The following is a 54,267-nucleotide window of genomic DNA, read 5'->3' on the forward strand; positions in this document are numbered from 1 at the left end:
ACACCATCTTGCTGGGGTTGCGCGCGTGCGGGGCCAGCACTTCATTGGTGAGCTGCTCGTAGTAGTCCGAGCGGATCTCGCTGTACCAGTGCATCCGCCCCGGCCCTGCGCCGGTGAGTCGAAGACGTCCGTCGATCAGCGTCTTGGCCTTGTGGGTTCCGACGATGTAGACGCGCAAGCCATATTTCGACGCTTTGGTGTTGTCCTGGGAGGAGTCAACCGACGGGGACGGCCGGGTAAAGATTTCCTTATCACGGCTGTCAATCGACGCACCTTTGATCGCCATGATGTTGTAGCGCTGCCGATCCCGGACGTACCCGTAGACCGCGTCGCTGGTGTTGCCGTCCGAGCTGTCGATACTCACGGCGGAAATGACCAGCTGCGCTCCGCCCTCTGTCGCCACAGGCTTGGCGATTAGCCGATCCAGTTCCTGCCAAACGGCGTCATGCGGATCGATGGGATTACCGTACAGCTCACCCCAGTACAGCCGCCACGATTCTTCACCCCGGCCCCAGCCGATGATGACCAGCGCCAGCCGGTCCCCCTGAACGTCGACGCCCACCGTAATCAGCAGCACCCCGTTGGGTGCCGTCAGCTCAGCATAAGGCTCAGCCCGCTTTTCCAGCTCATCGGTTTTGGGTGCGTCGCTTTTGTATTCGTAACTCTCCCCCTTGGAGCTGTTGACGAAGGCAATCATCGGCCCAATGTTGCCGTGGGACGCGGCGTGCTCGGCCTGAAGCTTCTTCTCCATCAGTGCCTGGAAGCGCGATCCCCAGAAGGTTGCGTACAGCTCGTTGAGAATGTAACCGGCAATCCCTCTAAACTCGGCCGTAGCGACCCAACGGCCGTGTTTGAGGTTCGCGTTTTTCTGATTGTCATCCCACGTACAGCCGCAGTGCGGGCAAGCGTAATACGCATGCTCGGGACGTTTCTTGCCATACACCTCGTGGTGATAATCCGGGTCGTCGGCGCAGAACAGATTGTCGAAGCTCAACGCATGCGACTGTCCACATTCGTGGCAAGGCACGAGCCCTTCGCGCTTGTCCGAGATCTCCAGCTCCGCATCAATGGCCGACAGGCCCTTGATGGTCGGGGTGCCGCCGATGATGATTTTCGAGCGGCGAAACGTCTTCAATCGTTCCTTGGCCAGCTTGATGCTGTCCCCCTGCCCCCGCAGGTTGAGGTTGCAGTCATCAGGCTCCTCGACAGCGACTCTCGGCACCGGCGTGGACTTCACGCTCGCCGGACTGTTGGAGCCCACCATTTTCAGAAAGCCGCCCGGAAATCGCTTGAAGTCCTGGCGCTGCTGCAGCTTGCGACTGCGTAGATCGACCTTCTTGCGAAGCCGGGGCGTTGCCTCAATCATGGGCTCAAGCTTTTCGCCCACATACTGCTTGGCCGCTTCAGCCTTGGGAAACAACACCAGGATCGGAGACGGGTCGATGTCGATCCACTTGCCCAGAGCGTTACCCAACACGCCCGACGTCCAGGCCACCTGCGCAGACTTGCGCCCTACAATTTCTGTAACGTTTGGATCGTCCAGTGCCTCAAGCGGGCCGCCTGGCCAGACCAGATGCGGGGTCACATCGAACCGGTATTTACCCGGCCGTGCAGCCTCTTCGGCGGACAGCCAGCGATACTTGTCCGCCCACTCGATGATGCTCATGCGCGGCGGTGGAGCCCACTTCAAACAGGCCTTGTGCAGGGACTCACTCGCCGTCTTCCTCAAGGCCCTCCGGGTATGGCGATTCGTCAGAATCTCCAACTGAGTCAGCATCATTGTCATAGTCCGATAGCCTTCTCAGGATGGCCTCGATGGGCTCACGAATCAGTAGATCGTCCACCTCAATGCCATACCGGGCTGACAGCTCAGCGGCGAGCACATCTGGAAATGTATTAAGCAGTTCGACCTTGGCCGACATGATCATGGCCTCGAAGCGCTGGATCATGTCGGAGGCGATCACCACCTCCCCAAGCTCTTTGGCCAGCGCCAGCTCTTCACGGTTGGCCCGGACCCGGTCAAGCCTGTCACGGGACGATTCTTTCTTGCCGTTGAGCGAAGCCTGCTGCATCAACCACTGGACCACCGCTTCGGTGTCGTACTGGTTTTCGTTGCCACGACCCAGGCCAAACTCAACCACCGGCATGCCGTCGTGTTGCCACCGGGTCAGGGTGCGTTCGTCCCGGCCAACGATCTCACTCAAGTCGGCCTTGCTGACTTTCCTGCCCATACAGAACCCTTTAGAAAGACGGACATCCCTGCAAAAAACTCAGCTGCACAGGAACCGCGAGTCCACGTACCCGTGTAGGGAGCCCCCCTCAGGGAGGACCCAAAAACAGGGGGTTGGCGTGCCCCCCGATGGGGCATGAAGCCCAGGGACCTCGACTACTTGCTCTGGCTGCGCAGGATCTGGGTGTCGACCTGATCGGCACAGGTGTCGAGCAGCTTGATGGCCTGATCCTTCAGCTCCCAAACGTCGCCGTTCGAACGAAGGTCAGCCTCATCGGCGTTGATGCGTTCGCAAGGAATCAACTCAGGGGGTTCGAGTCGAACCGCTGACGTTTTTGTGACCACCACCGGCTTTGCCGCGCAGGCCGTCAGGCAAAGGCTGAGAAGCCCAATCACGAACGGGCTTGCTGTTGCGCTTGAGGTCTTCAAATTCTTTCCTCGCCTGTTTGGCTTTGTTTTCGCTGGCTTTGATTCGTTGATTCAAGTCCTTCAGATAGGCAGCGTTACGTTGGGCCTCGGCGCGCAACGTAGTGATGGTGGCCTCGCTTTCGACGTTGGCGTCGAGTGCTTTCTTCTTGGCCGTAGCTTCCACTTCCACCTCGCCGCGCAATGCGACGACCCGGTACTGCTGAATGCCGACGAGCAGTACACCCACCAGCGCGATGATGATTGCAGCGGCGATAGCCTTCATAGGGAATCCACCTTCCGGCCTATGAAACGGGCCACCAATTCGCGAATGGCCGTAACGCCAAGAAAGCCAATCGTTCCACCTGCAGCTACCGATAAGCTGGGCGGCCAGGTCATCCACTCAATCAGGCTGGACGCAACCAGACTCAACGAACCGCAGATGAGCGCTTCGAATAAGATCCGGCGCTTACTGGTTTCTTTGGCGTCGTAGAGGATGCGCAGTAGAGAAACGACGATGGCCATGATCATGCCCTGCCACAGTGGATTTGAAATGGCCGCCACGATCCTGGCCCACGTATCTGGTTTGTCGGGCATGGTGCGCATCCGGTTGCCACCCTTCCGGGGGAGCTGAAATGAAAAACCCCGCCGAAGCGGGGTGAGTGGCAGCCTGGGGATGGCTGGGTTAAAGCATGCACAGCAGGTGCTCTGTAGGCGATTCAGGCGCAAATCGCAGATCGTGCCCACCTTGTACCGGCGTTCGGAAAAACCGAAAAGGGCTGTTTAACGGTTGAGTCAAATGTGGCCGCAATACAACAAGAATACGACCACAATGCGACAACTGACCCGGACGAACGGTCAATGCGCCCGAGGGATTGAAGAGCGCGGCGAAGCGCCGCTTGCGACCTTAAGTTGACGGTTGGTTTGACGGCCGACCGGGTAGCCCCGCGTCGAGCCGCTGCGCAGTGTGAGAATCAGAAGGACCTGCTGATGTAGGCGATCCATCCAGTTGCGATAAGTCCGATCAGCGCCTTCGGCAATACCGACCGCTTTCATCTGATCGCGGACGGTCGCCATGGCGCAATAACGCTCTCGTGCCAACCGTGCCAAAGATGCGCGGCCTGAACGCTCAAGCTCTGCCACGGCGGCTCCGATTTCGCTGGCGATATGGTCAATGCCACACCCAGCACCACCAAGCATCCGAGAACCCGGTGTGCCACGCGGTGGCGCGCCGCCCCATTCGATAATGGCCCCCATCTGGCTGCCCAAGCCGCCGCCTTGGCCGCGCTCCCGCATCTGCTCGCCCCAATGCACCATCAACGCTTCGATTTCCTTGATCACTGCCCTTTCCTCTCGAAATCTAAACCCAACACACAAAACACCCTACCCAACACAGACCCAACACACTTAAAACCCTTTAAAAACAATGAATTAATAAAGAATGTGTTAGGTGTGTTGGGTTGGTCGGGTTTATTTGCCCTCGCATGAGAAAAAAACATCGGTGCTCTTCCTGATGAAAGTAATGTCGTGCATGCGCGCGCGCGACGCCAAACCCAACACACCCAACACACACGTCTGCACCCCGCGAAAAATGGGCGTTTGATCTGTGTCGGGTTGCCAAAACCAACCCAAAACATACCCAACACACCCGACACACTTTGAGAGGTACTCATGCTGCGACCGCCTTCACGTGGTCCCAGCTGTCGACGTTCCACCCCGCAAGGCGCGCCTTGGCCCGCCAGGCATCGACGGCAACGCCCAAGTCCGGCGCTCTCATTGATGGGGGCAGGGAAGCCTCAGGATCATCGGGCACAAAGAAAGCGCCGAAGCGCCGATCATTGCGCTCAGTCCAGGGTATTGACCGGGTCTTTTCCACCTCCGAACTGATGAACAGCGAGAACTTCGTCTGGCTCATCACGTGCTCTTTGTTGCGCTGACACCACTCAAGGAACAAGGCGTACAGGTCTGTTGAAAGGCATACCCCCCACAGCCCTCGGCCCAATTCCCCATACCGCCAAAGGTACAGAAACGTTTGCCACCCGGCCCGACTGAGCGCAACCAGCCGCTCGCGTGAGGCAGTGCTGGGCGGGCGGGTCCGTTCATTGAAGTCACCCAGATCTACACGCAGTAGCCAGCCGTAGAGCGCGGCGACACCGCCATTCTCCAGCTCGCGTCCGATGGCTTTCTGTCGGGCAACCGGCAAGGTTTCCATCGGCCACATGACCAACATGCGTCGGTCACTGTCGCTGATCGGCCACGGCAGGATCTCGTTGCTGAGGAACACTGCGTTCATGTGGTTGGCCTCCTCCCAGCCGTTGATAAACTTCGACTCCATGCGCACGGTCTTGCCGGTGACCAAGTGCTTGATCTTGCCGACCTGGTTGTAACGCTGATCGCGGCTGACCACCTCTTCGAACACGGCCCACATCTTCCTGCTTTGCCAAGCGTTGAAGTTGCTCTCCAGCTGGGTCTGGCCAACCGTCGCGGCGTACTGCCCGTAAAGCGCGCCGAAGGTGTCGGCGAACAACAGGCTTTTGCCCGAGCCTTCCATGGTGGAGTGCATCAGCACAGCCGTGTCCATCTTGGCCCCGAGGTGTTGCAACGGATATGCAAGCCATCGAGTCAGCCACAGCGCAGCAGCCTCATCATGGTTGCAGAGGAATGAAATCAGCCAGCGCAGGTTGGCGCACGCCGCGTCGTCGTTGACCGGCTCCAATGGCAGGCCGTCAAAGGTGTTGATGTAAATGCTGGGGTCCTTCGTCATGGTCGGGTCGAAGACAATGTGTTCGACGTCAACCACCCGCCGCTCGCTGCTGTTCAACCAGAGCGCATAGGTGTCGCCCAAGGCCATCTTGACGGCACCCTCAGCAATCCGGCGTTTCTTCTCACGATCCCAAACGTCTTTGGTGCCGTCGATATAGACGTAACGTTCCGTGGGGCGCATGCCCAGCGCACCGCCCTTCTTGCCCGCCATTTTCCGGGCCTGCTCGATGTCCTTCACCTGATCGTCGGCGATCAGCTTCTTGTCGGTTGCGTCGAGCCACAGCTTGGCAATGGGTTTGCCCACACGCGCTTCAAAGGCCGACTTCTTCATCGCCCGAGATTTATCGAAGTCCCACACATGCGTCGTGCCTTCTACCAACGCAAAACGCCGCAGCACCTGCTCGATGGTCAGCTCCTCCCCCGCCCCCCCGTCAGGCGCAGGAGCCGCCTCGCTTTGGGCATCAGGTGCTGCTGAATCTGGCTTGTCGCTACCCTCAGTTGGGGCCGGGGGAAGATCGCTTGCGCTGGGCCGGGTCGATTGCATGCCGAGCATCCGCGCCGCGTCCTTCACCGCCTTGGACTGGTCCCCGCCATGCTCCAGTAAACAGAACACTTCGAACGCGTCGTTTTGGTGACCGTTGGCCAACGGATCAGCCGCATGATGCGAATACACCTTGCCTTCCGCCACGGTGATGCCAGGGAGTCCGGTACTACTCTGCGGATAAAGCCATTTGCCCCCACGCTTGGTATAGCCGTGGCTGCGCAAAATCTCTTCGACATCGTGGCAGTTGTTGAATTCGTCAATGACAGACGGCCGCTTGCCACCTGCTGGGGCTGGCTTCGGTTTCGGCTTTTGTTTGCCAACAGGCTTGGCGTCCTTCGGCAGCCATGGGCACGCAGCCTCCGCGCCCCGCTTGAAGACGTCCCAGTTGTTCCAGACATTCAGCAGATCGCTGATCAGAACTGGGAGCCCCGAAGCATCAGGCGGCGTGCGCCAGGTGTATGGCTGGCCGGTGCCTGGATGAATGGAGGGAGGCAGTACGTCCTGCACCAATCCTGCACGCAATTCAAACACTGTGAACCGCTTGTACTGCTCGGCATCTGCTCGATACAAGGCCTCTCTGGCCGTATCGCCCGCCTCCCGAGCAGCGTTTGCCTTCAGCATGATTGACTTGTGCTTTGACCCATCCGGGTCGTTTTCATTGGGCCAAGACAGGGAGTGCCGCGTCAGTTCCAGCCCTTCCGGGACCTGAAACAGGACCCGAAACCGCAGTGGGTTACCGACGACGGTCGGGAAAGCCAGGGCAAGCGCATCCAGATCAACGCCCAACAGTTCGTACAGTACGAACCGTGTCCACTGGACATCGTCGACGTCCAGCGAACACACCCGACTCGGCCCCAGCACAACGCCGAGGTTATGGTTTGGATTTTTCGTCCAGAACGCCTCGGCCTTGGCAGGATCAACGATGTACTTGCCGGGCTGGTTCCAGCCCCTACCCTTTGGGCCTTTTTCGCCCGGTTGAATCGGTACCAACGCAAAATTGAATGTCTCGCAGTAGCGACGTGCCCAAGCAGAAAGCGGTGTTGGACGATAACTCATCTACGCTGCTCCCGCAGCGACTGACAGTGAATGCAAGTTTCGCAGCCAACAATGGCAGCACGGCGTGGCTCTGGGATCGGATCGTCGCAGTCTTCACAAAACTGTGCGCTGACCATGCTTGTCGGAATGCGGCGATGCCGAAACAGAGCAACATCCAGCAGGTACTGCGCCTGTTCAGTAGCGCGGTCGATATCGTCAGCCATGGGGACGATCCTCCATCGCCAGACGAGCGCCGGCCATGATGCCCAGCACCGCACGAATGATGTCGTTGCCCTGCTTTTCCAGCAGAGCAACTTCGTGCAACTCCCATACCCCATCGGCAGCGCCGTTGTGCATGCCTGACACGAACTCGCCTGTTTCGGTCAACAGCTTGCCGACCGATTTGAGCGCATCCTGGGTGGCTGCGACGGGCTCAGGCTGATACCAAACAGCACCGGCGGGACGCATCAAGGCATCAAGCAAAAGTGGGCTGCCTGTCAGCCGGACAATGTCTTCCAGTTCGTCCGGATTGAGCCAGCGTCGCTCTTCATCAAGTTTCAGCTTTTTCTGGAGGGTGTCGTTGTCCAACACCATGTCGTGGGCAAGGGCAGTAACCCCGCCCTTGTAATCGCGCCCGGCGCGGTAAAGCGCCTGACGCAACGAAAGTACCTGACCAGCGTCAGGCAAAAGATCCGTGCGACTCATAACCGTAAAATCCCCGTTTACGGTGTAGCCATAGCCAAGGGCACGCCCTATCCTACGACCACGACCGATGTGCTGTGCTAAACGTGCTGTGCGGCACGGTTCATCGTTCTAGCCAACCAGGTGATTCTTGTGGTGAGAGGACCTGGTCAGCGGAGTTGGCAGTGTTTTGCACTGCCGTTGCTGGGTCGGGGGAATCTTGTGGTGAGAGGTCCCCGGCCTTGCAGCCTTTAAGCAGCTGACTTCAAGTCATCCGGCTCGCAAAAGACATCAGGGCGAAGCCGGAAGCGCGAACAACCAGTCAGCTTTTCAACACGCAACACAAATTCAGCTGGCAGCTCGCCTTTTTTTAACCAGTACGATACGAGTTGCTGCGAAACCTGTTTTGATTCGCTGGATATCAACCTCGCAAAAGCGGATTGCCCCCCCGACCTCGCAACAACCTCGTCAAAGGCTTCGCGCATGGATTCTGGCACTGTCATACCAACCTCACTCAGTGTTTACGGCCGCAATCTACGTCTTTTTTTGTTAGCCATCAACGTATTTATGCGTTTGATGCGCAACAAATTTATTTGTAGTCTCATCCCATGAAGAAAAATACTCCTCACGATGAAGCTGGCACTCGAAGCAAACCCGCTCCGACACCAGTAGCTGTGCTTTTCAGAGCAAGACGCCTTCAACTGAATTGGACGCAGGCAGAACTGGCAGACAGAGTCTCAAAGTCGCTGCCCGAAGGGGAGGTTCTGACCCAACAGACCTATGCAGCGTTCGAAAGCGGAAAAACGAGAGCAGCCAAACACAAGTCCTATATAGCTCAAGCAATGGGAATACTTGCTGAGCTTCTACAATTGGAACTGGGCCTAGATCCATCACTACCTCCAACACTCAATGTGGAAGAGCCGACCAAGCCAGCTTCGCACGTTGAATCCAATGCTGAGATGCTGGGACCGCTTGAAGAATGGGACGACAAGACTCCCCTAGGCGATGACGAAGTAGAGGTTCCGTTGCTTAAAGAAGTGGAACTGTCAGCTGGATCCGGGCGCGTGACAATTCAAGAACACGCCACAGCTAAGCTGCGCTTCGGCAAGCGGACGCTAAGGCGGCAGGGTGTGCAGGTAGAGAATGCTGTTTGCGTCTCGGTGTACGGCAACAGCATGGAACCGGTGTTACCTCACGGAAGCACCGTGGGCGTCGACCGAGGCAAAACGCTCATCAAGGATGGGGACATATACGCTATAGAGCACAATGGGCAGCTGCGTGTGAAGCTTGTGTACCGGCTTCCCAGTGGAGGATTGAGGCTGCGAAGCTTCAACAGGGATGAACACCCTGATGAGGAATATTCCTTGCCAGAATTAGAAGCCCAAAATCTATGCATTATCGGGCGAGTGTTCTGGTACTCGGTCCTTCGCTGAAAAAATCATAGTATGAAAAAGCCGCATCGAGCGGCTTTTTTTGTGAGCAAACACCGATTAACAAAATAACACGTTGCGTAATTTACGTGCTTTCTTGTAAATTCAGTTCGTACACCCTCTCACCACAGAGTACGAGCCATGCAAACGACACAGCACAACACCCGCTGCCCGGTGTATCTCCACCCGGCAGCGGCCTCCAACCGCGAATCTATCGCCACCATTCAGCGTCAAACCGGCCTGCTGTTGATCATCCAGCCAAAAAGCAGCGCCGCCAAAGCAGCACCTATACCGGCAGTCGATGACTTCGGTCCATGGGGAGGTGATGCGGCATGAAGCAGATCCTTATTGGCCTCACCGGCCCTGCCCGCTCCGGCAAAAGCACCGCCGCCAACCACCTGGCCCACGAGCACGGGTTTGAGTGCTACGCATTCGCTGACCCGTTGCGCGACGGCATCATGGCCATATTCAACCTCAGCCCCGAGGATCTCGAAGGCGATAAAAAAGAACAGCCTATTGACTGGCTGGGCCGCTCACCTCGCCAGTTGATGCAACTGCTCGGCACAGAGTGGGGCCGTCACATGATCAGCGCCAACCTGTGGATCGACCTTGCTGAGCAGAACCTTGATTGCCTCAGTGCGGTTTTCGATGGCGTACCGGGCTTTGTGGTGAGCGATGTCCGCTTCGAAAACGAGGCTGACTTCATCCGCAAACGGGGCGGGACGGTCATTCACCTCTACCGACCGGACGCAGCCGAAGTTAATCCCCACATCAGCGAAGCCGGTGTGTCAGTCCACCCGGACGACTTGGTACTAACCAACGACAGCGGCATTCAAGAGCTGTATGGCGCACTGGACGAGCTGTATCGCGCCATCCGCTCACGCGGTTTGCTGGCCGTGGTCTGAGGCACTCGTCATGAACAGAACCCTCGACGCTACAGCAACAATTCTTGGCATGAAGCCACGGACATTTCGAGCAAAGTTGCGAGAAATAGGCGTGCTGACCCAGGCAGGCGAGCTTGCACCCAAGCACCGCGACCAAGGCTACCTGTACGTAGATTCGCGCAGCCGCTGGAACAAGAACATTCACGCCTACAGCCACTACGCAGTGGTGATGGTCAAGGAGGCGGGTGTTACCTGGCTTTCGGACCAGCTTGGCATCACCACCACGAAGAAGGACGCCGCAGCATGACTCTGAACGCAATTACTCACGCCGTAGGTGCGCTGAAACTGGTTCCGATGCACCTGAACCACCCAACCATTGTAAGTCGCTCGACGTTGATCGGCGCAACGTCAGAGGCACTCAGCATGCTGGACGGTTTGCCGCCTGTTACTGCCGAATTGGCGGAAGTATTTCGAGCTGTGGACGCTGTTCTGCTTGAGGGTCAAGTCGCTTATGTGACCCCCACGCGATGCCCCGAGCGCCCATATGGCGCAGTGGTGGCGGACGCAAAGGGACGGCTTTGCGCGACTGCAACCGGCAAATCGAAAGAGGGTCTCGCGGAGCTTATTCGCCTTCAGTTGGTGCCCCAAAAGGAGGGGCACGGGGAGGACGCTGCGTGAGTGAGACGCTGAGTCAGTTGCGGGAAGAGTTCGCCACGCCCTGCCCCACGCTGGGCACTGTGCGGGAACGGTACTTCTCGCACATATCGAGTGATCGATACCTGCTCCGCAAGATCAATGCGGGCCGTATCGACCTCAAGGTTACTCGGCTGGGCGGATCGAATAAGGGCCAGCCAGTGGTGTACCTGCACGACCTGGCGGTCTATCTCGATGCACAGGCCAAGTTGAAAGCGGCCTGATTAAAAGGTGGTCACTGCCGTCCAGTGACAACAACCAGAGGCACAGGACATGAAACCCACGGACACAGCCGAGTTCATCGGCGAACTCAACGCAGGCGTCTTTGCCGACCAGATCGGTCACGCGCTCTCCGAGGTGGCTGCAGGCGTGGTCGACAACAAGAAAGTCGGCACCGTGACACTGACGTTTTCGCTCAAGCAAATTGCCGACAGCCACCAAGTAACCGTCAACCACAAGCTGGCCTACAAAGTACCCACCAAGCGCGGCAGTCGTACCGAGGACACCACACTCGATACGCCGATGTATGTAGGCGAAGGCGGTCGTCTGACGCTGTTTCCAGAAACGCCTGCGGCAGACCAGATGTTTGATCGCAAAGCCGCCCCTATCCCAAGCAGGTCGTAACACACCGTTTTTCCATACCTCTCACCACAGCAGGAAATGATTCATGGAAGCCAAAGCAATCCAGTTGATCCAGGACACCGCAGTACTAGCAAACGCCAAGGCGCTGGACACCTTCACGCCCTCAATCGCCCTCCCCGCGACGGTTACGGTGGTCAGTCTGGAGAAGTTCCAGCAGACACGCAGTCGATTCCGAGGGGCGCTTGAGACGTCCTCACTCAAAGATTTCAGTGAATACGTGCAAGCCCAGGCCGACGGAAGCACATCAGGCTTCGTGGACAGTGATGACATGACATGCACCGTCTTCTTCAACCTCGGCGATCAGGACAATCCAGGCCATGGGGACTTCCGGGCCAAGCTCACCCTGAAGAAGACTGCTGCATTTGTCGCTCTGGAGCGCGCAGCCGGGTCCAAACATGCTCAAAAAGAGCTGAGCGACTTCATTGAAGACTGGGCACCGAACCTTCAAGCGCTGACTCAGGACGGAACGCAGATTGAACTGCGCCGAGCTGCCGGGGCTATTCGCTCCATCACCATTGAACAGGCCCGCAAAAGCGAACACGTCGTCGGCGACATGAGCGCCTCTCGTTCGGCGATGGAGCAGATCGAAGCCAAATCGGCAGATGGCCTCCCTGCCGAGCTGCTGTTCAGCGTCATTCCGTATGAAGGCTTGCAGGCTCGGACCATTCAGTTACGCGTCGCTGTGCTCACCGGCGGTGATCAGCCTGTGCTCCGACTGCGCTGGATCGGTGAGGCGCAGCTGCGCGAGGACCTTGCCCAAGAGTTTAAGCAGGTCGTAGCGCAGGAAGTCGGCGAGTCAACTGACCTGACCATCGGCAATTTCACCCTGGCTTAACCCTCACCACGCCTCGGCCCGCCGTCGTTCTCTCACCACCGATCCGGCGACGGGCCTACCCAAGGACACAGCACATGCAAGCACAGCACATCATCATTCTGACCGGCCTGGTCGTCGGCTTTCTGCTCCTCACCGTATTATTTCAGAGAGCAATCAAACGAGTACTGCGCAGGTCGGTCCAGAGGGGACAACAGGCACGGGTAACGGTAACAAATATAAGCTCAATGAATTTCGACTTGAGTGATATTTCACGTCGTCCCCACACCAGAAATCAACTCGAAGCGTTGATTAAACAATTTCGGCAAGACGTACTTTTTCAAAAGATAAGAGGCGCATCGGTATGAGCGTCGCCAAAGTGATTGAGTTTGAAGAACTGCAACGGATCACCGGCTATACGAGGCGAGCAGACGTTGAGAAGGCTTTACGAGGCGAAGGAATCAGAATATTCCTTGGAAGAAAGGGGCCTTGGACCACTGTTGACTTAGTGAACCAAGCAGGTGGGCTCAAGCCCATTGATCAAGAAAAGTATGATGCGGATATCGTATGAAGCGAGGAAGGAAGCGCCAGCACAACCCGAACATCCCAAAGTACATTGATCAGACCGCGATTCCCCGCGATGTCTATTTCGATCACCGGGGCTCGGGCCACTGGTACACGTTGTACTTCAATGAGGCAGGCCGACGCCAACGCGCTAATTTGTGCGCAGCAAACGTCACACTCTCAGAACTTCATCGCCTCGTAGAAGAGCGTAGCGGCGTGGATCGCGATAGTCTCCAATACCTATGCGATGAGTTTCACAGGAGCCAGCAGTTCAAGGAACTTGCAAAGAAGACTCAAGACGACTACTGCTACTCGCGGGACGTCCTGGTGGCCTACCCCACAAAACTGGATAAACCCCTGGGCGAACTCGCTGTGAAGAAGTTTACCCCGGCAATGGTCCAGCGGATCATCGACAAGATCGCCGAAGCTGGTACACCGTCGAAAGCCGCACATGCGCTGCGCTACCTGCGCCGTCTGATGCAGTGGGGGCGAAATCGTGGGTTTGTGACCGACAACCCGGCCAAAGGCATTGAGGCGCCCAAGGAACGCAAACAACGCCGTCTGCCAGATTCAACAGTGATGGTCGACCTGATCAAGTTTGCTCACCAGCAGGGACAGCTCAAGCGCGGCGAGAAAGGCGCGTGCTCGCCATACCTTTGGTATGTGATGGAAATCGGGTATCTGTGTCGCTTGCGCGGTATTGAGACGATCACATTGACCGACGAGAACGAGCTGGATGCAGGCGTCCTGACCAACCGCCGGAAAGGCAGCCGGGACAATATCGTCCGCTGGACGCCGCGATTGCGCGCCGCGTGGGATGCGGCTAAGGCAGAAAGAGCGAGAACCTGGCAGAGGACAAGAAAGCCTGTTCCTTTCCGACCGGATCAACGTTTCCTAATCGTATCCGCTAGCGGCGGGCAGCTGTCTAAGTCAGGCCTCGACACTGCATTCCAGCGACTGATAACTCAAGCGATTGAAAAGAAGATTCTGACCGAGAAACAGCGTTTTGGGATGCACGACTTTAAGCGAAAAGGCATAACAGACACTGCCGGCAACCGTGCAGATAAACAACAAGCTTCTGGGCATAAAGATGAGTCAATGATGGACGTGTACGACTTGAGCGTGCCGTTAGTAAGTCCATCTGGTGAGCCGTCAACCTAAGGGTAGGCTCAAGGCGACTCACCGCTATCCTCTATACCCTTAGACGCAACTTTCGTTTCAACGTCTAAATATGAATCTAAGTATTCGTGAGAGATAAGGGCGGCATCTTTTCGCACAAACTTTACCGCAAAACCTTCTTTATCCTTACGACGGTTACTGAAGGAGAAAAGAGTGGCATATCGAGTGGGAGAAACGCCCTCAAAATTCTCAAAAAGAACTTTATCTGGATGAACACCATCGGCCGATATGGCATCAAAATGAAGCTTCATAGCCAAGCTTTTCTCGTAGGGTTCAATGTATACGACACGAGAAATCCCCGAAGCGATTATATGCCTAGCGCAGTTATGGCACGGGTATGTGGTCGTGTACATCACGGCCCCTGACGTGGTTACTTTTCCGCTACGTGCGATATTTAAAATTGCTTCCATTTCAGCGTGGATTGCACGCGAGTACTCAATAATTGATCCCAAGGCTGTGATGTCCAATATCTCCTGAGCCAAAGCGGCTGATTCTGAAGCGGAGAGTACCGGTTTGTATAGCTCACCTTGAGACTCTTCAGCATCAAGAGAGAGTATTGAGATCAACGCCGGATCGATTGGAGGCGACTTTTTACTTTTGACCTTGGACAGAATCGCCACAATACTAGTAGCCAATTTACGCTTGGTATCATCGTTGTAGCACTTTTTGCCATGCACAACGCATCGTTGGTCAACATCAGATTCTTCGTTGTATAGACCACCGCCAGCGGCAGGCACGTCATTCCAGCCAACAGACAAGACGTTACCTTTCAGATCGGCTATCGATGCGCCTACTTGACGGCTTAAGCAAGCAGATTTGAGCGAGGCAGAATAGGCTGCGTACATCCCAGACTCATCACGAGTTGGGGTAATCCCATTCTCGCCATGCACCAAACCGACGAACCGCTGGCAAGGTTTGGTGATATTGCCGGAGTTCTTAAGGGTATGCTTCACAAAAAAGTCGGACTTATGAACCGTCTTTTCAAGCTGCTGCCCATGATCAACGTTATCCTTACGATCTCGCTCGATCAGATTCTGCGCATCAACGGTATTCAGACCTTCCGACTGAAGATATTCGAGGCGCGCACTTTGCGGGCTCATGACACCGATCAGGAAAAAAGCATTCTTATAAACCAGTCGAAAAAGCTCAACCTCGCCAGGGTGCTTAAGCTGGTCAACTATGTATATAGCGCGAGGTGGTATTGTAGTACCGCTCGCGTTCATCTTTATCTGACGATTTGCAGAAATATTCTTAACAGCCTGTACAGCGAGGGCATCAGGCTGGAACTTGCTGCGTATAGAGTTGCCCAAATCTTGAAGCGCTGTATAACGATCAAGGAAAGACAACCCAGCCATATTTTCTAGATCGTCAACTACGTCAGTTCGCAAACCGTGATTCTGGGCAAACCTTTTTATGATGTCACTGATTTTAATAACAGTAACTTCGTATGCAAAGGCCCCGAACTGGTCGTTGAGTTCTGAAACAACATCCTGCAGATTACATCCTACAGCGCCACAAACGCCTATGATAATTTCATTACTACGGCGCGATTTAATCTTAGCCTTAAGATCCTCATCAATCTCTGGGCTAAACTTTTCGACACTCCCTACCACTGGAAACGACTTAACAGTCCCTGTTGCCATGCTTTTTACCAGTCTAGTTTTTTTGCGCGCTCGCGAATTTGCGATATAGCGAAATCGTATTCTTTTTTCTTCTTACGCTCGGCAAACTCATCTGAATAGATAACAGCGCTGCGCGATTGCTCGCGAAGAACGTTTACTGAGGCTTTCTCCATGCGCTCGTCGGTTCTCATCAGCTTGGCCAATACTCTCTATAGGTTCCAGATGGTCTCAGCGCCCAGTGCAGCGAAGCAAGACCGTGCAATTGGATGGTAGACCATAAATAGTGCCAAATCGGTCATTTTTCTTTTTAGCTTGGTTTTTCTAGGTAGACCGACACCTCATACGAGGCGTCAGCCTACCTAGAAAAACCAAGCTGTCAAGAGGCTCCTAGAGGCGCAGAATGGTAAGCACGGACCTACAAGGAGCGACAACCCGAGGCGGGCGGCACATTATCATAACCGTAAAAATCCTCACTATGATTCGACGAATGACACGTACATTGTGTCGGCAGCTTCAGGCAACACGTGAGGCGTAGCTCATGCCTCACGTACATAAAATGGGCGGATAGCTGTGATTTCCGGCCCTTAAGCAACTGACTTGTAATCAGTAGGTCCCGGGTTCGACTCCTGGTGCCGGCACCATACAAAACAAAGGCTTGCAGCGATGCAGGCCTTTTGTTTGTCCGCAATACGTAACACGCCACGTAACAAGGCCAGCAAACGAGCCTGCCTTACGTGCCCCCCAACGTCGAGATCAATCGCAGCTGCCCACGTTTTGTAGTGGTCTAATGATTCCGGACACTCATTTAGGCGAGAATATCGCCAGATATAGAGGTGTCTGATGACCAAGCAACGCCGTACCTTCTCCGCTGAATTCAAACGTGAGGCCGCAGGCCTCGTGCTCGATCAAGGTTATAGCCATGTCGAAGCTTCTCGCTCGCTTGGAGTGGTCGAGTCTGCGCTGCGTCGCTGGGTTAGCCAGCTCCAGCAGGAGCGCAATGGCGTGACGCCTCAGAGCAAAGCCCTGACGCCCGAGCAGCAGAAAATTCAGGAGCTGGAAGCGCGCATCGCTCGTCTTGAGCGGGAGAAATCCATTTTAAAAAAGGCTACCGCGCTCTTGATGTCGGAAGAACACGAGCGCTTGCGCTGATCGATCAGCTAGGTGCCCATGAGCCGATCGAATTGCTGTGCGAGATGTTCGAGACACCTCGCTCGTGCTACTACGACCATTGCCAGCGGCGTCGGGCTCCAGACACCGAGCGGGTTCGTTTACTCAGTCGAGTCAATGAGCTGTTCGGGCAAAGTCGAAGCGCTGCTGGCAGCCGCAGTATCGTTTCGGTATTGCAGGAAGATGGCGAGCAAATTGGCCGGTTCAAGGTACGTGGCCTGATGCGGGAACTGGGATTAATCAGCAAGCAACCTGGCTCTCATGCTTATAAAAAAGCAACAGTGGAGAGGCCTGACATTCCGAACATTTTGAATCGGCAGTTCGATGTACCCGCGCCCAATCAGGTTTGGTGTGGCGACATCACCTACATCTGGGCGCAAGGAAAATGGCATTACCTGGCGGTGGTTATGGATCTTTATGCGCGTCGGGTGGTGGGCTGGGCGTTTTCAAACAAACCGGACACGGACTTGGTCATCAAGGCGCTGGACATGGCTTATGAGCAACGCGGCAAGCCTCAGGGCCTGCTGTTTCACTCAGATCAGGGCTCCCAATATGGGAGCCGACAGTTTCGCCAGCGGCTTTGGCGATACCGCATGCGCCAGAGCATGAGTCGCCGAGGTAATTGCTACGACAACTCGCCGATGGAGCGTGTATTCCGCAGCTTGAAAACCGAGTGGATACCCGCCGTGGGCTACATGACGGCCCAAGAGGCACAGCGGGATATCAGTCATTATCTGATGCATCGCTACAACTGGGTTCGGCCACACCAGTTCAATAATGGACTGGCACCCGCTCAGTACGAGAAAAAACTTAACGTCGTGTCCGGGATCAGTTGACCACTACATTTTTTTGCGTTACTTAGTAACGCTGCTCATCAGATTTATCGGCAGTGGCAGTAAATCCGGCTGGCGAAATACCGTTTTATTAGCTTGACTGTCACATGGCATCAGTAGCTTTAGCCCCTCACGAATCAAGAGGTTTTCGTTATGAACGCAGGTATTAACGCGCAGTACGCACGTGGTTTGTCTGCTTCCCCGAGTAACGAGGCCCGCCAGTTGCTGGCGGATTGGTTAAAGAGAACCAAGCCTGCCAAAGCCAGGCCTGACGTACGCGCAATGCTGTTGCAGCGCTACCCGGCAGGACTGTTGAACGACGCGGAATTTGAAGCACTTTTCCGCGTGCTGACGGATTAGCCAATACGCAGTACGAGCGCTCTGGCCCGGCCATCTGCGCGTTTGACACCTTCAGGCGTCGGGACTAGGATTCGCGCCCCACTGCCTGTGGCTTGACCCCTTCTACGTGCATCAGTAGTCCACTGCGATTCTCGCCGGCTTTCTATACTGCTTGTTCTGAGGCTGGAAGCCTGGACGCCCACCGGGCGTCGTCACAGCGTGTGCCAATTCGCAGATAAGGAAGACAAAATGCTGACCAAACGTATGGGCGTGCTTGCCTTGGGCATCATCAGCGCCAGTCAGGCCATGGCCGAAGGGCAGGCAGATTCAAAAGGTTTCGTCGAAGACAGCGGGCTGACGGCCCACCTGCGTAACGCTTATATCAACCGCGACTACAGGAACGACCGGGAAGACAAGTCCGAATGGGGCCAGGCTTTCATGGGCAGTTTTGCGTCCGGTTTCACCCAGGGCACAGTCGGGGTGGGCGTCGATGCGTTTGCGCTGTACGGCATCCGCCTGGATGGCGGCAAAGGGCGCAGCGGCAATGGTGGCATAGACTTCTTCAAGCAGGGCGACAGCGGCGCTGCAGCCGATGACCTGTCGCGCGCAGGTGCTGCGGTCAAAGCACGCTTCTCCAATACCGTCATCAAATACGGCGACCAGATGCCGCAATTGCCGGTGCTGAGTTACGACAATTCCCGTCTGCTGCCAGAGAGCTACACTGGCACCCTGATCACTTCCAAAGAGATCGCCGGGCTTGAAGTGGTTGCAGGACGTTTCACTCAGGAAGCGCGCAAGAGCGCCGAAGCTCGTGACAGCGGTGATCTGAAAAGCATCAACGTCTACGGCGCCAGCTACAAATTCACCGATGAATTCAGTGCTGCGTTTTACGCCTCCGACAACGAAGACGTGCTCAAGAAACAGTACGTCAACCTGAACTACGTCTTTGCCCTGCCGCAGGATCAGTCCCTGACCTTCGACTTCAACGGCTACAAGACCAAGCTGGATAAAGACTTCACCACCAGCGACGCGCGTGACAACAAGATCTGGAGCCTGGCCGCGACCTGGGCCGTGGGCATCCACTCCTTCACCCTCGCGCACCAGCGCAGCACCGGTGACATGGGCTACGCCTACGGCGGTTATCGCAACGACGGTGGCTTTGGTGACGGCGGCAATACCATCTACCTCGCCAACTCCTACTGGTCCGACTTCAACGGCAAGGACGAGCGTTCGTGGCAAGCAGCCTATGGCGTCGACCTCTCCGGGCTGGTCCTGCCCGGCCTTAGCTACAAGGCTGCCTACGTGCGCGGTGACAACATTGACGACGGCACCGCGGGCAGCGGCGACGGCACCGAGCGCGAGATATTCAGTCAGTTGACCTACGTGGTACAGAGCGGCCCGGCCAAAGACCTCTCGATCCGCCTGCGCAACTCATTCCTGCGTGTCTCCGACGACGCACAGGCGTACAACAGCGAGGGCAATGAAACACGTATTTTCGTGGATTACCCGATCAACGTTTTCTGATGTGAGGGCGGCGCTTGGCAAAGGGCGCCGCTTGCAGCCTTATTGTGCCCATTCTCCAGCGTGGGCATGCATTTCGTGACGCTCTGCGTCGCATTTCGCCCCCTTCCCCTATACCTTTCAGTCGCGTTACAAGGCATCACAGGGCTGCGCCTGACTCAGTCCGCAACCAACTGCACGAACACCGCAAAACCACCGAGGAAGATCCAGAAAAAGCTGAACAGCCAAGGACTGCGCTTGGAGAACAGCAAGGACTTTTTCGGCCCGGTTTCGCTGGACTCCCAATCGCTGAACAGCGGCGAGTCGTCATAGGTCAGCCCGATGACCGGTTCGCTGAGCAGCAGTTGCGCCTGCTTGTGATGCCAGTGCTGGATGATGTCGCAAGCCGCCCTAATGCCTGGCCAGGCGAACAGTGTGCTGAGCAGACCCAGCAAGGCCAGCATGGCCGGCACCACCAGCGTGAACATCGCACCCCAGGCGGGGTTCATGTTTGCCATCGAGGATGCGTAAGCGATTACCAGAAAAGACTGGGCCGACAAATAGGCGTTGGTACGGTTGGACAGATTGGTGGTTTCGTAATGAATTTCGCGCCGATAAAAGTCTAGCCGTTCCTTGGGCGAGCCAAATAATTTGACCTGCTGCTCATCCACCACACTTTGGGGTGTCTGATCCGTAATGATTCTGGGCACTGGGGTTTCCGATGTGTGAAAGATGATGGGTAGACCTGCTTCGGCCTCAAGCAGTTCGACTTAAAACCCCTGCATAATGGACCGTTCATCCTGTGAACACTGCTCAACGGAAAGGGCCATCGTCATGACAATCACCCCCACGCTGCACACAGATCGCCTTCTGCTGACGCCGCTGCAACTGGCGGATGCGTCAGCCGTTCAGCAGCTTTTCCCGTTATGGGACATCGTGCGATACCTGAACAACCGCGTCCCTTGGCCTTACCCGCAAGACGGCGCGCTGCGTTACATCCAGGACGTTGCACTGCCAGCCATTGCGCGCGGCACCGAGTGGCACTGGATGATCCGCCTGCAGAGCGCGCCCGACCAGATCATCGGCAGCATTACCCTCATGACCCACGCCGGCAACAACCGCGGTTTCTGGTTACACCCGGACTGGCAAGGCAACGGCTACATGAAAGAGGCTTGCTGTGCAGTCAATCGGCATTGGTTCGACACATTGGGCATGCCCCTGATGCAGGTGCCCAAAGCTGCGCCCAACGAAGCCTCACGGCGTATTTCGATCAATGAGGGCATGCGCAAGGTGAGCACGCACGAGGGTGAGTTCGTCGGCGGGCGATTTGACGTGGAGGTCTGGGAGATGACGCGGGATGAGTGGCTGGCGCGGGCGCTGTAGGCAGGCACGTTTGAACACATGGCCCCGCAGTTTCCCGAAGGTCGGAGGTGTATGGACCTGTTGTTTAAAACCCTGGGCCTACGTGATATTTACCCTGTGAATGGAGCGAAACGAATGTCGCTGATCCGCAAGACCGAGCCCGACATCATCCTGACAACGGTTCATCCCGGAGACTTTGACGCCCTGGTCGCAATGCGTATCGAAGCCATGCGCGACAGCCTGGAGCGCATTGGCCGGTTCGATCCGGTGCGCGCCCGAGAGCATTTTCGGGAAGGCTTTTCAGCGCCAGATACCCGCTATATCGAGGTCGCCGAGAGCAGGGTCGGCTTCGTCGTCCTCAAGGCGCTCGCCGGCGGCCTGTTGCTGGATCACCTGTACATCAAGCCCGGTGCGCAAGGGCAGGGCATAGGCTCAGCGGTGCTTCGCCAAGTGTTCGCTGAAGCAGACGCAATGGCGTCAGCATTACGGGTAGGCGCGCTGAAAGAAAGCGACTCAAACCGGTTCTACATCCGCCACGGTTTTCAGCTCGTCGGGAGCGGCGAGTTCGACAATTACTACGTCCGCCCGCAACGTCTGCCAAGCCGCTGAGCAGTTGTGATCAATCCGCTGTTCCAGCCTTTTCAGCTGCACGCGCAGCAAGCATTGCTGCTTCCGTTTCTTGAGTGTGCAGCACGCCTTTGTAGGCCAGTTGATTGAAGAACATGCCATCCGACTGTTCTTTCGACGGCGTGGACGTCTTGGGAATAAACAGCGCGCCCAGGTCCAGCGAATCTGCGAAGTTTTCCTTGGTCAGGTTATAGCGGCCCAGATAACTCCCGCTCCAGGGCGAGTCGGCATCGACCATATCAATGGCCGTCTGCCGATAAGTGGCCGCTGCCGCTTTCAGCCCACTTGAAGCGTTCAGCAGTGTGTTCAACTGCTTGGTGTCCGCCTCACTCAACTCACCCGAACTGTTGGTCGCTTTCAGGTTGCCGTTCGCCTCAATCGTAAAGCCAAACTTCTTGCTGGCCAGATCAGGATAGACAGACGCCAGCGTCGATTTGAACGCTTCATACGAAGTCTTCAGCGCCTCAGTCGAATTCCTGTGTTCCGCCGCCTTCTGCGGGAAATCAGGGGCCTGAGAACGGCCAACCCAAGTATCGATCGCCACCATCGGCTCAGTAGCCGCCGGAGCTTCAGTGCTGGGGTGATAAACAACAGCAGGCGTGGTGACAGGCGTATTGGCTGCGGCGTTCTTCAGCGCTTCTTTCTGCGCGTCAGTGAGCGGCTGCGGAGTAAGCGTCACGCCAGAGTTGGGCAGGGTGACGGCTGGATAGGTGTTGTTGCCGGGGGTTAGTGAGATAACCATTTCATCGATCCATGATTGCGGGGTGTAGACAGGGTATCGACGGAGGTGAGGTGAGCTTTAGTGGCTATCAACTGGACGACGCAATCAAGCGCCGCGTAGAGCGAAAATTCCCTGAACTCACTGGCGTCTATTACTTGCAGCGCCTCGCCCAGCTCGCTGCACGCACTCATGGACCAACGCCTGTGACTGCCAATGCAGTTGCGACCAAAGCAGCGTTACTGGCAGCGAAGCTCAAGCCAGTAACGCTCTGAAAGGGGCTATTGCTCTAGCTTGATGACCAGAGTGCGACCCCGTCTTTTACCAGCAAATAGAGCCATCGCTGGTGCAATCACGGGGTCTTTTGCCGTTGTTTCGTGCTTGTAAAGGAAGCGCCTTGGAGCTGACGGCTCCGTACTTTTCTGCTCCCTGGACGGCTGTAGAAAGCGCAGCGTGTTTTGCCTCTGTCGCAAACGCAGTGCCTTGAAGGGTGATGACTGTAATAGCTGTCAAAGCTAGCACTTTCAACGCTGATTTTTTTGTGACGCTGTTCATAGTATTTCCTCTGCAGAGCGGAAGGTTAAGCATTCAGTACGACTATGTTGCGTATGGTGAATGGCGACTCATATGGCGCATGAATAACCTATAGAGATTGTGACAGTGAAGCCAGTAGGTGAACAAGTTTTCACTTAGGCAGCTTATTAATAGGCTGCCATCTTTAGTTTTTGGCAAGTAGTCAGCTGCAAATGACCGGAACAACAGCAGGCGCTTGAAGGATCGATTCCGGGTCAATCTTGGAAAATCAACTCTTTAAGCCCTACCGCTAACAAGTATCCTGCATGCGGACCAGTCAACCAGCTTTCCAGCCAATTCGCGGGGTACAGCCTGGCCTCATCTCAATCAGGACTTGCTTAGCGTTTCCAGGCTTTGCAGGCGAAGTCGAAGGACAAGTGTCATAGCGGCCGTGGAGCTGTATCAGGCGCGTATTTCACCAAAATCCAAGGTTTTAGAGTCCCCTACGAAAGTCGGATAGGGTGGTGGAACCGAATGTACCCCAAGCGCCACTTACCGCCGTCGACATACTTCATCTTAAGAGGTTCTATATAAATGGGAAATATGTGTGTAACTCGATCCGGTATGGCTAATCAGGTACATTCTCCAGACCGAGCCAGTAGCAGCTCAGGTGGCAACAATGGCATAACACCCGATCAATTAATTAGCGCAAGACATGCACTGAGTGAAGTGGCAGGCCTGCCCAGAGATGTACACAGCTTCATTAGTAGCCACAGTGCACCTGCGGATCTAAGAGATCGCCATAATACCCTCTTTCGAAATACAAGAACGGTACTCGACGCAGTAGATATTCATGATAGGAGCGTGAGGGGAGACATATCAGCCATATCAGACACCACCTCAGATCAACTGATGAGTAGCATTCAAAGCCTGAGATCCAAATGGGATGGATTACGTGCGGAATTACAGCGGGCCATGCCAGCGCGTGCCTCCTCAGAACAATATCGCGTAGCGGTACAACCAGGCGGGGCAAGGCAATTGTCGTCACTTACCCATAGCCCTTATAGAAATTAATTATAAATCGAAGCCGTGGCCATCGACCGTGCGCATACGATGCCGTCAAGGCCCCGGCCCCTCAAACGTCGACGGAATCATGCGGAGCTCAGAAGCTCCAACCTAAACTACTAAAGCGCGTAGCTGCTGCTGAAGGCCATGATCCCTGTCTACGCCGTACCGAACCATCCCCTAAGGTCTCGCGCTTTTGTTCATAAACTGTAGTGGTCAACTGATCCCGGACACGACGTTAAGTTTTTTCTCGTACTGAGCGGGTGCCAGTCCATTATTGAACTGGTGTGGCCGAACCCAGTTGTAGCGATGCATCAGATAATGACTGATATCCCGCTGTGCCTCTTGGGCCGTCATGTAGCCCACGGCGGGTATCCACTCGGTTTTCAAGCTGCGGAATACACGCTCCATCGGCGAGTTGTCGTAGCAATTACCTCGGCGACTCATGCTCTGGCGCATGCGGTATCGCCAAAGCCGCTGGCGAAACTGTCGGCTCCCATATTGGGAGCCCTGATCTGAGTGAAACAGCAGGCCCTGAGGCTTGCCGCGTTGCTCATAAGCCATGTCCAGCGCCTTGATGACCAAGTCCGTGTCCGGTTTGTTTGAAAACGCCCAGCCCACCACCCGACGCGCATAAAGATCCATAACCACCGCCAGGTAATGCCATTTTCCTTGCGCCCAGATGTAGGTGATGTCGCCACACCAAACCTGATTGGGCGCGGGTACATCGAACTGCCGATTCAAAATGTTCGGAATGTCAGGCCTCTCCACTGTTGCTTTTTTATAAGCATGAGAGCCAGGTTGCTTGCTGATTAATCCCAGTTCCCGCATCAGGCCACGTACCTTGAACCGGCCAATTTGCTCGCCATCTTCCTGCAATACCGAAACGATACTGCGGCTGCCAGCAGCGCTTCGACTTTGCCCGAACAGCTCATTGACTCGACTGAGTAAACGAACCCGCTCGGTGTCTGGAGCCCGACGCCGCTGGCAATGGTCGTAGTAGCACGAGCGAGGTGTCTCGAACATCTCGCACAGCAATTCGATCGGCTCATGGGCACCTAGCTGATCGATCAGCGCAAGCGCTCGTGTTCTTCCGACATCAAGAGCGCGGTAGCCTTTTTTAAAATGGATTTCTCCCGCTCAAGACGAGCGATGCGCGCTTCCAGCTCCTGAATTTTCTGCTGCTCGGGCGTCAGGGCTTTGCTCTGAGGCGTCACGCCATTGCGCTCCTGCTGGAGCTGGCTAACCCAGCGACGCAGCGCAGACTCGACCACTCCAAGCGAGCGAGAAGCTTCGACATGGCTATAACCTTGATCGAGCACGAGGCCTGCGGCCTCACGTTTGAATTCAGCGGAGAAGGTACGGCGTTGCTTGGTCATCAGACACCTCTATATCTGGCGATATTCTCGCCTAAATGAGTGTCCGGAATCATTAGACCACTACAAAGACCTCTCAAACTTGAGATATTTTCAAACTCAGCGCTGTAGACATCGGAAAATTAATAAGATGAATTATTCGCTTGCAGCAAACAAAACGCCCTGATATTTTTGATTCTGAATACCACTGCTTGAACGTAAAAAACACAAGAAAACAGTGAAATGGCATTTGGTGCGTATATAAAAATAGAAGGCATACCCGGCGAAGTTTTGGGTGATGCTTATAAAGATTGCATCGAAATTACTGGCTATGGTTTCGGAATGCACCAAAGCACCTCGGCCACAGCAAGTTTCTCCGGAGGAGCCTCTTCGGGAAGGACGTCTTTAAGTGACTTTACTTTCACAAAGCCTTAGACAAAGCAAGCTGCAAAATTATCGGAACAGTATGTGCAGGCAAACATTTGAAAGAAGTTGTCTTATCATTGACACCGCGCAGGTGGAGACAAGGTTAAGTATTTTGAGATAATATTAATGGGAAAATACGTGTGCAGTCAGAATGAGCTATGTATTAAATTATTCGAGTTTGATCATACCCAAGACACCTGGACAAACAGTTTCCGGTAACGGCCAACGGCAATATTTCTTCCGCGTCAAAAACCTTATACATTTTCTGGAAGCACGGTGGGGCAAGCCCGACGTCGTTAAGTACCCTCCCACTGGCGGCGGTGCACTGGCTAATAAGAAAGGCTTCATACTATTTGAAATATCTGGATGGCAGGACGCGGCAGGCCATGCCACGCTATACGACGGAAACATTTGTTATGATCACTGCTATATTAATGAACCAGGCGTTAACTACAGTACAGAAAAAGCAAACGTCTGGAGTCTAAGTTAATGAGAGTTATTTTTGCTGTCGGTTTATTGTTTTCATGCCTCGCGCCCACAAGTTTTGCATCGCCTCCTGAGTCCTCTCCCCAAGGAATGGAGAGGACTTACGCACAAAATTACAGGGATATGGTGCTGGCGACCTGTATAGCCAATGCCTACAAGGGAGAAAAAAGCACCGCGATGGATGCAGGAAGCAGTGTCACTGCTTTACGCGAATGGGCCTATTATGATTTCGAGAAAAGCCCTGACGCCGTCAAAGCGCTCATTGATAAATATTTGGCCAGAGACTATACAAACCCACTGGTTGAATCTGAAATAAAAGGAGTCAAGTTTGATTTACTGAAGTGCCTGGATCTCTATCACAGTAAAGAGCTCAACTCCTTGGTAAAGGAGGTTATGATAAAGCCTGGTCACACTTATATTCAAGATAACAAATGACAGATGCCAGGGCTGGAAACGACGATGGCGCCTTCAGCCGAAAACGGCCAACTGCAAGGCGCTTTACAGCCAGACTTAACACAAGCGCAAGCAGGCTGAGAGCGATCGCTCGGATTGGTGACATCCTCCATATAGGCAGTACTCAATCGCCACTCGCAAGCTGAGAAGTTCTACAACAGGCCTTAAAATTCGTGATTTTAAGACCAAAAAAAACCGCCCGATGAAGGCGGTTTTTTTAAACGTTACCTGTTACAACTTCGGACCCGCTGCCTTGATGGCATCGCTCACGTCGAACTTCTTGAAGTTCTCCACGAACAGGCCAGCCAGCGCTTTGGCAGCTTCGTCGTAGGCAGCCTGGTCAGCCCAGGTGTTGCGCGGGTTAAGCAGGCCGGTGTCTACGCCGGGTACCAGTTTCGGTACGTCGAGGTTGATGGTGTCGAGGTGTTCGGTTTCTGCACCGATCAACGCGCCGCTCTGGATCGCTGCAATCACGCCACGGGTGGTCGGGATGTTAAAGCGCTTGCCGACGCCATAGCCGCCGCCGGTCCAGCCGGTGTTGACCAGATAGACCTTGGAGCCGAAGCCGCGGATACGTTTGATCAGCAGCTCTGCGTATTCGCCAGCCGGACGCGGGAAGAACGGAGCGCCGAAGCAGGTGGAGAAGGTGGACTTGATGCCCGACCCTGAACCCATTTCAGTCGAACCGACCAGCGCGGTGTAACCCGACAGGAAGTGATAAGCCGCCTGCTCTTCGCTGAGGATCGACACTGGCGGCAATACGCCGGTCAGGTCGCAGGTCAGGAAGATCACTGCGTTCGGCTCGCCACCGAGGTTTTTTGGCGCGCGCTTTTCGATCAGCTCACGCGGGTAGGCGGCCCGGCTGTTCTGGGTCAGGCTGCTGTCGGCGTAATCGGCTTTCTTGGTGACCGGGTCGAGTACGACGTTTTCCAGTACCGCGCCGTGCTGGATGGCTTTCCAGATGACGGGCTCGTTCTTCTCGGACAGGTCGATGCATTTGGCATAGCAACCGCCTTCGATGTTGAACACCACGCCTTTGCCCCAGCCGTGTTCGTCATCACCGATCAGATAACGGCTTTCATCAGCAGACAGGGTGGTTTTACCCGTTCCGGACAGGCCGAAGAACAGCGTTATATCGCCTTCTTCGCCCATGTTGGCGGCGCAGTGCATCGGCAGCACGTCAACGGCCGGCAGCAGGAAGTTCTGCACCGAGAACATGGCTTTCTTCATTTCGCCGGCGTAACGCATGCCTGCGATCAGCACCTTGCGGGCAGCAAAGTTGATGATGACGGTGCCGTCGGAATTGGTGCCGTCACGCTCAGGTTCGCAAACGAACCATGGCGCGTTCTGAATTTCCCACTCGTCCTTGCCAGCCGGGTTGTACTGTTCAGGATTGATGAACAGGCAACGGCCGAACAGGTTGTGCCACGCAGTTTCGGTGGTCATCTTGACCGGCAGGTAGTGAGCCGGGTCGGAGCCTACATGAACGTGGGAAACGAAACGCTCGCGCTCGGCCAGGTAAGCGCCTACACGGTTCCACAAAGCGTCGAATTTCTCGGCCGGGAACTTGCGGTTGATCGGGCCCCAGGCGATGGCGTCCTGAGTGCTCGGCTCTTCGACAATGAAACGATCGACCGGCGAACGGCCAGTACGATGGCCCGTTTGCACAACCAGTGCGCCAGTGTCGGAAAGTTCGCCTTCGTTACGGGCAAGGGCTTCCTTGACCAGTTCGTCGGTGCTCAAATCGGTGTACACAGCGTTGTTGGTTTGCGTCATGAGGTTCCCCGTCGGCCGTTGGCCGAGTGCTTCAAACGGTTTTGTAGTAAAAAAACTACCACTACTACAGCGTAAAAGTGGGCCGGATTATGCCAGAAATGCCCAGAAATGGTAGGACCCTCCTGTCAGAACAGCATTACAGGAGCCCACACCGTATTCTGAGGCTATTTGCGCTGTGATTAATGGCGCGTGTCAGACGGAGAATCGACACCGCCGCCAGCAAACAGCTGCGCGACGTCAGTGGCATCGAACAGGTAGCGCTCGTTGCAGAACTGACAGTCGATTTCAATCGAGCCGTTGTGCTCGATGACCAGTTGCTGCGCGTCCTCCAGCCCGAGGCTGACCAGCGCATTGGCGGATCGCTCACGAGAGCAGCTGCAACGGAAGCAGATCGGCTGAATATCGAACAGGCGAACCGGGTCTTCGTGATACAGGCGATGCAGAATCGTCTGATTGTCCAGGCTGAGCATTTCTTCGGCCGTCAGGGTGTTGGCCAGGGTGATGACATGCTCCCAGTTGGCATCGCGCTCCTCCGGGTCGGTGATCTCTGCGGCGGGCAGTTGCTGCAACAGCAGACCACGGGCGCGATGACCGTCGGCCTTGAGCCAGAAACGCGTACCCAACTGCTCGGACATCACAAAATAGTTGGAGAGGCTTTCCGACAGGTCGACACCGTCCAGCGCAACGATGCCCTGGTAGCGCTTACCCTTGCGCGGGTCTATGGTCAGCGCCAAAGAACCCTCGGGCATAAGGTCCTGAAGGCCCGCGCCTGGACTGATCAGCGATTCGTCGTAACGGGCGATACCCCGCAGCTCACGCTCGCTGGAACACTCGACCATCAACAACGGAACGGCGCCGCTGGAGCGCGCCTGAAGGATCAGCAAGCCGTCAAACTTGAGCGTGCCGACCAACAGCGCAGCCGCCGCCATCAGTTCGCCAAGCAATTGCGCGACCGGCTCCGGGTAGGCATGTTTGGCGAGCACTTCGGCGTAGCTGCGCTCCAGGGCAACCAGCTCTCCACGAACGTCGCTTTCGTCGAAAATGAAGCGCTGGGTGAAATCGATGTCGGGGAAATCATGCATAGGAAGGGGGTATCTGAGTTGATGACAATGGATGGCCGTCGGCTGCAAGCGCGCCGTACGGCATTTGAAAGTGCTGTGCACCATAAGGTTTGACCGGCATTTTAGGAGCTATACGGCGCGCTTCCAAGCTGGAAGCGCGCTTGGGCGACTGTCCGGTATGCCATTCGGCGGTTTTTCAGTCGCTGTCCCGGGCACCGCGAAAATCAAAAAGCTGCCTGCGCTGCTTCTTGGTCGGCTTGCCGTCGGTGGTCACGCCCAGGTTGCCGGCCTTGCGCTGAGCCGCTGCATTTTCTCGCCGGGTAATGCTCTCTGGCGTCTCGCGATAGAGCGTCTGGGCTTCCGGCGCGCCTCGTCGAACAACCGAGAGAGCCTCGACAACGACCGTGCGCTCGTCGAAGCCCATCCGGATCTGAAATTCATCGCCGAGACGCGGCTCCTTGCCAGGCTTGCAACGTTCGCCGCGACAGTGCACCTTGCCGCTTTCGATGGCAGCCTTGGCCAGCGCACGCGTTTTGAAGAAGCGCGCCGCCCACAACCATTTGTCCAGACGAACCTTGTCGTCTTCAAGCTTTTGTGCCATTTGAATTCCTCATCGATGCGGCAGTCTGAACGATATCTGACTCATCGGGAAACTTGACAGCACTCGGATGGCTAACGTTTCAACATCCTGCCAACATGAAGTAACCGATCCTTGCTTGTCAAAATCAGCCATTCATCATTGTATTGCCCCGACCTCACATGGAGTGCGACGTGACAGAATTTCCAACTTCGTTAACCTCCCCCAGGAAGGGGTGTGAGGGCTGCACCGGCAGTCCGGAACTGGGCTTCTCGTTCGACTATGCCTATCAGCCCATCGTGGACCTGCGCGACCAGTCCACTTTTGCCCATGAAGCGCTGGTGCGTGGGCCCAATGGCGAGAGCGCGTATTCGGTGCTGAGTCAGGTCAATGACAAGAACCGTTATCGCTTTGACCAAATGTGTCGCACCACGGCCATTGCCGGTGCGGCAAGGCTGGGCATGACCGAGCGTTTATCGATCAACTTTTTGCCCAATGCCGTGTATCGTCCCGAATTATGCATCCGCAGCACACTGGAAGCCGCCAAGCTTCACGACTTCCCGATCGACAGGTTGATTTTCGAAACCATCGAAAGCGAGCACGTGTGCAGCAAGGGCCATTTGAGCAACATCCTGCGTGAGTATCGACAGTTCGGCTTCATGACCGCCATCGATGACTTCGGCGCCGGGTATTCAGGCCTGACGCTGCTCGCTGATTTCCAGCCCGACCTGATAAAACTCGACATGCATCTGATCCGCGATGTTCATCGTGATCGCGCGCGTCAGGCAATTGTTCGCGGGGTTGTCACAATGTGTTCGGACTTGGGGATTAAAGTCATCGCAGAAGGCATAGAACAGATAGAGGAGCGGGATTTTCTCGCCGACTGCGGCATTGTGCTGATGCAGGGTTATCTGTTCGCCAAACCTGCCTTCAGAGCCTTGGCTCAGGTAACACCGGAAGCCTGGAAGACGCCTTGAAAAATACGGAATCGCATTGAAGACATTTGATCACCTGACCGTTATCGGCCTGCGCGAGTGGGTAGCGCTGCCCGATCTGGGGGTGGCTGGCCTGCGGGCAAAAATCGATACCGGCGCAAGCACTTCAAGCCTGCACGCCACTGAAATCGAGCCTTTCGAACGCGACGGGCAGAAATGGGTTCGCTTCAACGCACACCTCGGAACGGTGGTGCAGCTACGGCATCGTCGATGCGAAGCGCCGCTGGTCGCCTTGAAAACCATAAAAAGCTCCAACGGCCACGCACAGGTGCGCTACGTCATTCGCACCACACTGGCACTGGGCGATCTTATCTGGCCGGTGGAATTCACACTGGCGTGCCGCAAGTCGATGCGCTATCGACTGCTGCTGGGTTCAAAGGCTCTGATAGACGGCCAGCTGGTCGTCAATCCGGGCATAACGTATGTACAAGACAAGCCGGTGTTCCCGGCCTCTACTTCCTCAGGTGTTGCATGAAGATCGCTGTGCTTTCGCGTAATCCGCGTCTGTATTCCACCCGTCGTCTGGTTGAAGCCGGTATCGAGCGGGGCCATGAGATGGTGGTGATCGACACCCTGCGCGCCTACATGAATATCGCCAGCCACAAGCCGCAGATCCATTATCGCGGCAAACCGCTGGAAGGCTTCGACGCGGTGATTCCGCGCATCGGTGCCTCGGTGACGTTCTATGGCTGCGCGGTGTTGCGCCAGTTTGAAATGATGGGCGTGTTTCCGCTCAATGAATCGGTCGCCATTGCCCGCTCGCGGGACAAGCTGCGTTCGCTGCAGTTGCTGTCACGTCGCGGTATCGGCTTGCCTGTTACCGGTTTTGCCCACTCCCCGGACGATATTCCGGACCTGATCCAGATGGTCAACGGCGCGCCGCTGGTCATCAAGGTGCTGGAAGGCACTCAAGGGATCGGGGTGGTGCTGTGTGAAACCGCCACCGCAGCAGAATCGGTGATCGAGGCCTTCATGGGCCTCAAGCAGGACATCATGGTTCAGGAGTACATCAAGGAAGCAGGTGGCGCAGATATTCGCTGCTTCGTAGTCGGTGACAAGGTCATTGCCTCGATGAAACGTCAGGCCAAACCGGGGGAGTTCCGCTCCAACCTGCACCGTGGCGGCAGCGCCAGCCTGATCAAGATCACGCCGGAAGAACGCATGACTGCACTACGTGCAGCGAAGGTCATGGGGCTGAGTGTGGCGGGCGTGGATATCCTGCGCTCCAACCACGGGCCACTGGTGATGGAAGTAAACTCGTCTCCCGGCCTGGAAGGCATCGAAGTGACGACCAGCAAAGACGTGGCCGGGATGATCATCGAATATCTGGAAAAAAACAGCGGCCCGCACATGACACGCACCAAGGGCAAAGGCTGATCCATCAGAAACCTGTCGAGCGCCTGAGCCATCCATTGCGGATACGCAGGCTTGGGCGTCTTGATACCGTACATCTGTTAAATCCCTCGGCTAATCGATTCAGCACTGCGATATTCGTCTTTCCACCACTATCTCTTCCACCACGCCAAAGGCGACGTTTTAGCCACCTTTGCGCCGAACAGCCACTTCCTCGCCGGACATAAATCAATACTTATTTACGTTTTTGTATGCCGATTCGGCATGAGGTAGTCGTTTACGGCATTAGACGTGAGCGCGCGCCATGGGAATAGTTGCGACTTTTTTCGCCTGCTACAGAGCTCGGATGCTCGCCTGCGGTGACCTTCTCGGGACATTTCCAAAGGGATTCCCCTGCCCTGAAAATGCTGCAAAAAGCACGCTCGGCGCATCGGTTTTGGACTTGCCCAAGCCACTTCCAACAAGGGTAATAATATGAAGAAGGCAAAGCTGAGTCTGGCCTGGCAGATTCTGATCGGACTGGCACTGGGCATCGCTGTGGGCGCGCTGCTCAACCATTTCAGCGCCGAAAAGGCCTGGTGGATCAGTAATATCCTGCAGCCAGCGGGCGACATCTTCATCCGTCTGATCAAGATGATCGTTATCCCTATCGTGGTTGCGTCGCTGATTGTGGGTATCGCAGGCGTGGGCGATGCCAAAAAGCTAGGGCGCATCGGCCTCAAGACCATTCTGTATTTCGAAGTAGTGACCACCATAGCCATTCTGGTGGGGCTGGTTTTGGCCAACGTGTTCCATCCGGGCACCGGCATCGACATGAGCACACTGGGCACGGTCGACATTTCGAAATACCAGCAAACTACAGCTGAAGTTCAGCACGATCATGCCTTCGTCGCGACCATTCTCAACCTGATCCCTTCCAATATCTTTGCCGCAATGGCGCGCGGCGAGATGCTGCCGATCATCTTTTTCTCGGTACTGTTCGGTCTGGGCCTTTCCAGCCTGCAAGCCGAAGTTCGCGAGCCTCTGGTGAAGCTGTTTCAGGGTGTCTCGGAAACCATGTTCAAGGTCACGCACATGATCATGAGCTACGCCCCGATAGGCGTATTCGCGCTTATCGCGGTGACCGTGGCCAACTTTGGCTTTGCATCGCTGTTGCCGCTCGCCAAGCTGGTGATTCTGGTTTACGTGGCGATTATCTTCTTCGCCTTCGTGGTACTGGGCCTGATCGCCAAGGCTTTCGGCTTTTCGGTCATCAAGCTGATGCGCATCTTCAAGGACGAGCTGATTCTGTCCTACTCCACCGCCAGCTCGGAAACCGTCCTGCCGCGCGTGATCCAGAAGATGGAAGCCTACGGCGCACCGAAAGCGATCTGCAGTTTCGTGGTGCCCACTGGCTATTCATTCAACCTCGACGGTTCGACGCTTTATCAGAGTATTGCGGCGATATTCATTGCCCAGCTTTACGGCATCGACCTGTCGATAGGTGCACAGCTGATGCTGGTACTGACGCTGATGGTCACCTCCAAGGGCATCGCGGGCGTACCGGGCGTCTCCTTCGTCGTGTTGCTGGCGACACTGGGCAGCGCCGGTATCCCACTGGAAGGCCTGGCCTTCATCGCGGGCGTCGACCGGATCATGGACATGGCGCGCACGGCGCTGAACGTGATCGGCAACGCACTGGCGGTACTGGTGATCTCGCGCTGGGAAGGCATGTATGACGATGCCAAGGGCGAGCGCTACTGGAACTCCCTGCCGCACTGGCGCAGCAAGCAACCTGCGCCGCTGGCTCAGCCGACCGCCGACTGACCTTCACGCCTGACTGACAGACCCCGGACTTCCGGGGTTTGTTGTTTTCAGGTCGCCGGTTAGACTGCCCGCCTTACTTGAGGATTTACCATGACCGACGCAATCGACAACGACGAAGAAGAATTTGCCGCTTCGACCCTGATCGAAGCCATCGAGAACCAGATAGAAGCCGGTAACCCGCCAGCGGCCAAAGCGGTATTCAACATGCTGACCCTGGTGAATTACGAGCGTGAAGACATTCTCGAAATGATGGCGCACGTTCTGGCCATCGAAATCGATGCCTTGCTTGAACAGGACCGTCCGTTCGACACGCAATGGTACGAAGCTGCCTTGCGCGCCCTGCCTGAGCTGCCGCCCGAGAAATAATCATCCGGCCGTTCATGTCGTCGATATATATGCTGCAAACACTTCGGACGCTGACTACACTGCAAATGCCCCGCTGCCGCTGAATCCTCCGGGGCCATCTCGCCAAACCGGCTTTAACGGTCATCCAGAACCGACGAGCGAAGAACGGACACGTCGATTCCAGAACCCACCCGCCAGCCGGCCAGGTCGTACCATTACAAAAAGTCTGGAGTACCTATGTCGTATACCCCTGAGTTGGTTGCCGAACTGGAAATCCTTGCACTGTTCAATCTGGGAAATACCCAGGAAGGCCTCAAAGTCCATCACGTCGCGGCCCCCACTGCCGTCGCAGCAGCAAAAAGACTGTTCGAAAAAGGTCTCACGACTCAGGTCGATGGCGGTTATCTGACCAGCCTCGGACTTGAAGCGGCGCAACACGCCCAATCCCTGCTGACCATCCTCAGCGTATCTGAACAGGCGGCCTGAAGGCCGCGGGGCCTGCGCACAAAAACCTGTGGCAGGCCCTTCACTTATCTGACTCCCGGTCGATAACCGATACTGGCGCCAGAACGACAACCCGAACGAACCCGTTTCTCTCGGCTGCAAACCTTCTTCGCCATCTTGCTCAGCAATTCCACGGCTGCACAGGCCAGATGCCTTGAGTTGCGATGACGCGTAATCCTGAAATTCGCCCCGACCTGGATGAGGGCATCGACCGCAAGGTGCTCAGCCAGTTGCGCAACCGCTTCCTGTCCCTCAATGACGGGCGGTACGCGCGCGCCCTCGAAGGGCTCTCAACCCGCCAGCAAAGTGTTCTGACCCTGCTGCCGCTGTTTTTCCACGTCAATCATCCTCTGTTGCCGGGCTACGTTTCAGGCAGCACGCCAGCGGGTGTCTCGCACTATGAGCCAGACACCCTGGCGCTGGCAGAAGCTCAGCGCCTGACGCGCTCGTTCTCGTACAAGGCGCGCCACGGTCATCCGCCTCAACCTATTCATGGCCTGTTCCTGATGGGCAGCCTCGGCACGCTCGCTCAGGCTGAACAAAGCGATATGGATGTGTGGGTCTGTCACGACAGTACGCTGGACACAGACGCCATCGCCGAGCTGCGCAAGAAATGTCAGGCCCTCGAAGCCTGGGCGGCCACGATGGGAGCGGAGGCGCATTTTTTCCTGATCGACCCACAACGCTTCAGAAGCGGTGATCGCGACTCGCAGCTCAGCTCGGACGATTGCGGCACGACCCAGCATTACCTGCTGCTGGACGAGTTCTATCGCACCGCAATCTGGCTCGCTGGCCGCACCCCGATGTGGTGGATGGTGCCGGTCTATGAGGAGCAGAATTACGAGGAATACACCCACACGCTCCTCAACAAACGCTTCATTCGCGCCAGTGAAGTGCTCGATCTAGGCCCGATGTCGCACATTCCGCCGGCGGAGTTTGTTGGCGCAGGGTTGTGGCAACTGTTCAAAGGCATCGAATCACCCTACAAGTCAGTGCTCAAGCTGCTGTTGATCGAGGTGTATTCCAGTGAGCATCCGCGCGTCCAGTGCCTGAGTCTGCGTTTCAAGCAGGCTGTGTTCGCCAATCAACTGAACCTGGATGAGCTGGACCCGTATGTGGTCGTCTACCGGCGTATCGAAGAGCACCTGCAAGCGCGCAATGAGCCGGAACGGCTGGAGCTTGTGCGCCGCAGTCTGTACCTGAAGGTCAACAAGAAGCTCAGCGGGTCCACTCGTCAGCGCAACATCGGCTGGCAGCGCCAGTTGCTGGAACGCCTGACCTCGGAATGGGGCTGGGACGAGCGGCACTTGGCGCTGCTCGACAGCCGCAGTCAATGGAAAGTACGCCAGGTGGCGAGTGAGCGCCGCGCGCTGGTCAACGAGCTGAATTACAGCTATCGCTTTCAGGCCCAGTTCGCCAAAACGCAACGCACCGCCGACACGCCCGGCGCCCGCGACCTGACTATCCTTGGACGCCGCCTCTATGCGGCGTTCGAGCGCAAGGCGGGCAAGGTCGAATTCATCAACCCGGGGATCGCTCCGGACCTGGCCGAAGACACACTGACGCTGGTGCATTCGCCCAATAAACGCGAGCCCGGCAAGCATCAATGGGCGTTGTACAACGGCAACCTGAGCATTCATGAATGGCCGAACTTCACGCCGATCAAACGTAGCCGGGAGTTGCTGGAACTGTTGACCTGGTGCCACCGCAACACCGTGATCGACTCCACGACCCGTTTGGCGCTGCACCCGGGCGCCAGCGATCTGAGTGAATCCGAGCTGTTCAACCTGCTCGGCGCCCTGCAGCAGAGCATCGAATTGCCGCTCCCTGAAGTGGACGACGAGGCGTTGCTCAAGCCAAGCGTGCCCAGTGAAATATTGCTGCTGATCAATGTCGGCGTCGACCCGCTCAGGCATCACCGCGATCTCAACATCCTGATGACAACCGAGCGCACGGATGCGCTCAGTTACGCCGGGGTGAGGGAAAACCTGGTGCTGACGCTGGACCAGATCACGCTCAATAGCTGGAACGAAACGCTGGTCAGCCGCTATGACGGCCCGCACGCCTTGCTTGATTGCATGAGCGAACTGCTCGGCAGCTTGCCGGTAGATGGAGAACAGCCACGGATTCAGGTGCGTTGCTTCTGTCATAACCGCGCGCCAGCCATCGCCCAGCGTGTCGAGGAACTGATCAGCACCGCGCGGTTGTTACTCGCCAGACGGCTGAACCATCGCTACCTGATTCAGGTGCAGCAGCAGTACCACGTTCTGGAAATAAGGCCAGGGCAGGTCGGCCATGTGGTGGTGAACAGTTTGCCAGGGTTATTCAAATACCTGGGTGAGGAGCTGCCGACTTATAGCCCCTTGCACCTCGACCCTCAGGCACTCGACGGCCACGACCTGGCCCTGATTCTGCCGTTCGGGCAGCCGGAATGCATTCAGGTGTTTTACCGGATCAACGAGCCGGATGCCGACCTGTACGTGCTCGACGAGCACAATTCGCTCTGGCACCAGCGCGTGCCCTACCACGACGAGCAAAGCCTGTTACTGCCGCTGCAGCGCTTTTTCCACTCATTGGTCTATCGTCGGGGCGCCTCCCTGCCGCTGGATAATCCGTCCGAGCCGCTTTCCCTCGAGACCCTTTACTATCAGGTGCTGCCTTCCGGGCCCGGTCTTGCGCGACGCATCGAACAGCGCCTGGCGCCAACTGCAACGGACAAACCGTTTTACGACGTGCAGGCAATCATCGAAGAAGCCTCGCCGGGACAGCTGAACACTACGCTGTACTGCGACAACAGCGAGTTTTCCGAGCTGGAATACGGCGATCAGCTATACGCCGCCGTTGCTCGGCAAATCCTCGGCAAACGTCTGGAACCGCAGCGCTATCGCTGTTACATCACTGACCTGGATATTTCCGGCCTGCTGGATGAGCGGCACGGGCAGAGCATCCTCTTCCTGCGCCACAAGGCCGAGCTGGAAAAGCTGCTGAACGAGGCGATGGATCAAGCGTGACTATCACCTTACTTATCGTCCCGGCGCTCCGCGTGGGTATGCAGCTCTGGACGTTATGCGTCCAATCCTGACTATGCGGCGCGGCGCAGACTTGTGACGCAGAGCGTCACCCAAGGCATTCCCACGCTGGAGTGAGGAAGTAGATCACTATCGTGCCCATGCTCAGCGTGGGTATGCAGCTCTGGACGCTCTGCGTCCGGTCTTGATCGTGCGGCGCCGCAAGAGAGGTTCTCGATTACTCGTACTCACCCGCCGCTTCCGGCTGATATTCCACCGCCAGCAAGGTCAGTTTCAGGGTCTTGCCGCCCGGCGCGGGCCAGTCGATATGCTGGCCGACCTGCAGGCCCAGCAAGGCCGAGCCCATAGGCGCGAGAACCGAGACAGTGCCCTCTGCGCCAGCATCCTGCGGGTAGACAAGCTTGAGGTGGTAATCCTTGCCACTGACTTCTTCGCGGCAGTGCACGCGTGAGTTCATGGTCACAACGCCTGCAGGCACTTCATCGTGGCCAACCACTTGCTCGGCACGGTCCAGTTCGGCCTGTAACGCCTGGATACCCGGCGCGTCTTCGTCCTGGCTGGCGATAAAGCTTTCAAGACGCTGTACGTCGAGACGGGTGAGGATGATCGAAGGTGCTGTGGTCATGGTCTGGGCAGACTCCTTTATTCTCCATGAATAAAACAAAACCCCGCCGATAGGCGGGGTTTGACGGGCTTCTTTATCTAAAGAAGCAGCCTTCGACACTAACACAGCGCAGCAAATACACAACCCGACGACGTCTCAGCCAGCAGGCTGGCCGTACTCGACGCTGGCACGGCGATCTTCTGCCTCGCGGCGAATCTGCCGACGCCGGTCGTCATCGGCCGAGCGCCATTCGCGGATGTCTTCGACGTGACGAAAGCATCCCAGGCAGACCTTTTGCTCATCGAGCCGACACAGACTGATGCAGGGCGACGCTACTGCAGGGCTGACGTTGCTGAACAATGGCTTGGGCGGTCGGGCGGTAGTCTGGCTCACGATCAGATCTCGGAGAAGTCCAGGTCGGCACCAGCCTGCTCGAGCGTCATGCGCGCAAGCATCTCGCTGAGCAGCTCGTCACTGGTGTCACATGCCCAACGGCTCTCGTCTTCATCGTAGTCGAAGTGAAAACCACCCGATTTAGCGGCTAGCCAGAGCTGACGGAGCGGTTCCTGACGGCTGAAAATCAGCTGCGAGCCGCCTTCGAACTTGACGGTCAGTACACCGGCCGAGTTTTCCAGATCGACATCCAGACCGCTCTCGTCGAAAACGTCTTCGATATTCTGTTGAGTCGCATCGACGAGGTCGTGGAAACGCGCTTCGGTCAAACTCATTACGGGAACCTCGATTAATGTCTGCTGATAGCGCAAACGCGCAAGATACGGACGCTGTCGGGCAAATGCAAAGCCTAACCGTCGGTTGTTGTCAGATGAACACATTAATGCACGAGCCCCGCTCGACGGGAGGCCCCTCGCATAGGCAAGGTGCCGGGTGGTCGGTATACTCGGGCGCAATTAATGCTTTTACAAAGGATTTCGCCATGAAGCGCCTGATCTCTTCGCTTGCTGCGCTTGTCGCGGTCGCTTGTCTTGTTACCGCCTGCGGCCAAAAAGGCCCGCTGTATCTGCCCGATGACACCAAAACTCCGGAAGAACAAGCCAAATCGCAATCGCACAAGCACCTTTAAGGGAATCCAATGGACGCCTTCAACTACCGCGACGGTGAGCTGTTCGCGGAAGGGGTAGCATTGTCTGCCATTGCCGAGCGCTTCGGCACGCCGACGTATGTCTACTCACGCGCTCACATCGAGGCGCAATATCGTGCCTACGCCGACGCGCTGAGCGGTATGCCGCACATGGTCTGCTTCGCCGTCAAAGCCAACTCCAACCTGGGTGTGCTCAATGTCCTGGCGCGTCTTGGCGCCGGTTTCGACATTGTGTCGCGTGGTGAACTTGAGCGCGTGCTGGCCGCTGGCGGCAAGGCGGAGAAGATCGTCTTCTCCGGCGTCGGCAAGACCCGTGAAGACATGCGCCGCGCCCTCGAAGTCGGCGTGCACTGCTTTAACGTCGAATCCACCGACGAACTGGAGCGCCTGCAGGACGTCGCCGCTGAACTCAACGTTCGTGCGCCGATTTCGCTGCGCGTCAATCCGGACGTGGACGCGGGCACCCACCCGTACATCTCCACCGGCCTGAAAGAAAACAAGTTCGGCATCGCCATTGCGGCGGCCGAAGACGTTTACATTCGCGCCTCGCAGTTGCCGAACCTCGAAGTGATCGGCGTCGATTGCCACATCGGTTCGCAGCTGACCACGCTTGAGCCGTTCATCGATGCACTGGATCGCCTGCTGCAGTTGGTCGATCGTTTGGGCGATTGCGGTATTCACTTGCACCACATTGACCTGGGTGGAGGCCTGGGTGTGCGTTACCGCGATGAAGAGCCACCGCTGGCAGCCGACTACATCAAGGCTGTGCGCGAGCGTCTGGCCGGTCGCGACCTGGGCTTGCTGTTCGAACCGGGGCGCTTCATCGTCGCCAACGCCGGCGTGCTGCTGAGCCGTGTCGAATACCTCAAGCATACCGAGCACAAGGACTTCGCCATCGTCGATGCGGCGATGAACGACCTGATCCGCCCGGCCCTGTATCAGGCCTGGATGGACGTCACGGCGGTGCGCCCTCGTGACGGCGAAGCTCGTGCCTATGACATAGTGGGTCCGATCTGCGAGACCGGTGATTTTCTCGCCAAGGGCCGCGAACTGGCACTGGCCGAAGGCGATCTGCTGGCGGTGCATTCAGCCGGTGCCTATGGCTTCGTCATGAGCTCGAACTACAACACCCGTGGCCGCGCCGCCGAGGTATTGGTCGACGGTACTCAGGCTTTTGAAGTCCGTCGTCGCGAAACCGTGGCCGAGCTGTTCGCTGGCGAAAGCCTGCTGCCGGAGTAATCCCATGCTGCTGCGTTTTACCAAGATGCACGGGCTGGGTAACGACTTCATGGTTCTGGACCTGGTCAGTCAGCACGCGCATATTTTGCCCAAGCACGCCAAACAATGGGGCGACCGCCACACCGGCATCGGTTTCGACCAGTTGCTGCTGGTCGAGGCGCCTACCAACCCGGACGTTGATTTTCGCTATCGAATCTTCAATTCGGACGGCTCTGAAGTCGAACAATGCGGCAATGGCGCACGCTGTTTCGCACGCTTCGTGCTCGACAAGCGCCTGACCGCCAAGAAACAGATTCGCGTCGAAACCAAAGGCGGCATCATCGAGCTGGATATCCGCAGCGACGGGCAGATCAGCGTCGATATGGGGCCGCCTCGGTTCGCTCCGCAAGAGATTCCGTTTCAGGCAGCGGAGCAAGTCAGCAGCTACTCGGTCGAAGTAGACGGGCAGACGGTCGAGCTTGCCGCTGTGTCGATGGGCAATCCTCACGCCGTACTGCGTGTCGATGACATCAACAATGCGCCGGTACACGAACTCGGCGCGAAGATCGAACATCACCCGCGCTTTCCGGCACGGGTCAATGTCGGCTTCCTGCATGTTGTGGATCGCCAGCGCGCGCAGTTGCGCGTCTGGGAGCGCGGCGCAGGGGAAACCCAGGCCTGTGGCACCGGCGCCTGCGCGGCAGCAGTTGCCGCTATCAGCCAGGGCTGGATGGATTCACCCTTGCTGATCGACCTGCCCGGAGGTCGCCTGTCCATCGAATGGGCTGGCCCGGGACATTCAGTGATGATGACCGGCCCTGCGACTCGGGTCTACGAAGGCCAAGTTCGTCTTTAAGCGAGTAACCATGATGACCGATCAGCCTCCAGCTTCAACCGGCACCCCCGGCGAATCGCCCGTCGATGCCGCAGCGCCAGACCTTGAGGCAGAAGCGGTCATCGCTTTTCTGCTGGAACACCCGGAGTTCTTTGCCGAGCACGACGAGCTGCTGGTATCGATGCGCATTCCCCACCAGCGTGGTGACACCGTCTCGCTGGTCGAGCGGCAGCTCAAACTGTTGCGTGAACGGAACATCGAAATGCGCCATCGCCTGTCGCAGTTGATGGACGTCGCACGGGACAACGATCGCCTGTTCGAAAAAACCCGACGCCTGAACCTTGCCCTGATGGACGCCACCAGCCTGGACGAGCTTGTCATCGCAGTGGAAGACAGTTTGCGCCAGGATTTTCAGGTGCCCTTCGTCAGCCTGATCCTGTTCAGCGACACCCCGATGCAGGTAGGTCGCTGGGTCAGTACTGTCGACGCGCAGAAAGCCATCGGCGGTCTGATTGGCGACAAGATCATTTGCGGCGCGCTGCGTGAGCATGAGCTGGCCTTTCTGTTTGGTGAAGAGCAAGGCAAGGAAGTCGGCTCGACCGCTATCGCCAGCCTCAACCATCTGGGCCTGCATGGCGTGCTGGCAATTGGCAGCCGTGATCCGCAGCACTACAAAAGCTCCGTCGGCACGTTGTTTCTCAGCTATATCGCTGACGTGCTGAGCCGTCTGCTGCCTCGTTTCGCCCATTCGTTACGCTCGGTCCGCTAGCCGTGGAACAGCACCTGGACGCGTACTGCATGCACCTGCGCAGTGAGCGCCAGGTGTCGCCGCATACGCTTGAAGCCTACCGACGCGATCTGGGCAAGGTTCTGGCGTATTGCCAGAAAGCCCAACTGTCGAGCTGGAATGAGCTGGATATCCAGCATCTGCGCAGCTTTACTGCCCGCCAGCACCAACAAGGCCAGTCTTCACGAAGCCTGGCGCGAATGCTGTCGGCGGTGCGTGGCTTCTACAAATACCTGAACCGTGAGGCCATCTGCGCACACGACCCTGCCAATGGCCTGTCCCCGCCCAAGGGCGAACGCCGCTTGCCCAAGACGCTCGACACCGACCGCACCGCGCAATTGCTGGACGGTGGCGTTGAAGATGATTTTCTGGCGCACCGCGATCACGCCATTCTGGAGCTGTTCTACTCATCAGGCCTGCGCCTGTCGGAGCTGACCGGCCTGAACCTTGACCAGCTAGACCTTAGCGATGGCCTGATACAGGTTCTGGGCAAGGGCAGCAAAACCCGTGTGCTGCCTGTCGGCAGCAAGGCACGTCGGGCGCTGGAAACCTGGCTGCCGCTACGCGCGCTGGCCAACCCGCAGGACGATGCGGTGTTCGTCACCCGGCAAGGCAAGCGTCTCGGCCCACGGGCGGTTCAGGTCAGGCTCAAGGCGGCTGGCGAGCGAGAGCTGGGGCAGAATCTGCACCCGCACATGCTGCGTCATTCTTTCGCCAGTCACCTGCTGGAATCGTCCCAGGACTTGCGCGCAGTGCAGGAGCTGCTCGGCCACGCTGACATCAAAACGACGCAGATCTACACGCACTTGGACTTTCAGCACCTGGCGACTGTCTATGACAACGCCCATCCGCGCGCCAAACGTAAAGGATCTGCAGATGATTAAGCTGGTGACGTTCGATCTTGATGACACGCTCTGGGACACAGCCCCAGCCATTGCCAGTGCCGAAGCCATTTTGCGTGACTGGCTGACAGAACATGCGCCGAAGCTGGGGCCGGTCCCCGTCGAACACCTGTGGGAGATCCGCTCGCGGCTGCTGGCGGCAGACCCCTCACTTAAGCACCGGATCAGCGCGCTGCGCCAACGTGTGTTGTTTCACGCCCTTGAAGATGCCGGCTACGACTGCGACGAGGCGCAAAGCCTCGCCGATGAGAGCTTTGAGGTCTTCTTGCACAACCGTCACAAGGTGCAAATTTTTCCGGAGGTGCAGCCCACTCTGGAAATCCTCGCCAAGACTTTTACCCTGGGCGTGATCACCAATGGCAACGCCGATGTACGGCGACTGGGGCTGGCAGACTACTTCGCCTTTGCCCTGTGCGCCGAAGACCTCGGCATTGGCAAGCCAGACCCGGCGCTGTTCCACGAGGCACTGAGGCGCGCAGACGTTGATGCCTCGGTGGCAGTGCATGTCGGCGATCACCCCAAAGACGATATTGCAGGCGCACACCAGGCTGGCATGCGCGCGATCTGGTACAACCCGCAGGGCAAGGTCTGGGACGCAGACCGCCTGCCGGATGCCGAGATACACAACCTGTCGCAACTGCCGGAGGTATTGGCGCGCTGGGCCTGAAACCGGCATGAAACGCCCACAATAGAAAAAGCCCGCAGCGACGGCGGGCTTTTTCTCATACAGCATCTGTGCCCTTAAATAGGTCGGCTGCCGTATTTGTTGTCAGGCTTCTTGGGCGGATCGGCGACCACATTGGCCTCCACTTCCTGCACCTTGCCGCCGCGCGCCAGGAATTCTTCCATGGCACGCGCCAGAGCATCACGTTCCTTGTTCTTGGCTTCTACGCTAGGCAACTCCTCGACCGACACTGCGGCCTTGGCCTTGCCTTTGGCGGGTGCTGCCGGAGCGTCGGAGTCGTCTGGCTCAGCAGACTCGTCTTCCGGGGAAGCAGCTGCAAGCTCCTCACCGTCCTCTTCGCCTTCCAGGTCGTCTACCAGATCGTCGTTAGTATCGTCGTCGCTCATGTTCTACCTCATGACTTGCGAAAGCTGATTAGTTATAGCCCAAGCGCCGGGAACTGCTATGGCGATCGGAAAAATTCAACACCGCTGACAGCAGCGGCGATGTCTACTCACCCTGAAGGGTGGCGAGGACGTTACGAGACCCACCAGCATCTCGATGTTCGCCCAGGTAAATACCTTGCCAGGTGCCCAGCGCCAGTCGACCCGCCGTGACCGGCAAAACCAACTGGCAGCCCAGCAAACTGGCCTTGAAATGCGCTGGCAAGTCATCAGGGCCTTCGTCGTCATGTTCGTAGCCGTCCACGCCCTGAGGCACCAGACGGTTGAAAAAACGCTCAAAGTCACGACGTACCGCCGGGTCGGCATTTTCGTTGACGGTCAACGAAGCCGAGGTATGTTGCAGCCATACATGCAGCAACCCGACGCGACAATCCCGCAGCTGGGGCAAGCCTGCGACTATTTCGTCAGTCACCAGATGGAACCCGCGGGGCCTCGCCCGCAAGGCAATCCTGGATTGATGCCACATACCGTTCTCCGCACCTTCGGCGCGCATTCTAACTCGACTGAGAAAAAAGCAAAGCGCGCAATAAACCGGCTTCCCTGCAAGTTAACGAAGACTGCTGCAGCATCGTCACCTGCTCTGCGTCACGTCGCCGAAATCATTGACACAGGCAAGATCAATGACAGCAAAACGGCGCGGTTTATCCGCAAACTTCAGACAAAAAAAATGCCCGGAGACCGGGCATTCTTTTTTGCATCGCCAGCGGGTTACAAGTTGTAGCCACGCTCGTTGTGTTGCGCAAGGTCCAGACCGACAGACTCTTCCTCGTCGGTGACACGCAGACCCATCACCGCATCCAGCACCTTGAGGATGATGAAGGTCACGATCGCGGTGTAGACGACGGTGAACGCAACGCCCTTGAACTGAATCCAGACCTGAGCACCGACGTCGGTCACGGTGCCGAAGCCACCCAGTGCCGGCGCTGCAAACACGCCAGTCAGGATTGCACCGACGATGCCGCCGATACCGTGCACGCCGAACGCATCCAGGGAGTCGTCATAGCCGAGCTTGCGCTTGAGGCTGGTGGCGCAGAAGAAGCAGATGACGCCTGCTGCCAGACCGATGATCAAAGCGCCCATCGGGCCGACTGTACCGGCGGCCGGGGTAACGGCGACCAGACCGGCAACCACACCCGATGCGATGCCCAGAGCGCTTGGCTTGCCGTGGGTCAGCCACTCGGCGAACATCCAGCCCAGTGCGGCAGCGGCGGTAGCGATTTGCGTGACCAGCATTGCCATACCGGCTGTGCCGTTGGCCGCTGCGGCAGAACCTGCGTTGAAGCCGAACCAGCCCACCCAGAGCATTGCTGCGCCGATCAGGGTGTAACCCAGGTTGTGCGGAGCCATCGGCGTGGTAGGGAAGCCTTTGCGCTTGCCCAGTACCAGGCAAGCCACCAGACCGGCTACACCGGCGTTGATGTGCACCACAGTGCCGCCTGCGAAGTCGAGAACGCCCCAGTCCCACAGCAGACCACCAACGCCGCCCCAGACCATGTGGGCGATAGGTGCGTAGACCAGAGTGAACCAGATACCCATGAAGATCAGCATCGCAGAGAACTTCATGCGTTCTGCGAAAGCACCGACGATCAGCGCGGGGGTGATGATTGCAAAGGTCATCTGGAAGGTGACGAACACCGCCTCAGGGAACAATGCGGCAGGACCGGTAATGCTCGCCGGCGTGATGCCCGCCAGGAACGCTTTACCCATACCGCCAAAGAAAGAGTTGAAGTTGACGACGCCCGCTTCCATACCGGTTGTGTCAAACGCAATGCTGTAGCCGTAGACGACCCAGAGGATGCTGATCAGACCGGTGATAGCGAAACACTGCATCATCACCGACAGGATGTTTTTCGAGCGAACCATGCCGCCGTAGAACAGCGCGAGGCCGGGAATGGTCATGAACAGGACCAGAGCGGTCGCGGTCAGCATCCATGCGGTGTCGCCAGAGTTCAGCACCGGCTCGGCCACTGGATCAGCCGCCAGGGCAAGACCAGGTATTGCGAGGGACAACAGGGCACCGAGCCCTGCGAATTGACGCAGAGTCATATTGTTTTCTCCTGGGGCGTTGGGGTTTGGCGGCTTAAATTGCGTCTGTATCGGTCTCGCCGGTACGGATGCGAATGGCCTGTTCCAGATTGACCACAAAAATCTTGCCGTCACCAATCTTGCCGGTGTTGGCGGCCTTGGTTATGGCTTCGATGACACGATCCAGATCCTTGTCATCGATAGCGACGTCGATCTTCACTTTTGGAAGGAAGTCGACAACGTATTCAGCACCGCGGTACAGCTCAGTGTGACCCTTCTGACGCCCGAAGCCTTTGACTTCAGTGACGGTGATGCCCTGCACGCCGATCTCGGACAACGACTCGCGCACGTCATCCAGTTTGAACGGCTTGATGATGGCAGTGACTAGCTTCATGAAAACTTTCTCCCGAATTTGGTGGACTTGCCCCAGGAAAACAAACCCGACTCAAGTCTAAGCGCAGTGCCTGGCTTTGTAACGTGTCGGCCGCCTGATCAGGCCAGACCAACGCCAGAAGACCGCGTATGACGAAACATCCCCGCTCCGCCTGCCGCACTGCATTCGTCACAGCGACTGCATCAGTGCATGGGTCATAAGCCACTAAGCAGAAAGCTTGCCATCTCGTGAATATTCATTGAATACAGGTTCTTGGGCAGGTTTTGCGTGGTCAGAGCGGTGTCGCAATGAAGCGAATGCACAGCAATGGTGCCCGCGTGCACGTCACAGCGCCCCATAAACGTGCACATCACACCTGAAAATGACTATAGACACTGCGTGTTACACTGCCGCCATCTGTTTCAGGGAAATCATCATGCTCGCACCCAAAGCCTTTCTCGACGCCCTCAGCGGCCACGCCTCCCGCCTGTTCAACGGCGAAACGCCAGTGCCCCGCGGCGAATTCGAAACCCAGTTCAAGGCCCTGCTGCAAAGCGGCTTCAGTAAACTTGATCTGGTCAGCCGCGAAGAGTTCGACAGCCAGATGGCTGTCCTCGCCCGCACCCGCGCCCGCCTTGAAGCGCTGGAGGCCAAAATGGCCGAGTTGGAAGCGAAGACAGGCGCGACTGAAAAAACTGAGGCTGAAAAGGCTGAGTAAGGTTTTGCTGGCTACGCTGACTGGGGAGTGTCATCAGGCGCAGCGGGCCAGACACCTGACTTGCTCACGAATCTGCGCTCCCTTCTCGATCTCTGCCTTGCGCAGATTGTGGGTAGGCGTCTCTGCCTATTGATCACCCCAAGACGCTCTTGAAAGCGATCTGTACCTGTAGGTCATTTTTCCTCATCAATGGACTGAAGCATGACGCACAACCTTCCCCTGCTCCGATGGCTCGTAACGGCAACCGTTTCATTCTTTGCCGGCATATCCGCCGCCGCTGACAATTCGACACTGCATTCCGGCAAATACGAGCAATTGTTGCTCGCCGTGACGCCCGAGCATCAAGTCGAAGGCTACTACGCGGAAGAAATAGGCGAAGACCCACCCTTCAGTTGTGCGTTCTATCTAAAAGGCGCTGTCGAGGCCGGGAAAGACGTAACGATAGCGTCTTGGTCTGACGGCGCCTATCCGGGAACACTAAAGCCCTCGACTGATGGTGTGACACTGACCATCGAGCACGGCCAGCAACACTCTGGCTGTCTGAATGTATTGGTGCCGGAAATCGCCACAGGCCTGGACCTGAGCCGCACGGCAAGCAAGCAGTGGATAAGTCTGGTAAAGGTCAAGGCTGACAAGGCATGGCTGCAGAAGACGCCAAATGCCAAAGCCACTCGTGGCTCCTACATCGTCAAAGGTGATGTCGTCGGGGTATTGGCCTTCAAGGATGGCGCGGCCCAGGTTGAGTTCATCAACGCCGATGATCGTTCGTTCACGGGATGGGTCAGTCAGGATCAATATGCGCATCTGACAGCGCCCAGGCAGTGACTGCATGACGCTGCGTCAGACTATCTGACGTACCCGGCTCAGGTCTGTTGAAGGCGGGCAGCCAAATTGGCGGCTGTACTCCCTGCTGAATTGCAAAGGGCTTTCATAACCGACGCGGTAGCAGGCGCTGGATACATCCAGACCTTCATTGATCATCAGCCGCCGAGCTTCCTGCAGTCGCAATTGTTTCTGATACTGCAGCGCCAGCGGCGCGAGCATGCCGATGTCTCTGGGTGTATCGAGCAGGCGCACGAGTCGCAGCACCGTCTAAAGCAGAGGCTGGTCAACGCGATCCAGAAACAGACCGCGCTGTGGCTCGTCCGGTACGCCACTGAGCGGCGCATCGGCAATAAGCCGGGCGATTTGCACAGGGTCGAAATCCAGACGAATACATAGATAAGGTGCGTCGCAACTCGCTTCAATCACCTGCCCGGAAACCGGCACAGTCACCGCGACCACAAGGTAGCTGAGCGGGTCGTACACATACTGCTCATCGCCCAGCCCAACCTCTTTGCGGCCCTGAACAATCAGGCAAAGGGCTGGCCGATGAACAGCATGAATCAATTCGGACGGCGCGTCGGAGCGGATGACGTGCAGCGGCGCACCGAGCGTTTGAAGGCGCTGGCAACAGACATCGAAGCGCAAGGCGGCTCGGTGCGTTTCCGCGCGCTGGACGTCACCGATGCAGCCGACGTGCAGGCATTTGCCGACTTCGCCAAGCGTGAATTCGGCAAGATCGACGTGATCGTTAACAACGCAGGCGTCATGCCCCTGTCGCCACTCGCCTCGCTGAAAATCGCGGAATGGAACCAGATGCTCGACGTCAACATTCGCGGCGTGCTGCACGGCATCGCCGCCGTACTGCCGGGCATGGAAGCACAAGGGCATGGTCAGGTGATCAATATCTCGTCCATCGGTGGCCTCGCCGTTTCCCCGACCGCCTCGGTGTACTGCGCCACCAAATTCGCTGTCCGCGCCATCTCCGATGGCCTTCGGCAGGAAACCGACAAAATTCGCGTGACGGTCATATGCCCCGGCGTGGTCGAGTCAGAACTGGCCGACTCGATTTCAGACGAAACGGCGCGTGAAGCAATGAAAGCGTTTCGAAAAGTTGCGTTGGGGCCGGACGCGATCGCCCGGGCGCTTATGTATGCGATCGAGCAGCCTGACGGGGTGGATGTGAGTGAGATTGTGGTCAGGCCTACGGGGAGTGCTAATTGAGGTGCCTATGCGTATGCGTTCAGGATTTGATGTGACGATTGGCTGCGCCCGGTTTCTGTCCTAACGGCCTCCATCTTCAAACCTCTGGTTCAAAGGGCTGGCGCGCCCCGCTTGAAATCGGGCTACATTTTAAGATGGGTAAAAGCAGTGTCATGAGAAACCCAATGTTAAGTGACTATCGGCATGGATTGCCTAATGGCTAGGGTGTAGTGGTCAACTGATCCCGGACACGACGTTAAGTTTTTTCTCGTACTGAGCGGGTGCCAGTCCATTATTGAACTGGTGTGGCCGAACCCAGTTGTAGCGATGCATCAGATAATGACTGATATCCCGCTGTGCCTCTTGGGCCGTCATGTAGCCCACGGCGGGTATCCACTCGGTTTTCAAGCTGCGGAATACACGCTCCATCGGCGAGTTGTCGTAGCAATTACCTCGGCGACTCATGCTCTGGCGCATGCGGTATCGCCAAAGCCGCTGGCGAAACTGTCGGCTCCCATATTGGGAGCCCTGATCTGAGTGAAACAGCAGGCCCTGAGGCTTGCCGCGTTGCTCATAAGCCATGTCCAGCGCCTTGATGACCAAGTCCGTGTCCGGTTTGTTTGAAAACGCCCAGCCCACCACCCGACGCGCATAAAGATCCATAACCACCGCCAGGTAATGCCATTTTCCTTGCGCCCAGATGTAGGTGATGTCGCCACACCAAACCTGATTGGGCGCGGGTACATCGAACTGCCGATTCAAAATGTTCGGAATGTCAGGCCTCTCCACTGTTGCTTTTTTATAAGCATGAGAGCCAGGTTGCTTGCTGATTAATCCCAGTTCCCGCATCAGGCCACGTACCTTGAACCGGCCAATTTGCTCGCCATCTTCCTGCAATACCGAAACGATACTGCGGCTGCCAGCAGCGCTTCGACTTTGCCCGAACAGCTCATTGACTCGACTGAGTAAACGAACCCGCTCGGTGTCTGGAGCCCGACGCCGCTGGCAATGGTCGTAGTAGCACGAGCGAGGTGTCTCGAACATCTCGCACAGCAATTCGATCGGCTCATGGGCACCTAGCTGATCGATCAGCGCAAGCGCTCGTGTTCTTCCGACATCAAGAGCGCGGTAGCCTTTTTTAAAATGGATTTCTCCCGCTCAAGACGAGCGATGCGCGCTTCCAGCTCCTGAATTTTCTGCTGCTCGGGCGTCAGGGCTTTGCTCTGAGGCGTCACGCCATTGCGCTCCTGCTGGAGCTGGCTAACCCAGCGACGCAGCGCAGACTCGACCACTCCAAGCGAGCGAGAAGCTTCGACATGGCTATAACCTTGATCGAGCACGAGGCCTGCGGCCTCACGTTTGAATTCAGCGGAGAAGGTACGGCGTTGCTTGGTCATCAGACACCTCTATATCTGGCGATATTCTCGCCTAAATGAGTGTCCGGAATCATTAGACCACTACAATCAGCGGCAACAAGCCGGTTACCAATCCGCTTATTTTTTTACCTTAAAACGACTCAGCTCTCGCTGCATCAAGGATGCTCTTGCCGAAAGATCTTTCGCTGCGGCAGCGCAGTCTTGCGAATTGGATTGATTTTGCTGTGTCACTTCATCTATCTGTTCAAGTCCCAGACTGGCTTGCTGCAAACCGGAAGCCTGCTCACTGGATGCCTGATAGATCAGAGAAACCAGGCTTGAGACTGCACTGGTTCCGCTCACGATGTTTTTAAGTGATTCGGCAGTTCTGCCGGCAATGATCATCCCACGTTGCGTTTTGGTAGATGAGTCGGCAATCAGTGTTGCTGTCTGCTTTGCTGCCTCTGCGCTTCTTGCCGCCAGAGAGCGTACCTCGTCAGCCACCACTGCAAACCCCCGCCCAAGCTCCCCTGCTCTTGCCGCTTCGATGGCCGCGTTCAACGCCAGGAGATTGGTTTGTGCTGCAATGTTATCAATGGTGGTGATTATCGCTGTAATGTCTTTACCTGAGTTATCAATTTCCGTCATCGCGGAAATAAGCTCAGTCATCAGCTTGTCGCTTTCTCCGGCGTCGGCTCGTGAAGCCTGCGATTGTTCATCGGCTTTTTTGGCGTTGACCGCGTTGTCCGACGTTTGAGCGGCCATTTGCGTCATGACCGCGCTGATTTCGGTGATCGAGGATGCAGAGTTTGCTGCGCCGTCCGACAGCGACTGGCTCAGATCCGTAACCTGCTCGGAACTGCCGGTAATCTGAGTGGCGCTGACCTGTACCTCGGATATCAGGTTGTTCAGATTGCTGACCATTTTTTCCAGTGATTTTCCGAGCGTATCGTTGGGTGATGACAGCCTGACGTCCAGGTCTAGATCGCCCTCGGAAATTCGTTCGGCGACCTTGACCTGACGCTGCAAGCTGTCAGACATATCGTTTAGCGCAAATGATAATTGCCCGACTTCGTCCTCGGATCGCTGAACCAGACGCCTGGAAAAGTCGCCAAGGCTGATATTGGCGGCCAGTGAGGCAGCCTCCCGTATAGGGCCTACAATTTTAGCCGCAGCAAACCATAACGCTGTCAGAGCCAACAGCAAGATGGTCAAGCCCACCGAGACTTGCCATATACTATTATTCAAACTACGCGCTTGTAACTCTTGCTCCAAGGTAATCGCTTGGCTCATCACCACCGCTTTTGGTAGGCGAATATAAATTGCCCATGGCTTGCCCGTGCGTCCAAGTTGGATGGGCATAAGCACTTCAAAATTTTGGGTATTCTGATTGAGCAAGCTTTCGCCGCGGCCACCCTGAATGTCACTCAAGACCTTTTCCCAAGAATCAGGAAACAAAGCTTTCATCGGTTGACCTATAAGCTCTGCACGCTGACTGTCAGCCACCACAAACCCTTGATTGCTTAGGATGGTCACGGAGCCTTTGCCACCATAAAGATCGGTGGACATCTGTTCGCCCATCTTTTGAATAAAAGCGATATCAAAATCAGCGCCTACTACCCCGTAAAACTTTCCGTTGGATAGAATGGGCACGGACAACGTCGTAAGCCAGACGTTTTTTCCTTGCACAATATATGGAATTGGGTCCAGCACGCTTTCTTTCAGTGTTGACCTAGGACCGTTATACCAACCACCTTTGGGAACGCCGTTAGGATGGTTGTCATTTGAGTCGTACTCAACCAGAGGCTGTACCGCGACACGACCGTCCGAGCTACGTGTCCAGTAAGGTGTGAAACGCCCTGTCGAGGGACTACTGCCATCCTGGTGGTCTCTGGAAGAAATATCTTTTCCGTCCAGCGCATCCGGCTCCCAGCAAGAGTAAGTGCCATTGAATTCTGGATTATCTTTCAAAACGTTTAACAGGACGCTATTGATCTGTTCGCGGCCCAAAATCAAATTGCTTTGCGAAGTTTTGCTTGCAGCAAAGGTGCTGGCCATGGTGCGAGCGGACTCAAGCGCATTTTGTAATTTTGCCTGTATGGAATTTGCTCGAGATTCAGCTAAGTTTTGAATTTCGCGAACAGTGGACTGTTCTATCAGGGCCGCCACCTCCTGAGAGACATACTGTTCGTTAGTTCGAGACGTGAATACCCCATAGGCAACCAAACTAGCAGATGAAACAAATATGCATAAGCCTGCTGTTATGCAGATGCGTGCTTGTAGTGATCTTAACTTCATCGTGATGAATGCTCGCAGTTTCCGCTATCGCAGGCGCGATAATGGTCTATCGTTTAACAGATTTGTTGAGTTGGAAAAGTCGCAGATGGGTCGCTCAAACAAAAAGCATGTACACTGCTTTTCAAAAAGTTATGTGAGCCTGCAAAGATTATACGTTCCGCTTACTTTTCCAAGAAGTAAGGATCGGATTAAATCTTTGACTGTGTATTTTCTATAAATTCTTTCTGGTAGTTTGCGTGTTTTTTAGAGGCTTAATTTGATCTGGATCAAGCTTCATCGAAAAAAATAAGGGGGGGCAAAAAAACCACATTAATTTACCACTTGTACAGGCCCGGTTTACGAACGGGAAATTATCTTCCGCGTACCGGCATCACGGCCAACGGCATTTATACCGTGGTCGAGGCCTATGCCAAAAAGGCCGGGATTGAGGTCGACGGCTTGGGGGGATGAAGCTGTGCCGTCTTGGAAAAGCGCCTCCAAGGTGTTCACTGAGACGCCGCTATCGCCTGCCAACGTGGCGATTGACTCTTCATCCTTACCATCAATCTTGAGAGCGAAATCGACATACTCAGTCCGCCTAAGGATGCCTTCGATCTCGACCTTCTGTATAAAGCCATCCCAGTCAGAGCCTTTGGGATCACGAAGCCGTTTGAGGCTTATTCCGTAGAAGTTGCACAGGTTCACCACGCCGCTCTGAAACCCCTTAGTGGTGAGCAAGACGCCTTGGCTGTTGGGAATGTCAGAGAGCAAGCCAAGCAGGTTGCGTGCGTGGATGAGGGCGATGGTGGATTTGTAGTATTTGCACTCCACCAGTATCTGATGCTCTACACCGTCTTTGAGGTAGCGCCAGTACACGTCGATCTGGTGAGCTACGCCTGAACGCCCGGTGATTTGGACGTTATGCAGTACCTCCATCGTCTCAACCTCATCGCTGGCTAGAATCGCTTGGTAGACCTGCTGGGCAACCTTCTCGTATTCGGTGCTGTTATTTACGTCGAGCATTGCGGATTCCCTATCTGCTTTTGGCGGACGCGAAACCGCGCCCTGGTACTGCCAAAGCCCGCGACTGGGCGAGCTGGTAGTGCAGCGATGGAACCGTTAACGGCCCAGCGACTACACAGCTTTTT

General features: G+C 56.4%; 63 protein-coding genes, 1 tRNA gene and 6 pseudogenes (1 of these 70 cut by a window edge). 38 read left to right on the plus strand and 32 right to left on the minus strand.

Features of this window, described 5'->3' with window-relative positions; all coding sequences use genetic code 11:
* The 10 genes from I9H09_RS24835 to I9H09_RS24880 all read right to left on the minus strand — a co-directional run.
* Positions 1-1,729, minus strand: partial view of a phage terminase large subunit family protein gene (locus tag I9H09_RS24835; RefSeq protein WP_346348451.1) — the 5' portion only. 224 nt of this gene lie to the left of the window's left edge; only the first 1,729 of its 1,953 coding nucleotides appear in the window; its start codon is at positions 1,727-1,729; its stop codon lies off the left edge, out of view.
* Entirely contained in the window at positions 1,710-2,231 is a 522-nt protein-coding gene (locus tag I9H09_RS24840; RefSeq protein ID WP_004663046.1) for a DUF1441 family protein, read from the minus strand. Before I9H09_RS24840 ends, I9H09_RS24835 begins: the two co-directional genes overlap by 20 nt.
* Positions 2,232-2,386: 155 nt before the next feature.
* Positions 2,387-2,575: a hypothetical protein gene (locus I9H09_RS24845; RefSeq protein WP_236502525.1), complete on the minus strand. Its 189-nt coding sequence runs from the start codon at positions 2,573-2,575 to the stop codon at positions 2,387-2,389.
* Positions 2,535-2,921: a hypothetical protein gene (locus I9H09_RS24850; protein ID WP_096106998.1), complete on the minus strand. Its 387-nt coding sequence runs from the start codon at positions 2,919-2,921 to the stop codon at positions 2,535-2,537. Before I9H09_RS24850 ends, I9H09_RS24845 begins: the two co-directional genes overlap by 41 nt.
* Positions 2,918-3,241 carry a phage holin, lambda family gene (locus I9H09_RS24855; RefSeq protein ID WP_003377395.1) on the minus strand — a complete coding sequence of 108 codons (324 nt, stop codon included), beginning with the start codon at positions 3,239-3,241 and terminating at the stop codon, positions 2,918-2,920. The genes I9H09_RS24850 and I9H09_RS24855 overlap by 4 nt, the downstream gene beginning before the upstream one ends.
* A gap of 252 nt (positions 3,242-3,493) precedes the next feature.
* Complete coding sequence (locus tag I9H09_RS24860; RefSeq protein ID WP_122285309.1) at positions 3,494-3,976, minus strand: hypothetical protein; 483 nt, start codon at positions 3,974-3,976, stop codon at positions 3,494-3,496.
* Positions 3,977-4,304: 328 nt separating this feature from the next.
* The gene (locus I9H09_RS24865) at positions 4,305-6,998 is read right to left on the minus strand and encodes a bifunctional DNA primase/polymerase (protein ID WP_122285308.1); all 2,694 of its coding nucleotides are present in this window, start codon (positions 6,996-6,998) and stop codon (positions 4,305-4,307) included.
* Positions 6,995-7,201: a TraR/DksA C4-type zinc finger protein gene (locus I9H09_RS24870; protein WP_060402703.1), complete on the minus strand. Its 207-nt coding sequence runs from the start codon at positions 7,199-7,201 to the stop codon at positions 6,995-6,997. Before I9H09_RS24870 ends, I9H09_RS24865 begins: the two co-directional genes overlap by 4 nt.
* Positions 7,194-7,682 carry a phage regulatory CII family protein gene (locus I9H09_RS24875; RefSeq protein WP_122285307.1) on the minus strand — a complete coding sequence of 163 codons (489 nt, stop codon included), beginning with the start codon at positions 7,680-7,682 and terminating at the stop codon, positions 7,194-7,196. Before I9H09_RS24875 ends, I9H09_RS24870 begins: the two co-directional genes overlap by 8 nt.
* Before the next feature lie 227 nt (positions 7,683-7,909).
* Positions 7,910-8,161 (minus strand): transcriptional regulator, encoded by a 252-nt coding sequence (locus I9H09_RS24880; protein WP_024421253.1) that lies wholly within the window; start codon positions 8,159-8,161, stop codon positions 7,910-7,912.
* 105 nt (positions 8,162-8,266) lie between these two features.
* Here I9H09_RS24880 and I9H09_RS24885 point away from each other — a divergent pair, with 105 nt between their 5' ends.
* The 11 genes from I9H09_RS24885 to I9H09_RS24935 all read left to right on the plus strand — a co-directional run bounded on the left by I9H09_RS24885 (position 8,267) and on the right by I9H09_RS24935 (position 13,843).
* A complete protein-coding gene (locus I9H09_RS24885) occupies positions 8,267-9,091 on the plus strand; it encodes a LexA family transcriptional regulator (RefSeq protein ID WP_122285306.1) in 825 nt (274 codons plus the stop codon).
* 138 nt (positions 9,092-9,229) lie between these two features.
* Positions 9,230-9,424 carry a hypothetical protein gene (locus I9H09_RS24890; RefSeq protein WP_122285305.1) on the plus strand — a complete coding sequence of 65 codons (195 nt, stop codon included), beginning with the start codon at positions 9,230-9,232 and terminating at the stop codon, positions 9,422-9,424.
* Entirely contained in the window at positions 9,421-9,993 is a 573-nt protein-coding gene (locus I9H09_RS24895) for a deoxynucleotide monophosphate kinase family protein (protein WP_122285304.1), read from the plus strand. Before I9H09_RS24890 ends, I9H09_RS24895 begins: the two co-directional genes overlap by 4 nt.
* A 49-nt stretch (positions 9,994-10,042) precedes the next feature.
* Entirely contained in the window at positions 10,043-10,279 is a 237-nt protein-coding gene (locus I9H09_RS24900; protein WP_054986243.1) for a hypothetical protein, read from the plus strand.
* Positions 10,276-10,650, plus strand: coding sequence for a hypothetical protein (locus tag I9H09_RS24905; protein ID WP_024683917.1), 375 nt, complete (start codon positions 10,276-10,278; stop codon positions 10,648-10,650). Before I9H09_RS24900 ends, I9H09_RS24905 begins: the two co-directional genes overlap by 4 nt.
* Entirely contained in the window at positions 10,647-10,889 is a 243-nt protein-coding gene (locus tag I9H09_RS24910; protein ID WP_122285303.1) for a pyocin activator PrtN family protein, read from the plus strand. The genes I9H09_RS24905 and I9H09_RS24910 overlap by 4 nt, the downstream gene beginning before the upstream one ends.
* Before the next feature lie 49 nt (positions 10,890-10,938).
* Positions 10,939-11,289: a hypothetical protein gene (locus I9H09_RS24915; RefSeq protein WP_096114817.1), complete on the plus strand. Its 351-nt coding sequence runs from the start codon at positions 10,939-10,941 to the stop codon at positions 11,287-11,289.
* 43 nt (positions 11,290-11,332) lie between these two features.
* Positions 11,333-12,142, plus strand: a complete 810-nt coding sequence (locus I9H09_RS24920; protein ID WP_236502522.1) for a DUF2303 family protein — start codon at positions 11,333-11,335, stop codon at positions 12,140-12,142.
* Positions 12,143-12,216: 74 nt separating this feature from the next.
* Positions 12,217-12,486: a hypothetical protein gene (locus I9H09_RS24925; protein ID WP_122285301.1), complete on the plus strand. Its 270-nt coding sequence runs from the start codon at positions 12,217-12,219 to the stop codon at positions 12,484-12,486.
* Complete coding sequence (locus tag I9H09_RS24930) at positions 12,483-12,689, plus strand: DUF4224 domain-containing protein (protein WP_003342467.1); 207 nt, start codon at positions 12,483-12,485, stop codon at positions 12,687-12,689. Before I9H09_RS24925 ends, I9H09_RS24930 begins: the two co-directional genes overlap by 4 nt.
* Positions 12,686-13,843 carry a site-specific integrase gene (locus tag I9H09_RS24935; protein WP_122285300.1) on the plus strand — a complete coding sequence of 386 codons (1,158 nt, stop codon included), beginning with the start codon at positions 12,686-12,688 and terminating at the stop codon, positions 13,841-13,843. Before I9H09_RS24930 ends, I9H09_RS24935 begins: the two co-directional genes overlap by 4 nt.
* An 8-nt stretch (positions 13,844-13,851) precedes the next feature.
* Here I9H09_RS24935 and I9H09_RS24940 read toward each other — a convergent pair whose 3' ends face one another.
* Both I9H09_RS24940 and I9H09_RS24945 read right to left on the minus strand, forming a co-directional pair.
* Positions 13,852-15,504, minus strand: coding sequence for an anti-phage dCTP deaminase (locus I9H09_RS24940; protein WP_236502521.1), 1,653 nt, complete (start codon positions 15,502-15,504; stop codon positions 13,852-13,854).
* 5 nt (positions 15,505-15,509) lie between these two features.
* Positions 15,510-15,686, minus strand: a complete 177-nt coding sequence (locus I9H09_RS24945) for a hypothetical protein (protein WP_183142704.1) — start codon at positions 15,684-15,686, stop codon at positions 15,510-15,512.
* Between the two features lie 356 nt (positions 15,687-16,042).
* On the opposite strand from I9H09_RS24945, the gene I9H09_RS24950 reads away from it, so the two are divergent.
* The 4 genes from I9H09_RS24950 (at position 16,043) to I9H09_RS24965 (ending at position 19,346) form a co-directional block, all read left to right on the plus strand.
* Positions 16,043-16,124 (plus strand) — tRNA-Thr (locus tag I9H09_RS24950).
* A 199-nt stretch (positions 16,125-16,323) separates the two neighbouring features.
* A protein-coding gene (locus tag I9H09_RS24955) for an IS3 family transposase (protein WP_122346372.1) occupies positions 16,324-17,486 on the plus strand; the annotation gives its coding sequence in 2 pieces (ribosomal slippage) (positions 16,324-16,579 and positions 16,579-17,486; 1,164 coding nt in all).
* A 150-nt stretch (positions 17,487-17,636) separates the two neighbouring features.
* Positions 17,637-17,843, plus strand: a complete 207-nt coding sequence (locus tag I9H09_RS24960; RefSeq protein ID WP_005896013.1) for a hypothetical protein — start codon at positions 17,637-17,639, stop codon at positions 17,841-17,843.
* A gap of 228 nt (positions 17,844-18,071) precedes the next feature.
* Positions 18,072-19,346 carry an OprD family porin gene (locus I9H09_RS24965; RefSeq protein ID WP_054997620.1) on the plus strand — a complete coding sequence of 425 codons (1,275 nt, stop codon included), beginning with the start codon at positions 18,072-18,074 and terminating at the stop codon, positions 19,344-19,346.
* Between the two features lie 155 nt (positions 19,347-19,501).
* Here the strand turns inward: I9H09_RS24965 and I9H09_RS24970 are convergent, their stop codons facing one another.
* Positions 19,502-19,996, minus strand: coding sequence for a hypothetical protein (locus tag I9H09_RS24970; protein WP_024670252.1), 495 nt, complete (start codon positions 19,994-19,996; stop codon positions 19,502-19,504).
* A 160-nt stretch (positions 19,997-20,156) separates the two neighbouring features.
* Between I9H09_RS24970 and I9H09_RS24975 the strand changes: the two genes are divergently transcribed.
* Both I9H09_RS24975 and I9H09_RS24980 read left to right on the plus strand, forming a co-directional pair.
* The gene (locus I9H09_RS24975) at positions 20,157-20,705 is read left to right on the plus strand and encodes a GNAT family N-acetyltransferase (RefSeq protein WP_122312214.1); all 549 of its coding nucleotides are present in this window, start codon (positions 20,157-20,159) and stop codon (positions 20,703-20,705) included.
* Between the two features lie 114 nt (positions 20,706-20,819).
* Positions 20,820-21,293, plus strand: a complete 474-nt coding sequence (locus I9H09_RS24980; protein ID WP_122312213.1) for a GNAT family N-acetyltransferase — start codon at positions 20,820-20,822, stop codon at positions 21,291-21,293.
* A gap of 10 nt (positions 21,294-21,303) precedes the next feature.
* Here the strand turns inward: I9H09_RS24980 and I9H09_RS24985 are convergent, their stop codons facing one another.
* Positions 21,304-22,053 (minus strand): hypothetical protein, encoded by a 750-nt coding sequence (locus I9H09_RS24985; protein ID WP_122312212.1) that lies wholly within the window; start codon positions 22,051-22,053, stop codon positions 21,304-21,306.
* A gap of 50 nt (positions 22,054-22,103) precedes the next feature.
* Here I9H09_RS24985 and I9H09_RS24990 point away from each other — a divergent pair, with 50 nt between their 5' ends.
* A complete protein-coding gene (locus I9H09_RS24990; protein WP_183136830.1) occupies positions 22,104-22,304 on the plus strand; it encodes a hypothetical protein in 201 nt (66 codons plus the stop codon).
* 46 nt (positions 22,305-22,350) lie between these two features.
* On the opposite strand, the gene I9H09_RS24995 is transcribed toward I9H09_RS24990, so the two are convergent.
* Entirely contained in the window at positions 22,351-22,584 is a 234-nt protein-coding gene (locus I9H09_RS24995) for a hypothetical protein (protein ID WP_147468054.1), read from the minus strand.
* A gap of 582 nt (positions 22,585-23,166) precedes the next feature.
* Between I9H09_RS24995 and I9H09_RS25000 the strand changes: the two genes are divergently transcribed.
* Entirely contained in the window at positions 23,167-23,616 is a 450-nt protein-coding gene (locus tag I9H09_RS25000; RefSeq protein WP_235662955.1) for a type III effector, read from the plus strand.
* A 207-nt stretch (positions 23,617-23,823) separates the two neighbouring features.
* Here the strand turns inward: I9H09_RS25000 and I9H09_RS25005 are convergent.
* Positions 23,824-24,986, minus strand: a protein-coding gene (locus tag I9H09_RS25005) for an IS3 family transposase (RefSeq protein WP_122346372.1) whose coding sequence is annotated in 2 segments (ribosomal slippage) — positions 23,824-24,731 and positions 24,731-24,986 — 1,164 coding nt in all. Because the reading frame shifts where the segments join, the coding sequence is not laid out codon by codon here.
* A gap of 219 nt (positions 24,987-25,205) precedes the next feature.
* Here I9H09_RS25005 and I9H09_RS25010 point away from each other — a divergent pair.
* From I9H09_RS25010 to I9H09_RS25020, 3 genes and pseudogenes are all read left to right on the plus strand, one after another.
* Positions 25,206-25,514: pseudogene (locus tag I9H09_RS25010) on the plus strand (Hcp family type VI secretion system effector); the annotation flags it as partial.
* Position 25,515: 1 nt separating this feature from the next.
* A pseudogene (locus tag I9H09_RS25015) lies at positions 25,516-25,878 on the plus strand (type VI secretion system amidase effector protein Tae4); the annotation flags it as partial.
* Entirely contained in the window at positions 25,878-26,309 is a 432-nt protein-coding gene (locus I9H09_RS25020; protein ID WP_122346483.1) for a type VI secretion system amidase immunity protein Tai4, read from the plus strand. The pseudogene I9H09_RS25015 and the gene I9H09_RS25020, both read left to right, overlap by 1 nt.
* A gap of 249 nt (positions 26,310-26,558) precedes the next feature.
* On the opposite strand, the gene I9H09_RS25025 is transcribed toward I9H09_RS25020, so the two are convergent.
* From I9H09_RS25025 to I9H09_RS25035, 3 genes are all read right to left on the minus strand, one after another.
* Positions 26,559-28,103, minus strand: coding sequence for a phosphoenolpyruvate carboxykinase (locus I9H09_RS25025; RefSeq protein ID WP_122346482.1), 1,545 nt, complete (start codon positions 28,101-28,103; stop codon positions 26,559-26,561).
* Between the two features lie 179 nt (positions 28,104-28,282).
* Positions 28,283-29,185 (minus strand): Hsp33 family molecular chaperone HslO, encoded by a 903-nt coding sequence (gene hslO / locus I9H09_RS25030; RefSeq protein WP_122324793.1) that lies wholly within the window; start codon positions 29,183-29,185, stop codon positions 28,283-28,285.
* Between the two features lie 175 nt (positions 29,186-29,360).
* Positions 29,361-29,765, minus strand: a complete 405-nt coding sequence (locus I9H09_RS25035; protein ID WP_005887806.1) for an RNA-binding S4 domain-containing protein — start codon at positions 29,763-29,765, stop codon at positions 29,361-29,363.
* 170 nt (positions 29,766-29,935) lie between these two features.
* Between I9H09_RS25035 and rimA the strand changes: the two genes are divergently transcribed.
* The 7 genes from rimA (at position 29,936) to I9H09_RS25070 (ending at position 37,755) form a co-directional block, all read left to right on the plus strand.
* Positions 29,936-30,718 (plus strand): S6 modification regulatory phosphodiesterase RimA, encoded by a 783-nt coding sequence (rimA, locus tag I9H09_RS25040; RefSeq protein WP_024668946.1) that lies wholly within the window; start codon positions 29,936-29,938, stop codon positions 30,716-30,718.
* A 16-nt stretch (positions 30,719-30,734) separates the two neighbouring features.
* Positions 30,735-31,211 (plus strand): retropepsin-like aspartic endopeptidase RimB, encoded by a 477-nt coding sequence (gene rimB, locus I9H09_RS25045; protein WP_005887802.1) that lies wholly within the window; start codon positions 30,735-30,737, stop codon positions 31,209-31,211.
* Positions 31,208-32,113 carry a 30S ribosomal protein S6--L-glutamate ligase gene (gene rimK / locus I9H09_RS25050; protein ID WP_003318100.1) on the plus strand — a complete coding sequence of 302 codons (906 nt, stop codon included), beginning with the start codon at positions 31,208-31,210 and terminating at the stop codon, positions 32,111-32,113. The genes rimB and rimK overlap by 4 nt, the downstream gene beginning before the upstream one ends.
* A gap of 450 nt (positions 32,114-32,563) precedes the next feature.
* Entirely contained in the window at positions 32,564-33,895 is a 1,332-nt protein-coding gene (gene gltP / locus I9H09_RS25055; protein ID WP_054989863.1) for a glutamate/aspartate:proton symporter GltP, read from the plus strand.
* 90 nt (positions 33,896-33,985) lie between these two features.
* Positions 33,986-34,261 carry a hypothetical protein gene (locus tag I9H09_RS25060; RefSeq protein ID WP_005887799.1) on the plus strand — a complete coding sequence of 92 codons (276 nt, stop codon included), beginning with the start codon at positions 33,986-33,988 and terminating at the stop codon, positions 34,259-34,261.
* Positions 34,262-34,477: 216 nt separating this feature from the next.
* Positions 34,478-34,726 (plus strand): TIGR02647 family protein, encoded by a 249-nt coding sequence (locus I9H09_RS25065; protein ID WP_024690703.1) that lies wholly within the window; start codon positions 34,478-34,480, stop codon positions 34,724-34,726.
* Between the two features lie 182 nt (positions 34,727-34,908).
* Positions 34,909-37,755 (plus strand): class I adenylate cyclase, encoded by a 2,847-nt coding sequence (locus I9H09_RS25070; RefSeq protein ID WP_122346481.1) that lies wholly within the window; start codon positions 34,909-34,911, stop codon positions 37,753-37,755.
* A gap of 235 nt (positions 37,756-37,990) precedes the next feature.
* On the opposite strand, the gene rnk is transcribed toward I9H09_RS25070, so the two are convergent.
* The 3 genes from rnk to cyaY form a co-directional block, all read right to left on the minus strand.
* Complete coding sequence (gene rnk / locus I9H09_RS25075) at positions 37,991-38,398, minus strand: nucleoside diphosphate kinase regulator (RefSeq protein WP_024668944.1); 408 nt, start codon at positions 38,396-38,398, stop codon at positions 37,991-37,993.
* A 135-nt stretch (positions 38,399-38,533) separates the two neighbouring features.
* Positions 38,534-38,770, minus strand: coding sequence for a DUF1289 domain-containing protein (locus I9H09_RS25080; RefSeq protein WP_191867526.1), 237 nt, complete (start codon positions 38,768-38,770; stop codon positions 38,534-38,536).
* Positions 38,771-38,772: 2 nt separating this feature from the next.
* Complete coding sequence (gene cyaY / locus I9H09_RS25085) at positions 38,773-39,105, minus strand: iron donor protein CyaY (protein ID WP_005887789.1); 333 nt, start codon at positions 39,103-39,105, stop codon at positions 38,773-38,775.
* Between the two features lie 206 nt (positions 39,106-39,311).
* On the opposite strand from cyaY, the gene lptM reads away from it, so the two are divergent.
* The 6 genes from lptM to I9H09_RS25115 are packed head-to-tail and all read left to right on the plus strand — an operon-like array spanning position 39,312 to position 43,885.
* Positions 39,312-39,458 carry an LPS translocon maturation chaperone LptM gene (gene lptM, locus I9H09_RS25090; protein WP_003377923.1) on the plus strand — a complete coding sequence of 49 codons (147 nt, stop codon included), beginning with the start codon at positions 39,312-39,314 and terminating at the stop codon, positions 39,456-39,458.
* A 9-nt stretch (positions 39,459-39,467) separates the two neighbouring features.
* Entirely contained in the window at positions 39,468-40,715 is a 1,248-nt protein-coding gene (gene lysA / locus I9H09_RS25095) for a diaminopimelate decarboxylase (RefSeq protein ID WP_024668942.1), read from the plus strand.
* A 4-nt stretch (positions 40,716-40,719) separates the two neighbouring features.
* Positions 40,720-41,550: a diaminopimelate epimerase gene (gene dapF, locus I9H09_RS25100; RefSeq protein WP_122346479.1), complete on the plus strand. Its 831-nt coding sequence runs from the start codon at positions 40,720-40,722 to the stop codon at positions 41,548-41,550.
* Between the two features lie 13 nt (positions 41,551-41,563).
* The gene (locus tag I9H09_RS25105) at positions 41,564-42,298 is read left to right on the plus strand and encodes a DUF484 family protein (RefSeq protein ID WP_005887784.1); all 735 of its coding nucleotides are present in this window, start codon (positions 41,564-41,566) and stop codon (positions 42,296-42,298) included.
* Between the two features lie 2 nt (positions 42,299-42,300).
* Positions 42,301-43,200, plus strand: a complete 900-nt coding sequence (gene xerC, locus I9H09_RS25110; protein WP_024668940.1) for a tyrosine recombinase XerC — start codon at positions 42,301-42,303, stop codon at positions 43,198-43,200.
* A complete protein-coding gene (locus I9H09_RS25115) occupies positions 43,193-43,885 on the plus strand; it encodes an HAD family hydrolase (RefSeq protein WP_054989868.1) in 693 nt (230 codons plus the stop codon). Before xerC ends, I9H09_RS25115 begins: the two co-directional genes overlap by 8 nt.
* Positions 43,886-43,959: 74 nt before the next feature.
* Here I9H09_RS25115 and sutA read toward each other — a convergent pair whose 3' ends face one another.
* From sutA to glnK, 4 genes are all read right to left on the minus strand, one after another.
* Complete coding sequence (gene sutA / locus I9H09_RS25120; RefSeq protein ID WP_117150092.1) at positions 43,960-44,289, minus strand: transcriptional regulator SutA; 330 nt, start codon at positions 44,287-44,289, stop codon at positions 43,960-43,962.
* A gap of 103 nt (positions 44,290-44,392) precedes the next feature.
* Positions 44,393-44,812: a secondary thiamine-phosphate synthase enzyme YjbQ gene (locus I9H09_RS25125; RefSeq protein ID WP_005887776.1), complete on the minus strand. Its 420-nt coding sequence runs from the start codon at positions 44,810-44,812 to the stop codon at positions 44,393-44,395.
* Between the two features lie 242 nt (positions 44,813-45,054).
* Entirely contained in the window at positions 45,055-46,392 is a 1,338-nt protein-coding gene (locus I9H09_RS25130) for an ammonium transporter (protein WP_005887772.1), read from the minus strand.
* A 34-nt stretch (positions 46,393-46,426) separates the two neighbouring features.
* Positions 46,427-46,765, minus strand: coding sequence for a P-II family nitrogen regulator (glnK, locus tag I9H09_RS25135; RefSeq protein WP_002555808.1), 339 nt, complete (start codon positions 46,763-46,765; stop codon positions 46,427-46,429).
* 415 nt (positions 46,766-47,180) lie between these two features.
* Here glnK and I9H09_RS25140 point away from each other — a divergent pair, with 415 nt between their 5' ends.
* Entirely contained in the window at positions 47,181-47,462 is a 282-nt protein-coding gene (locus I9H09_RS25140) for an accessory factor UbiK family protein (protein WP_122346478.1), read from the plus strand.
* A gap of 33 nt (positions 47,463-47,495) precedes the next feature.
* Here I9H09_RS25140 and I9H09_RS25145 read toward each other — a convergent pair.
* Positions 47,496-47,573, minus strand: a pseudogene (locus I9H09_RS25145) (addiction module antidote protein, HigA family); the annotation flags it as partial.
* 90 nt (positions 47,574-47,663) lie between these two features.
* Between I9H09_RS25145 and I9H09_RS25150 the strand changes: the two are divergent.
* Positions 47,664-48,287, plus strand: coding sequence for a hypothetical protein (locus I9H09_RS25150; RefSeq protein WP_024668938.1), 624 nt, complete (start codon positions 47,664-47,666; stop codon positions 48,285-48,287).
* A 15-nt stretch (positions 48,288-48,302) separates the two neighbouring features.
* On the opposite strand, the pseudogene I9H09_RS25155 reads toward I9H09_RS25150, so the two are convergent.
* Positions 48,303-48,932 (minus strand): annotated as a pseudogene (locus I9H09_RS25155) (AraC family transcriptional regulator N-terminal domain-containing protein).
* Here I9H09_RS25155 and I9H09_RS25160 point away from each other — a divergent pair.
* Entirely contained in the window at positions 48,834-49,508 is a 675-nt protein-coding gene (locus I9H09_RS25160; RefSeq protein WP_329610890.1) for an SDR family oxidoreductase, read from the plus strand. The pseudogene I9H09_RS25155 and the gene I9H09_RS25160 sit on opposite strands and share 99 nt — an antisense overlap.
* Positions 49,509-49,721: 213 nt before the next feature.
* Here the strand turns inward: I9H09_RS25160 and I9H09_RS25165 are convergent.
* From I9H09_RS25165 to I9H09_RS26925, 4 genes and pseudogenes are all read right to left on the minus strand, one after another.
* A protein-coding gene (locus I9H09_RS25165; protein WP_122346372.1) for an IS3 family transposase occupies positions 49,722-50,884 on the minus strand; the annotation gives its coding sequence in 2 pieces (ribosomal slippage) (positions 49,722-50,629 and positions 50,629-50,884; 1,164 coding nt in all).
* 96 nt (positions 50,885-50,980) lie between these two features.
* Positions 50,981-51,883: a methyl-accepting chemotaxis protein gene (locus I9H09_RS27285; RefSeq protein WP_413469814.1), complete on the minus strand. Its 903-nt coding sequence runs from the start codon at positions 51,881-51,883 to the stop codon at positions 50,981-50,983.
* Positions 51,878-53,140 (minus strand): annotated as a pseudogene (locus I9H09_RS27290) (cache domain-containing protein); the annotation flags it as partial. The pseudogene I9H09_RS27290 and the gene I9H09_RS27285, both read right to left, overlap by 6 nt.
* 699 nt (positions 53,141-53,839) lie before the next feature.
* Positions 53,840-54,142: pseudogene (locus I9H09_RS26925) on the minus strand (restriction endonuclease); the annotation flags it as partial.
* Positions 54,143-54,267: the final 125 nt, after the last annotated feature.

Origin of the sequence: Pseudomonas tremae, from assembly GCF_023278125.1 — a bacterium.
Lineage (GTDB): Bacteria > Pseudomonadota > Gammaproteobacteria > Pseudomonadales > Pseudomonadaceae > Aquipseudomonas > Aquipseudomonas tremae.

Excerpts from the sequence above, each read along its gene's own strand:
- I9H09_RS24885 (WP_122285306.1), top strand. The coding sequence starts at position 8,267 with ATGAAGAAAAATACTCCTCACGATGAAGCTGGCACTCGAAGCAAACCC.
- I9H09_RS24870 (WP_060402703.1), bottom strand. The coding sequence starts at position 7,201 with ATGGCTGACGATATCGACCGCGCTACTGAACAGGCGCAGTACCTGCTG.
- I9H09_RS24995 (WP_147468054.1), bottom strand. The coding sequence starts at position 22,584 with ATGAACAGCGTCACAAAAAAATCAGCGTTGAAAGTGCTAGCTTTGACA.
- I9H09_RS24890 (WP_122285305.1), top strand. The coding sequence starts at position 9,230 with ATGCAAACGACACAGCACAACACCCGCTGCCCGGTGTATCTCCACCCG.
- lysA (WP_024668942.1), top strand. The coding sequence starts at position 39,468 with ATGGACGCCTTCAACTACCGCGACGGTGAGCTGTTCGCGGAAGGGGTA.
- I9H09_RS24930 (WP_003342467.1), top strand. The coding sequence starts at position 12,483 with ATGAGCGTCGCCAAAGTGATTGAGTTTGAAGAACTGCAACGGATCACC.
- I9H09_RS25140 (WP_122346478.1), top strand. The coding sequence starts at position 47,181 with ATGCTCGCACCCAAAGCCTTTCTCGACGCCCTCAGCGGCCACGCCTCC.
- I9H09_RS24905 (WP_024683917.1), top strand. The coding sequence starts at position 10,276 with ATGACTCTGAACGCAATTACTCACGCCGTAGGTGCGCTGAAACTGGTT.
- I9H09_RS25000 (WP_235662955.1), top strand. The coding sequence starts at position 23,167 with ATGGCTAATCAGGTACATTCTCCAGACCGAGCCAGTAGCAGCTCAGGT.
- I9H09_RS25060 (WP_005887799.1), top strand. The coding sequence starts at position 33,986 with ATGACCGACGCAATCGACAACGACGAAGAAGAATTTGCCGCTTCGACC.
- I9H09_RS24985 (WP_122312212.1), bottom strand. The coding sequence starts at position 22,053 with ATGGTTATCTCACTAACCCCCGGCAACAACACCTATCCAGCCGTCACC.
- I9H09_RS24900 (WP_054986243.1), top strand. The coding sequence starts at position 10,043 with ATGAAGCCACGGACATTTCGAGCAAAGTTGCGAGAAATAGGCGTGCTG.
- I9H09_RS24925 (WP_122285301.1), top strand. The coding sequence starts at position 12,217 with ATGCAAGCACAGCACATCATCATTCTGACCGGCCTGGTCGTCGGCTTT.
- I9H09_RS25105 (WP_005887784.1), top strand. The coding sequence starts at position 41,564 with ATGACCGATCAGCCTCCAGCTTCAACCGGCACCCCCGGCGAATCGCCC.
- dapF (WP_122346479.1), top strand. The coding sequence starts at position 40,720 with ATGCTGCTGCGTTTTACCAAGATGCACGGGCTGGGTAACGACTTCATG.
- I9H09_RS25150 (WP_024668938.1), top strand. The coding sequence starts at position 47,664 with ATGACGCACAACCTTCCCCTGCTCCGATGGCTCGTAACGGCAACCGTT.
- I9H09_RS24850 (WP_096106998.1), bottom strand. The coding sequence starts at position 2,921 with ATGAAGGCTATCGCCGCTGCAATCATCATCGCGCTGGTGGGTGTACTG.
- rimK (WP_003318100.1), top strand. The coding sequence starts at position 31,208 with ATGAAGATCGCTGTGCTTTCGCGTAATCCGCGTCTGTATTCCACCCGT.
- gltP (WP_054989863.1), top strand. The coding sequence starts at position 32,564 with ATGAAGAAGGCAAAGCTGAGTCTGGCCTGGCAGATTCTGATCGGACTG.
- I9H09_RS25065 (WP_024690703.1), top strand. The coding sequence starts at position 34,478 with ATGTCGTATACCCCTGAGTTGGTTGCCGAACTGGAAATCCTTGCACTG.
- I9H09_RS24975 (WP_122312214.1), top strand. The coding sequence starts at position 20,157 with ATGACAATCACCCCCACGCTGCACACAGATCGCCTTCTGCTGACGCCG.
- I9H09_RS25125 (WP_005887776.1), bottom strand. The coding sequence starts at position 44,812 with ATGTGGCATCAATCCAGGATTGCCTTGCGGGCGAGGCCCCGCGGGTTC.
- cyaY (WP_005887789.1), bottom strand. The coding sequence starts at position 39,105 with ATGAGTTTGACCGAAGCGCGTTTCCACGACCTCGTCGATGCGACTCAA.
- I9H09_RS24840 (WP_004663046.1), bottom strand. The coding sequence starts at position 2,231 with ATGGGCAGGAAAGTCAGCAAGGCCGACTTGAGTGAGATCGTTGGCCGG.
- I9H09_RS24980 (WP_122312213.1), top strand. The coding sequence starts at position 20,820 with ATGTCGCTGATCCGCAAGACCGAGCCCGACATCATCCTGACAACGGTT.
- I9H09_RS24875 (WP_122285307.1), bottom strand. The coding sequence starts at position 7,682 with ATGAGTCGCACGGATCTTTTGCCTGACGCTGGTCAGGTACTTTCGTTG.
- I9H09_RS24865 (WP_122285308.1), bottom strand. The coding sequence starts at position 6,998 with ATGAGTTATCGTCCAACACCGCTTTCTGCTTGGGCACGTCGCTACTGC.
- I9H09_RS24855 (WP_003377395.1), bottom strand. The coding sequence starts at position 3,241 with ATGCGCACCATGCCCGACAAACCAGATACGTGGGCCAGGATCGTGGCG.
- I9H09_RS24965 (WP_054997620.1), top strand. The coding sequence starts at position 18,072 with ATGCTGACCAAACGTATGGGCGTGCTTGCCTTGGGCATCATCAGCGCC.
- glnK (WP_002555808.1), bottom strand. The coding sequence starts at position 46,765 with ATGAAGCTAGTCACTGCCATCATCAAGCCGTTCAAACTGGATGACGTG.
- I9H09_RS24935 (WP_122285300.1), top strand. The coding sequence starts at position 12,686 with ATGAAGCGAGGAAGGAAGCGCCAGCACAACCCGAACATCCCAAAGTAC.
- I9H09_RS24920 (WP_236502522.1), top strand. The coding sequence starts at position 11,333 with ATGGAAGCCAAAGCAATCCAGTTGATCCAGGACACCGCAGTACTAGCA.
- I9H09_RS25070 (WP_122346481.1), top strand. The coding sequence starts at position 34,909 with ATGACGCGTAATCCTGAAATTCGCCCCGACCTGGATGAGGGCATCGAC.
- I9H09_RS24915 (WP_096114817.1), top strand. The coding sequence starts at position 10,939 with ATGAAACCCACGGACACAGCCGAGTTCATCGGCGAACTCAACGCAGGC.
- I9H09_RS25115 (WP_054989868.1), top strand. The coding sequence starts at position 43,193 with ATGATTAAGCTGGTGACGTTCGATCTTGATGACACGCTCTGGGACACA.
- I9H09_RS25025 (WP_122346482.1), bottom strand. The coding sequence starts at position 28,103 with ATGACGCAAACCAACAACGCTGTGTACACCGATTTGAGCACCGACGAA.
- rnk (WP_024668944.1), bottom strand. The coding sequence starts at position 38,398 with ATGACCACAGCACCTTCGATCATCCTCACCCGTCTCGACGTACAGCGT.
- I9H09_RS27285 (WP_413469814.1), bottom strand. The coding sequence starts at position 51,883 with ATGTCTGACAGCTTGCAGCGTCAGGTCAAGGTCGCCGAACGAATTTCC.
- I9H09_RS25160 (WP_329610890.1), top strand. The coding sequence starts at position 48,834 with ATGAACAGCATGAATCAATTCGGACGGCGCGTCGGAGCGGATGACGTG.
- sutA (WP_117150092.1), bottom strand. The coding sequence starts at position 44,289 with ATGAGCGACGACGATACTAACGACGATCTGGTAGACGACCTGGAAGGC.
- lptM (WP_003377923.1), top strand. The coding sequence starts at position 39,312 with ATGAAGCGCCTGATCTCTTCGCTTGCTGCGCTTGTCGCGGTCGCTTGT.
- I9H09_RS25020 (WP_122346483.1), top strand. The coding sequence starts at position 25,878 with ATGAGAGTTATTTTTGCTGTCGGTTTATTGTTTTCATGCCTCGCGCCC.
- hslO (WP_122324793.1), bottom strand. The coding sequence starts at position 29,185 with ATGCATGATTTCCCCGACATCGATTTCACCCAGCGCTTCATTTTCGAC.
- I9H09_RS24960 (WP_005896013.1), top strand. The coding sequence starts at position 17,637 with ATGAACGCAGGTATTAACGCGCAGTACGCACGTGGTTTGTCTGCTTCC.
- I9H09_RS25035 (WP_005887806.1), bottom strand. The coding sequence starts at position 29,765 with ATGGCACAAAAGCTTGAAGACGACAAGGTTCGTCTGGACAAATGGTTG.
- I9H09_RS24940 (WP_236502521.1), bottom strand. The coding sequence starts at position 15,504 with ATGGCAACAGGGACTGTTAAGTCGTTTCCAGTGGTAGGGAGTGTCGAA.
- I9H09_RS25130 (WP_005887772.1), bottom strand. The coding sequence starts at position 46,392 with ATGACTCTGCGTCAATTCGCAGGGCTCGGTGCCCTGTTGTCCCTCGCA.
- I9H09_RS24895 (WP_122285304.1), top strand. The coding sequence starts at position 9,421 with ATGAAGCAGATCCTTATTGGCCTCACCGGCCCTGCCCGCTCCGGCAAA.
- I9H09_RS24880 (WP_024421253.1), bottom strand. The coding sequence starts at position 8,161 with ATGACAGTGCCAGAATCCATGCGCGAAGCCTTTGACGAGGTTGTTGCG.